The sequence below is a fragment of the Cellulomonas sp. CW35 genome, from assembly GCF_052378485.1.
Lineage (GTDB): Bacteria > Actinomycetota > Actinomycetes > Actinomycetales > Cellulomonadaceae > Cellulomonas > Cellulomonas uda.
In genome coordinates, this window is sequence record NZ_CP199000.1 from 1,247,038 (window position 1) to 1,303,751 (window position 56,714).

A 56,714-nucleotide genomic window follows, 5' to 3' on the forward strand; every position below is an offset into this window, starting at 1 on the left:
CAGCGACAGCGGCGTGTGGTCGCCCGCCTCGGCGATGAGGGTGCGCATGAGCTCACGCGCGACCCCGTGCCCCCACGTCCCGGGGTCGAGGTAGATCGAGTAGATCTCCAGGTCGCCGCGGCCGGCGTCCTCGTCGCGGCTCGGACCCATCGACGCGAAGCCCAACGGCCGGCCGCCGTCCTGCGCGAGCCACGTCCGCACGCCGTCGTCCGGTCCGCGCTCGAGGTGGTGCCGCCACCGCTCGGCCGCCGACTGCGGGTCGAGCGAGTCGAGGTAGGTCGCGGAGACGATCCCGACGTACGCCTCCTGCCACGAGCGCACGTGCACGGACGCGATCGCGGCGGCGTCCGCCGGCCCTGCCGCGCGGATGGTCAGCTCCTCGATCTGCTCGGCCATGGGGTCACCATGCCACACGGGCGCGACGACGCAAGGCCCGCGAGGAGAATTCCTCGCGGGCCTTGCGGTTGACGCTGGAGGTGCGACTCAGACGGCGCGCTGGACCTTGCCGGCCTTGAGGCACGAGGTGCACACGTTGAGACGCTTGGGGGTCCCGGCGACGACCGCGCGGACGCGCTGGATGTTCGGGTTCCAGCGACGCTTCGTGCGGACGTGCGAGTGCGAGATGCTGTGCCCGAAGCTCGGGCCCTTGGCGCAGACGTCGCAGGTGGCGGCCACGGTCTTCTCCTGTTGCTCTGGTCGAACTTGAACAGCCGCGAGGTCCGCGGCGAAGTCGGTGTTTCCCGGTGGGCGGCGGTCGCGGACCGTCGGACGAGATCGTCGGACGAACCTGCCACCGCACCCGTCAGGGCGCGCCCGAACCCGTCGGGCAACCGGTCAAGACTAGCCCATGGCGTGCAGGGCCCCAAATGTGGGTGCGGTGGTGCAGGGTGAGATGCGCCGCACCGACGTCCGCCGCGTCGGGCAGGCTGGTGCGCGGTCTCGTCGCCGACGGGACGGACGGCACGACGACCTGACGACCACGACGACCTGACGACCACGACGACCGGACCACCACGACCACCGGACCACGGCGGGACGACGAGAGGGGAGCGCGCGTGCTGCTCGGGACCGACCAGGCTCTCGCCTGGGTGTCCGCCGCACGCGCGGGGCTCGTGGGTGCGCGCGGCCGCATCGACGCCGTCAACGTGTTCCCCGTGGCCGACGCGGACACCGGCACGAACGCGTGGCTCACCGTCGAGGGCGGCGCCCGTGCGGTCGACGACCTGCTCGCTTCCCCGGGTGGGCCGCCCGACGCCGAGGCGGCCCTCGCGGCGTTCGCGCGCGGCGCCATGCTCGCGGCGCGCGGCAACTCCGGGGTGATCCTCAGCCAGTGGCTCGCAGGCTTCGTGCGGCGCGCACGGCGCGACGAGGACGGCCCGGCACGTGTCCTCGCGGACGCGCTGCGGGACGCGGCGCGCGCGGCGCGGCTCGCGCTCGCGGACCCGCAGGAGGGCACCGTGCTCACGCTGGCCGACGAGGTCGCGGAGGCGGCCGGGCTCGCCGCGGACGCCGGTGCGCCGACCGAGCAGGCCGTGGCCCATGCGGCCGCCGCGGGGCACCGGGCGCTCGCCCGGATCTCCGCCACGCACCCGGTGCTGCGCCGCGCGCACGTCCCGGACGCCGGGGCGTGCGCGCTCCTCGTCGTCGTGGACGCGCTGGTCGCGGCGGTGACGCGCGAGCCGGCACGCGACCCCGCGCTGTGGCTTCCGGAGCGCACCGTGCCGCGGGCGCGGGACGCGGACGGCGACCTGCCGGGCGCGGGGCACGGCGACGGCGGGGCGTTCGAGGTCATGCTCGTCGTCCAGGCGCCGCGCGCGGACCTGGGCGACCATCTGCGCGAGGGGCTCGCGGCCGTCGGGGACTCGGTCGCCGTCGTGGGGGCCGACGGCTGGTGGCACGCGCACGTGCACACCGACGAGCCGGTCGCCGCGATCGACGCGTGCGCCGCGGGCGCGCGCGAGCAGGTGGTGGTGCGGCGGCTCGACGTGGTCGACGCCGCGGTCGGCCCGCGCCCGGACGGGTGGGGCCTGGTCGTCGTGACGGCGTCACCGGGGCTCGCCGCCTGGTACGCGACCGCGGGGGCCGTCGTCGTCGTGCGCTGCCCCGAGCTGCCCGTCCGGGCCGAGCACGTGCGGCGTGCCGTGGAGGACGCGCGCGACGAGTCCGGCCGGGCCGTGCTCGTCGTGCCCGGTGGTGCGGTCGCGGGGGACGAGCTGGACCTGCTGCTCGGGATCGACGGGGTCGAGGTGCTCGGCGCGGACGACGAGGCGCGCGCGGCGGTCGCCACGCTCGCGTTCGTGACCGCGGCGACCTCGGCGGCGGCCGCGGCGGCGCTCGCGACGGCCCGCGCGCGGGTGGCCGCGCTCGAGCCCGACGCGTCGGTCGCGGAGCTCGGCCCGACGGTCGACGGCCTCGTCCGCGCGGTGCCCGACCGCCTGGCAGACCTCCCCGACCGCCTGGCCGGCGCCCTGACGGACGGCGCCCTGCCGGTCCCGGAGAGCCTGACGGTGGTCGTGCCGGGGCCGCTGGACGAGCTGCTGGCCGCGCAGGTCGAGCGCGTCGCGGCGCAGCACGGGCTCGAGCCGACCGTGCTCGCGGACGCGAGCGCGACGCGCGTGCTCGTCGCGGTGGACTGACTCGGGGTGCGGGGCGACGAGGATGCGGACGACGAAGGAGGACGCGTGCGGTACGCGGACGGGGTGACGCGCGCGGCGGGGCTCGACCGCCCGGTGGGCTCGCTCGTGCCGCGCACGGGGCCGAAGTTCGAGGCCCTGGGCGTGCGGACGGCGGGCGACCTGCTGCGCTACTACCCGCGCCGGTACGCCGACCCGAGCCGGCTGACGGACATCGCGGGTCTCGTGATCGACGAGAAGGTGTCGGTGGTCGCCGAGGTGCGCTCGTGCTCCGGCGTGCTGCGCGCGCGGTCGTCGGGCAAGCTCCGCGTCGAGGCGCAGGTCACCGACGGACGGTCGGTGCTGCACCTCGCGTTCTTCGCGCAGCGCGAGCACATGGCCAAGCGGTTCGTGCAGGAGCTGCGGCCCGGGCGGCGGGGGCTGTTCACGGGGAAGGTCGGCTGGTTCAACGGCCGCGCACAGCTCGCGAACCCCGAGGCGGTGTGGTTCGACGCCGACGACGAGGGCGCGGCGCTCGAGCACGCCGCGCGACCGCTGCCGGTCTACCCGGCGAGCGCGGGTCTCGACAGCGCGCGGATCGCGACCGCCGTGCAGCTCGTCCTCGACCCGCTGCGGGACGGTGACGTCCCCGACCCGGTGCCCGCGCAGGTGCGCGACGCGCGCGGCCTGGGCGACCTGCTGCCCGCGCTGCGCGCCATCCACCGCCCCGAGACCGAGGAGGACTGGCGCGCGGCCCGCCGCCGGCAGCGCTACGAGGAGGCCTTCGTGCTGCAGGCCGAGCTCGCGCGCCGCCGGGCGCGCGCGGCGGCGCAACCCGCGGTGGCCCGGCCCCACGTGCCGGGCGGGCTGCTCGACGCGTTCGACGAGCGGCTGCCGTTCACGCTCACCGCGGGCCAGCGCGCGGTGGGCGAGCAGGTCGCCGCCGAGCTCGCGCAGCCCGTCCCCATGCAGCGGCTCCTGCAGGGTGAGGTCGGGTCCGGCAAGACGGTGGTCGCGCTGCGCGCGATGCTGCAGGTGGTCGACTCGGGTGGGCAGGCGGCTCTGCTCGCGCCGACGGAGGTGCTCGCCGCCCAGCACGCGCGGTCGCTGCGGGCGATGCTCGGCGACCTCGCCGAGGGCGGGATGCTCGGAGGTGCCGACCAGGGCACGCGCGTCGCGCTCCTGACCGGCTCCGTCACGGGTGCTGCGCGCAAGCAGGCGCTGCTCGACGCCGCGTCCGGTGCCGCGGGCATCGTCGTCGGGACGCACGCGCTGCTCGAGAAGACCGTGCAGTTCGCGGAGCTCGGGCTCGTGGTGGTCGACGAGCAGCACCGGTTCGGCGTCGAGCAGCGCGACGCGCTGCGCGCCAAGGCGTCGGCACAGCCGCACCTGCTGGCCATGACCGCCACGCCGATCCCGCGCACGGTCGCGATGACCGTGTTCGGGGACCTCGAGACGTCGGTGCTCGACGAGCTGCCCGCGGGCCGGTCCCCGATCACGACGTTCGTCGTGCCCGCGCACCTGCCCACCTGGATGTCCCGGACGTGGGCACGCGTCCGTGAGGAGGTCGCCCGCGGTGGCCGCGCGTACGTCGTCTGCCCCCGCATCACGGGCGACGACGCGGACGGGGCGGACCTCGTGGCCGACGAGCCCGCGACGCTCGGCGACCAGGGCGCGACGCCGCGCCGTCCGCCGCGTGCGGTGCTCGAGGTGGTCGAGGAGCTCAGGTCGCTGCCCGAGCTCGCCGGGGTCGGCGTCGGGATGCTGCACGGGCGGCTCGCCCCCGAGGAGAAGGACCGCGCGCTCGCGGACTTCGCGTCGGGCGCGGTGCCGGTGCTGGTCTCGACGACGGTCGTCGAGGTCGGCGTCGACGTGCCCGAGGCGACCGCGATGGTGATCCTGGACGCCGACCTGTTCGGCGTCTCGCAGCTGCACCAGCTGCGTGGCCGTGTGGGCCGCGGCAGCGCGCCGGGCGTGTGCCTGCTCGTCTCGGGCGCGCAGGAGGGCGGTCCCGGGCACGAGCGGCTGCGCACGGTCGCGGAGACGCTCGACGGGTTCGCGCTCGCGGCGTTCGACCTGGAGCAGCGGCGCGAGGGTGACGTGCTGGGCGCGTCGCAGTCCGGCGGGTCGACGTCGTTGCGCCTGCTGCGCGTCACACGCGACGGTGACCTCATCGAGCAGGCGCGGGCGGACGCGCGCGCGGTGGTCGAGCAGGACCCCGAGCTCGAGTCGTACCCCGCACTGCGCGACGCGATCGAGGCGCTGCTGGCGGGCGAGCGCGAGGAGTTCCTCGACCGTGCGTGACGGGTCGGGGCTCGGCCGGTACCGGGCGAGGTGACGGCCGGGCCGGTGGTGGGCGAGGCTGTGCGCACGGCACACCGTCCCTGGTGCGGCTCCGGTCGCCGGGCCGCAGGTCGGGTTGTCGCAGGTCGGGTTGTCGCAGGACGGGTTGTCGCAGGACGGGAGGACGGCGTGACGAGGATCGTCGCGGGCAGCGTCGGCGGACGGGCGCTGCAGGTGCCACGGGCCGGGACGCGGCCGACGAGCGAGCGCGTGCGCGAGGCGCTGTTCTCGCGCCTCGAGCACCTCGACGTCGTCGCCGGCGCGCGCGTGCTCGACCTGTACGCCGGCTCGGGTGCGCTCGGGCTCGAGGCCGCGAGCCGCGGCGCCGCGGCCGTGACCCTCGTCGAGCTCGCGCGGCAGGCCGCCGAGGTCTGCCGGCGCAACGTGGTCACGCTCGGCGTCGGGGACCGCGTGGTGGTCGTGGCCGAGAAGGCCGAGCGCTACGTCGAGCGGGCCCCGCTGTCGCCGTGGGACCTCGTGCTCGTCGACCCCCCGTACGACCTGCCCGAGACCGACCTGGAGGCCGTGCTGCGCGCCCTGGCCGGGCACCTCAGCCCGGGCGCGGTGGTCGTCGTCGAGCGCTCGGGCCGGGCGCCCGAGCCCGCCTGGCCGGACGGGGTGCGCCGGTTCGACGTGCGTTCCTACGGCGAGACGGCGGTGTGGTTCGCCGAGCCGGACGAGCCGGCGGTCGCGGACGAGGGTCCCGACGACGTCGAGGAGGGCGGTCCACGATGACAGACGAGCGGCTGGTGCGTGCGGCGCGTTGGGACGACGTCCCCGCGATCCGCACGGTCCTCGCGCTGGCGTTCCACGACGACTCGCTCGTGCGGTGGGCGCTGCCCGACGAGGCGACGCGCGACGACGTGTGCGCGGCGTGGTTCGGTGCGCTCGTCGACCGGTACGTCGCGGTCGGGCGGGTGGACGTCGTGGAGGTCGACGGGGAGGTCGTGGCGGTGGCCGCGTGGCGTCCGCCCGACGTGCCGGCCGACCACCCGGTGATGACGAGCCTGCCGTCCGTCCCCGGCGTCGTCGCCGCGGTCGTCGGCCCCGAGCGCGCCGCGCACCTGTTCGCGACGCTCGGGCGCTCGTCGGCCCTCGCGCCCGTGGGCGCGCCGACCTACCTGCACCTGCTGGCCGTCCGGCCGGACCTGCAGGGCCGCGGCCTGGGCACGCTGCTCGCCACGCGGGGGCTCGCGTCGTGCGACGAGCGCGGCGCGACGACCTGGCTGTGCACGGCGGAGGCGCGCGACGTGGTGCTCTACGAGCGGCTCGGGTTCACGGTCGTGGGTCAGGTGCCGCTCGACGACGTGGGGACGCTGCGCGTGATGCACCGTGCGCCGCGGGACGCTGGCCTACGCTGACGCACGTGAGCCTCGCCGTCTGCCCCGGGTCGTTCGACCCCCTGACGCTCGGTCACGTCGACGTCGTGCGGCGCGCGCGGTCGATGTTCGACGAGGTCGTCGTCGGGATCGCGCGCAACTCCTCGAAGTCCCCGCTGCTCGACGTCGACCGTCGGGTCGCGCTCGCCCGGGCGGCGTTCGCGCAGGACGCGGGCGTGCGGGTCGAGGTGGTGCCCGGGCTGCTCGCGGACTTCGTGCGCGAGGTCGGCGCCGCCGCGGTGGTCAAGGGCCTGCGCGGGGGAGCGGACTTCGACGGCGAGCTGCCGATGGCGCTGATGAACCGGCACCTCACGGGCGTGGAGACCGTGTTCGTGGTGGGCGACCCCGCGCTCGCGCACATCGCGTCGTCGCTGGTGAAGGACGTCGCGCGGTTCGGCGGGTCGGTCGCGGACCTGGTCCCGGCGGGCGTCGCGGACGCCGTGCGCGACGCCCTGGCCCGCGCCTGAGCCGTGCCTGAGCCGCGCGGGGCGGCCTGCGGTGCGAGGCTGGACCCGCGCACCGCGCCGGACCGGGCCGTGCGTGCGAGAGGAGGAGGATCGTCGTGAGCGAGGCGCAGGAGCGCACCGAGGGCCTGACGGGGGTGCTCGACGCGATCGAGCAGGCCGTCGCGTCCGCCCGGAACATGCCCATGTCGTCGTCGGTGCTGGTGAGCCGCGCCGAGCTGCTGGACCTCGTCGCGCAGGCACGCGAGGTGCTGCCCGACCAGCTGACCCGTGCCGACCAGGTGCTCGCCGACGCGGACGCCGCGCGCACCGCCGCGCAGGAGGACGCCGAGCGGATCCTGGAGCGCGCCCGGGCCAGGGCGGCCGAGCTCGTCGCGCAGGAGGCGGTCGTGACGGCCGCGCAGGAGCACGCGGCGGCCCTGGTCGCCGACGCGCAGAGCACCGCCGAGGAGCTGCGACGCGACGCGGACGACTACTGCGACCGTCGGCTCGCGGACTTCGAGATCGACCTGGGCAAGGTGCTCGCACAGGTCCAGGCGGGCCGCGCGAAGCTCGCGGGCAGGCTCTCGACCGACGTCTGACCCCACCACCCCGCTCGCGCCGACCCCGCACCTGCTCCGGCTCGGCGTGCCGATACCCGGACCAACCGCGGCCTCGTCGTGGCGTTCGGCGTGACCCTCGTCGCGACCCTCGCCGTGGTGGCGACGCTCACGGCCCGAGGATTTGGGGGCGTCCCGCGGGACCTGTAGCATCGTCCGTTGGTCCTGCCGGTCTGGCGGTACCGAGAATCCAAGGAACAGCACCTGACGAGGGGACGGCCGTGCAGCGCCCAGTTCACCTCGATCCCCGCTCGCCGTTCGTGCTCGACACCCACGAGCTCGGCCGACGTCCGGGATCGACGCGGACCGTGCAGCGGACGGTCGCCGCTCCCGCGGATCTCGGCACCGACGTGATCGGTTTCCCCGAAGGGTCGGACCTCGAGCTCGATCTGAGGCTCGAGGCCGTCATGGAGGGGGTCCTGGTCACCGGATCCGTCCGTGGTCGGGCGGTCGGGGAGTGCGTGCGCTGCCTGGGCGAGGTCGTCGACGACGTCGACGTCTTCCTCACGGAGCTCTACGCGTACCCCGAGCGCGCGAAGGCCGCGGCCGAGGAGGGCGACGAGGGTGAGGACGTGCGTGAGCTCGAGGGCGACCTGATCGACCTGGAGCCCGCGCTGCGGGACGCGGTGGTGCCGGCTCTGCCGTTCCAGCCGTTGTGCCGGCCCGACTGCCCGGGTCTGTGCTCCGAGTGCGGAGCGCGCCTGGCGGACGACCCTGACCATTCGCATGAGACGCTTGACCCTCGCTGGTCCGCCCTGAGCGGTCTGGTGAGCCAGGACGACGAGACGAAAGAGAGCTAGCCGTGGCGGTTCCGAAGCGCAAGATGTCGCGCAGCAACACCCGTGCGCGTCGGTCGCAGTGGAAGACCACTGCCACGACGATCACGCAGTGCCCCAACTGCAAGGCCGACAAGAAGCCCCACACGGCCTGCCCGTCGTGCGGTGCCTACAACGGCCGTCAGTACGCCGAGGCGCTGCGCAGCGAGCACGACGCCCGCTGACGCGGGTGCGCGCAGTCGTGACGTCCCGGGCCCTGGCATGAGTGCCGGCGGGGGCGACATGGCCACCGAACTCCTCGAGAAGCTCGGGGTCCACCTGGACCCCGAGCTTCTCGTGCTCGCCCTGACCCACCGGTCGTTCGCGCACGAGGCCGGCGGCATCCCGACGAACGAGCGCCTGGAGTTCCTGGGCGACACGGTCCTGGGCCTCGTGGTGACGGAGTCGCTGTACCGCACGCGTCCCGACGAGCCCGAGGGTGCGCTCGCGAAGATGCGTGCCGCGACCGTGTCGCAGCGCGGGCTCGCGGGCGTCGCGCGGGACCTTGACCTGGGCCGCTACGTGCTGCTCGGCAAGGGCGAGCTCGCCACGGGCGGCCGCGACAAGGACTCGATCCTGTCCGACACGCTCGAGGCGCTGTTCGGGGCGATCTACCTGACGCACGGGCTCGAGACCGCGCGTGTCGTCGTCGAGCGCCTCGTCGGCCCGACGCTCGCGCAGGCGGCCGACCTGGGCGCCGGTCTCGACTGGAAGACGTCGCTGCAGGAGCTTTCCGCGTCCCTCGGGCTCGGTGCGCCGCACTACGACGTCGTGGGCGAGGGCCCGGACCACGCGCGGTCGTTCACCGCGCACGCCGTCGTGGGCGGCGAGGTGCGCGGCACGGGCGTCGGCCCGGCGAAGAAGGTCGCCGAGCAGCAGGCCGCAGAGGCCGCGTACCGACGGCTGCAGGCCGAGAGCGCGGTGGACGACGACGCTGCGGCTCCCGGGGCTGCTGCCGGCTGACGCGTGCCCGAGCTGCCCGAGGTCGAGACCGTCCGCGACGGGCTCGCACGTCACGTCGTCGGCCGCCGCGTGCTCGACGCGCAGGTGCTGCGCGACTACAGCGTCCGTCGGCACCTGGGCGGTCCCGCCGACCTCGTCGGCCGCGTGCAGGGACGCACGCTCGCCGCAGCGGTGCGGCGCGGGAAGTTCCTGTGGGTGCCGCTCACCGGGGACCGGGACGCCGCCGACGAAGCGCTGCTCGTCCACCTCGGGATGAGCGGCCAGCTCCTGGTGCGCTCGTCGGACGAGCTCGCGGCCGAGACCGCGGGAGACCGTGCGGCCCATCCGCACCTGCGCGTGCGGTTCGTGCTCGACGACGGGGGCGCGCTCGACTTCGTCGACCAGCGCACGTTCGGCCACGTGAGCGTGCAGGACCTCGTCCCGACCCCGGACGGTGCGCCCGGTGGGCGCGGGTCGTCGGACGCGACCGTCCCGGAGCCCGTCGCACACATCGCGCGCGACCTGCTCGACCCGGCCCTCGACCTGCCGACCCTCGTGCGCGCGGTGCGTTCGCGTAGGACCGGCATCAAGCGCGCCCTGCTGGACCAGACGCTCGTCTCGGGCGTCGGCAACATCTACGCCGACGAGGCGCTGTGGCGTGCGCAGGTGCACTTCACGCGCCCGACCTCGGCGCTGCGGCCGGTCGACGTGCGGCGCGTCCTCGACTCGGCCGCGCAGGTCATGTCGGAGGCGCTCGCGCAGGGCGGGACGAGCTTCGATGCGCTGTACGTCAACGTCAACGGCGCGTCTGGGTACTTCGACCGCAGCCTGGCCGTCTACGGGCAGGAGGGCCGCCCGTGCCCGCGCTGCGGCACGCCGATCCGGCGCGTCGAGTTCATGAACCGCAGCTCGGCGTTCTGCCCCCGCTGCCAGCCCGCCCCCCGCGCGCCGCGCGTCCCCGCACGGTCGACGTGACCTGCCGGGGCGTCAGCGTGCGACGACGTTCAGCAGCGGGCGCCCGTCGTCGTACGCCCGCAGCGCGTCGCTGAGGAACGTCCCGGCACGCTGCGGGCGGCCCCCGGCGGCGTGCGGGCTGATGAGGATGCGGGGCTCGCCCCACAGCGGGCTCGACGGCGGCAACGGCTCGCGCTCGAACACGTCCAGCGCGGCACCCGCGATCTGCCGCGTGCGCACCGCGTCGACGAGCGCGCTCTCGTCGAGCGTCGAGCCGCGCCCCACGTTCACGACGAACGCGCGCGGCGGGAGCATCGCGAGCACCCGCGCGTCGATCGCGTGCCGGGTCTGCGCGGTGGCGGGCAGGATCCCGACGAGCGCGTCGGCCGTCGGCAGCACGCGCGGCAGCTCGTCGGGCGTGACCACACCGAACCCCTCGCGCTCGCCCGCGGTCCGCGCGACCCCCGTGACGTTCGCCCCGAGCGCCACCAGCAGCGGGGCGAGCCTGGTCGCGATGGACCCGAACCCCCAGACCACGACGTGCGCCCCCGCCAGGGTGCGGAACTTCGTGTCGTGCACCCGCTGCACGCCGCCGAGCTCCCCGGCCCACCGGCGCTCGTCCTGCGCGCGCACCAGGTCGGGCAGCCGCCGCGCGCACGCGAGCAGGAGCGCGAGCGCGTGCTCGGTGACGGGCCCGTCGTGCAGCCCGCGACCGGACGTCACGACGACCGACGGATCGAAGCCCGCGTCGTCGACCGCGTCCGTGCCCGCCGCGAGGCACGCGACCCAGCGCAGCCCCGCCAGGCGTCGCGCGGCGTCCGCCAGCGCGGGACGACGGTTCCCCCACACCACCAGCACCTCGGCGTCGAGCCCCGCGGTCGGCAGCGGCAGCGCGGGGTCGTAGTCGAGCGAACGCCACCCTTGTGGCAGCGCGACGCGCTCTTCGAGCGTGGTGGGCAGCAGGATCGTCCTCATGCCTGGCTACGATGCCACTGTGCCGAACCTTGACGCCGCCCCAGGGAAGCAGGGACCGATCACGGTCATGATCGTCGACGACCACGAGGTGGTCCGTCGCGGCATCGCCGAGGTGGTCGAGCGCACCGAGGGGATGACCGTTGTCGCAGAGGCGGGGTCCGTCGCCGACGGCGTGCGCCGTGCGACGCTCGTCCACCCGCAGGTCATGCTCGTCGACCTCCAGCTGCCTGACGGCACGGGGATCGACCTGCTGCACCAGGTGCACGAGAAGCAGCCGGGGGCGCGCGCCATCGTCCTGACGTCGTTCGACGACGACGACGCGGTCGCCGCCGCGCTCGAGGCGGGCGCCGCCGCCTACCTGCTCAAGTCCGTGCGCGGTGCCGAGATCACCGACGTCATCCGCGCCGTGGCCGCGGGCCGCACGCTGCTCGACGAGCGCACGGTCACCCGCCGTCGCGCGGGCCAGGACGACCCGACCGAGAACCTCACGCCCAGCGAGCTGCGCGTGCTCGACCTCATCGGCGAGGGCTTGTCGAACCGCGAGATCGCGGAGCGGCTCGGCGTCGCCGAGAAGACCGTGAAGAACCACATCACGTCGCTGCTCGCGAAGATGGGCCTGCAGCGGCGCACGCAGGTGGCCGCGTGGGTCGCGTCCCGCAAGCACTCGAGCTGGCGCGCCGAGCCCGGCCACTGACCTCTGCTCGGGTGCACGGTCCGGGAGGCGTAGTGGCATCTGCCGTCGAGGTGCGCCCTGGCGAGCGCCAGTAGTCGCTTGGCTCGCGGTGAGCGTGCGACTACGCCCGACTCCGATCCTCCGTTGCTCGAGGTCACATGCCGCTCGATTCAACGACCGCCGCAGGCCCGATGACCCCTCATACGGTTCGGGATTGATCGCCTAGGTAGAAGTGTCCCGCGTCAAGCAGCTGGCAGGTTCTCGGGTTCGGGAAAGTTGGGGATCAGGGGGTCGGCGAGGCCGTGGTGGACGTCGTGGGGTCGGTTCCAGGCGATGGCCTCGTGCGGGCGGACGGTGTTGTACTCGGTGCGGTAGTCCTCGGCGTGGGCGACGAGGTCCAGGACGTCGTCGATCTCTTCGAGGAACAGCCGTTCGTATTTCAGGGACCCGAAGCCGCGTTCGCGTGAGCCGTTCTGCCCTGGGGTGCGGACCCGGGTGCGCACGTGTCGCAGCTCGGGGTGGGCGGTGATGAACGCCTCGAACCGGAAGGACCGGAACGGGCCGCCGTTGTCGGTCACGATCGTGACCGCCGCGACCACGTTGCCGTCCTGGTCGCGGGCGCACGCCTCGATCAGCGGCTGACCGAACATGTTCTCGTAGTCGGCCAGGGCGAGCTCGATCGCTTCGATCGCGTCGTGCTGGTTCGCCGTCGGGGAGGTGTGCCAGGGGTGCTCGTACTTGCTCCAGTAGTCCCGGCACCCGGCGATGCGCCAGGTCCCGCCGGTCGTGGTCTCGAACTCGGAGAAGTCCAGCTGCCAGACCTGGTTCGGGCCCGTCGGGTCGGTCGCGAACGCGGCCTTGCGGCGCGCAGCGAGCTGACGGCGTTCACGCTGGTAGGCCGCGGGCAAGATCAGTGCCTCGTCGCGCAGCAGCCGCAGGACCGTGGCCTGGGAGACCCGGTGGCCGTCGTGGCGGCACATCGCCCAGACCTTGCGGTGACCCCACGCCGGATGCGCGAGCGCGTGCCGGCGGGCGGCTTCGCGCACGCTCTCGCGGGCCGGACGCGGCCACGGTCTGTTGGGCTGTGCCCCGGCACGGGCGCGGGACTGGTGACGGCGCCAGGTCCGCTCGGGCACACCGATCACGGCGCAGAACCTCGCGGTCGGCATGCCCGCCTCGCAGCGGATCACCTCGAGGTCCTCGAAGGGCCCAGGCGGCCCTCGGCGGACTTCTTCCACACCCGCAGTTCGACCGCGGCCTCACCCAGCGCCTGGGTCAGATCCGCGACCTCGGCCTCGAGTTGGGCCTCACGCGTCGAGGGACCCGACTTCCCAGCGGCCAGGCCGGTCTTGCCGGCCTCCAGGAACTGGCGCTTCCAGTTCCCGACCGACTGCTCGGACACCTTCGCCCTTGCGCGCGGCCTCCGCCACGGTCACCTCACCGGCCAGGACCGACAACACGATCCGGACCTTCTCCTCCGCCTGCATCACCAAGGGTCTCGCCATGATCGATCAGACTCCTTCACAGGTCAGGCCCGCTAACAACGGGCCCTGCCACTAAGTCTGACGCGCGACACGGGCACCTCGCCGGAAGGTTAGGAGACACGCCCTAGTCGCGGCGCCCTGGACTGAGCAGCCTGGCATCGATTGCCCAACGGGTTTGCGTTCCCGACGAGCTCTCTTTCATCGAGCCTTCATCGGACCTCGACCGCATCTTGGGGGTGCCCGGGGCAGCCTCAGGCCGTGGGCGCCGTCGGCGCCCGGCGCGAGAGGGAGCGGACCGATGCCGTGGTGCGTGGATCTGGGAGTCGGCGGCTGGCTGGTCCTCGCGTCGAGCCTGGCGGTGCTCGGCATGGCCGTGTGGGCGGTGACGCGACTGTTTCCCGCTGCACCAGAGCCGGACGCGGTGACGCTGCTCGACGCCCGGCTGGCCGCCGGGCAGATCGATGTGGACGCCTACCGCAGGCTTCACGCCGAGCTCGCCGGACCTGTGCCGGCGCGATCGGAAGGACTGCGATGAAGAGCCACCTCAAGGGAATGGTCGTCGCTGCTGCGGCGGTGCTGGTCGTGGCGCTGGCAGCGGGTGTGCGTCCTGGCGCGGCGTTGGCGGCTGCGCTGGCGTGCCCGCTGATGATGATCGCCATGATGGTGTGGATGCACCGCCGCGGCCACACCGGGCAGCCCCACCATGGCGCGCACGACGTCACGGCGGACGCGCCCGTGACGTCGCCGCCGCACAGCGCGGCGCCGGGAGCCCGCTGAGCTCAGCCGGGCGGCACCGGAAGCGTGACGGTGAACGATGCGCCGGCTCCCGGGCCGTCGCTCGTTGCGGTGATGGTGCCGCCGTGGGCCTCGGTGAGCGCTTTGCAGATCGCCAGGCCGATGCCCGATCCGCCGTGGGTACGGTCACGCGCGGTATCGGCCCGGTAGAAGCGCTCGAACAGGTGCGGCAGGTGCTCGGGCGCGATGCCGGCACCGGTGTCGGACACGTGCAGCGCCACGCGCTGGTAACCGCCGGTCGCACGGAGCGTGATCGTGCCTCCGGCCGGGGTGTGACGCAGTGCGTTGGCGACCAGGTTGTCCAGGACCTGGCCCATACGCTGGCGGTCGACACGGACGTGTCCCAGCTCGGGGTCGACCTGGACCCGCACGTCGACCCCGGCGGCGGTCGCGCGCTCCCGCCAGGTGCCGGTGGTCGCTGCAAGCAGTTCGTCTGGCGCGAGCGGTTCGAGCGTGAGTACGAGGTCACCGGCCTCGGCGCGGGTCACCGCGGCGAGGTCGCGTGCCAGCCGGGTCAGGCGCGCGGACTGGTCGCGCAGCACGGCCATTGTGGGCTCGTCCATCGGTTGCAGGCCGTCTTCCACGGCCTCGAGGTACCCGGCGATGGTGGCGACGGGGGTGCGGACCTCGTGGGCGACGTCGGCCAGGAGCCGGGCCCGCAGCCGCTCGGCCTCTTGCAGCCGCGCGGCCATGGCGTTGAACGACTCGGCGAGGTCGTCGAACTCCGCGCCCAGTCCTGCAGCCGGGACGCGGGACTCGTACCGACCGGCGCCCAGGCGCGCCGCAGCGGTGGCCACGGCCGCCAGAGACCGGCCGATGCGCCGCGCGAGCACGAGACTCACGGCAGTTGAGACCACAGCGGCGGCGCCCAGGGCCAGGGCCAGGGAGACGGCGCTCGCGTCGCGAAAGGCCCGCTCGGCGTGCATGACGGCGTCGTCGTGGTCCTCCAGGCCGGCGCGCACCATGTGCTCGTGGAACAGGCCTGGGCCCACGGCGGAGGCCACCAGCCACGCTGTCAGGGCTGCGGTCGCGAGCACGATGACGAGCGCGATGAGCAGGCGACCTGCAAGGCCCCACCGCGCTGCCGGCGGGATCGGCTTCACTCCCCGGTCCCGATCCGGTACCCGACACCTCGCACCGTGCGCACGAACCGTTGCTGTTCAGCACTGTCACCGAGCTTCTGGCGCACGTGCAGCACATGCACGTCGACGAGGTGCTCGTCACCGACCCAGTTGGCGCCCCAGACCTCCTCGATCAGGGCCCGGCGGCTGAACACCCGTCCGGGGCCTGAAGCGAGTGCGGCGAGGACGTCGAACTCGGTGCGCGTCAACGGCACCAGGCGGCCCTCGAGGTGCACCTCGCGGGCGTCCGTGTCGAGCCGTAGCGCCCCGATCTCCACAGCAGGGCGCGCCGCCGCTGCGACGGCGGGAGCGGGTCGGCGGGGTCGACGCAGCAGGACTGCGATCCGGGCCATGAGCTCACGCGGGCTGAAGGGCTTAGTCATGTAGTCGTCCGCACCGACCGACAGGCCGATGAGGGTGTCGACCTCCTCGGCGCGGGCGGTCAGCATGATCACGTAGCAGTCGGAGAACGTGCGCAGCTGACGGCACACCTCGACCCCGTCCAGTCCGGGAAGGCCCAGGTCCAGCACGACGACGTCCGGATCGACCTCGCGCAGCACCCCGACGGCCTGCGAACCGTCATGGGTCACGCTGACCTCGAACCCGTCCCGCTCGAGGTATCCGGCCACCAGCCGGGCCAAGGCTTGCTCGTCGTCGACGACGACCGCGCGCCGCGCTGTGGTCGTCGTGGTGTCTGGGGTGGGGGTCACCTGGCCATTGTCGGCTGCGGACGGACGCCGGTCGGGGACCTTCATCGAACCTTGATCCAAGGGCGACCGGTCCTTCGGTGCGACACGTCGACGCTCCACATGTACCGATCCGCGACCGCCTGCAGGAGAACCCGTGTCGACCATCGAGCCCGCCGACCCACCGGTCCTCGTCACCGTCGTCCATGCCCCGGCGTGCCATTTCTGCCACGACGCCGAGGAGGCCCTAGCCGCCCTGGCCGGTGATTTCCCGCTGGTGGTCCGCAGTGTCGGCATCGATACGGACGAGGGCCGGGCCCTGGTCGCCGAGCACCGCCCGCCGATGAACCCGCTGGTGCTGGTAGACGGGGAGTTCTTCTCCGCCGGGCGACTGCCGCGGAAGAAGCTCACCAAGGTCCTGCACAGCCGGCGCACGGCAGCGGTCGGGGCCTGAGATGGGCAGCGAGTTGCTGACGACCGGGAGCATCCTGGCGGCGTTCTTCGCCGGCGGGGTGGCCCTGTTCGCCCCGTGTTGCATCGTCTTCCTGGCGCCGTCCTACCTGGCCGGTGCGGTCAAGAACGCCCGGTGGCGGCTGCTGCCGCTGACCTTCGTCTTCGCGGCGGGCTTGGCCGTGGTGCTGGTGCCGATCACGCTGGGGATGAGCCTGCTCGCCGGCGCGATCGCCCGGTACCACGCTCCGCTGTACTGGGCCGGCGGCCTGCTGATGATCGCCCTGGCGGGCCTGGCCCTCTCGGGTCGGATGTGGTCGCTGCCGTCGTTCCTGCGTACTCCGGATACCACCGGTGGTGACACCGCGAGCTTCTTCTCCCTCGGGGTGTTCTCCGGGATCGCGTCCTCGTGCTGCGCCCCAGTCCTGGCCGGGGTGATGACCCTGTCGATTCTGTCCGGGTCTCCCATCGGGGGGCTGGCCCTGGGGTTGGCGTACGTGTTCGGCATGGTCTTCCCGCTGTTCGTGATCGCCCTGGTCTGGGACAAGGCGCGCCTCGGTGAGCGCAAGCTGTTCCAGGCCAGAACCGTCCGGCTGCGCGTCGCGGGCCGCACCCTGGTCACCAACACCCTCAACATCGCCGTCGCGGTCGGGTTCACGGTGATGGGCGTGTTCGTCATCGCCCTGGCCGGCAGCAAGGACATGACCGGCGGCTCGGCGTTCCAGGACGCCGCCAGCCGCACCCTGACCGACGTGTTCGCCGCCGTCCAGGACTTCCTGTCTCCGGTGCCCGAGCCCCTGCAGGGGTTGGCGCTGCTCGCGGTCGCCGCCGCGTTCATCTGGGCGACGCTCGTCGACCGGCGCCGGCCCGCTCGGTCGAAAAGCGCCGCCCCGGCCACGACCACGGCTGCTGCAGGGCCGAGCGACGGCGCAGCCGTGCCCGTCCCGTCCTGCCACGCCACCCCGACCACGGAAGAAGTGACCCGATGACCTCCGGAACCGCCACCCGCCGCCTCGCCGAACGCCAGCAGGCTCTGCAGGAGGTTCAGGCCGCGCAGGCGGGACAGGCGCGCCGCCGCCAGCGCATCAGCTGGGCCGCGTGGGGCGCCGGTCTGCTGATCGTGGCCACGCTGATCGCCGCCGCGTTGATCACCTCCCAGCCGACCACGTCCAGCGACGTGCGCGTCGCACCGGACTTCACGCTGCCCGCCTCGGACGGCTCGACCGTCTCGCTGGCGGACTTCCGCGGTGGACCGGTCGTCCTGTACTTCAACGAGGGCGCCGGCTGCGACTCATGCCTGCTGCAGATGGCCGAGATCGAGAAGGATCCAGCGTTCGCCGAGACCGGCATCACCGTGCTGCCGATCGTGATGAACACCGCCGAGCAGATCAACACCGATCGCCAACGCCTCGGCGTCCAGGCACCGTTCCTGCTTGACGACGGCACCGTCTCCGCCGCCTACGACACCCTCGGCAAGGGCATGCACGAAGGCCTCCCGGGGCACGGGTTCGTCCTGGTCGACGCCGACGGCAACCAGCTGTGGCACGGCAACTACCCGTCCATGTGGCTTGCCCCCGCCGACCTGCTCAAGGAGGTCACCAGCCGACTCTGACCATCACCGTTTGACCTGACGCGCGCGTCACCGACCTATGAAGGAGAGCCCGATGGGCTGCTGCCAGGACACCCCTACCTCGACGACCACGACCCAGAGCACGGCCACCACGACGAGCAACAGCTGCTGCGGCGGCGGCGCTCAGGGCGCGGACACCTGCTGCACGACCAGCACCTCGGCCTGATCCCCAACACCGATCCTGGGAAGGAACCACCCCTTGACGAGCACCACGCGCCGGCGCCTCGCCGCGACGACAGCAGCACTCGCCCTGGCGGCCACCCTGACCGCCTGCTCCACCGGCGACGAACCGACGCCCGAACCCCCCGCGGCGCAGGAGTCCTCGAGCAGCGAGGACGCCGAGGCGGCGACTGAGCACAACGCCGCCGACGTGGAGTTCGCGCAGATGATGATCGTCCACCACCAGGGAGCGCTTGAGATGGCTGAGCTCGCGGTCGAGCGGGCCTCCACCGACGAGGTGCGCGCACTGGCCGAGCGAATCGCCGCAGCGCAGGGCCCGGAGATCGAGCTCATGTCCGGCTGGCTGGAGACCTGGGACGAGGAGCTCCCCGCTGAGGCTGAGCACGGCGGCATGGACCACGGCGGGATGGAGATGGACGGCATGGACCAGGAGGAGGCGATGTCCACCCTGGCCGAGTTTGAAGGGGTCGCGTTCGACCGGAGGTTCCTCGAGCTCATGGTCGCCCACCACCGCGGCGCCGTCGAGATGGCCCAGGCCCAGATCGGCGAGGGCGCAGACCCCGACGCCCTGGCACTCGCCCGGACGATCAGGGACGACCAGAACATAGAGATCACCGAGATGGAGAACCTGCTGCGGTCCCTCTGAGCAGCCCGCAGCACGACCGGCAGGAGACCACCCCGCACGAAAAGGTGGCCTCCTGTCGCGTGCGTCTGCCACCGGCGCTGCGGCGAAGCGCTAGGTGCGGACGTACCGTCGCCCGGTGCCGAACTCCCCGTTTGACAAGGAAGAACCTGCCCGGCCTCACCGCGTGCAGTCTGTGTGCCGGAGAGACCCTGGGCGAAGCTGACACCGCCCCGGGTGGCCAGCTGCAGCGCCTGAGGCACCTGGCCGACTCCGGCGTGGCTCGCCTGACGACCGTCGACTGCCTCGACGCGTGCGATCGCGGCGACGTCGTGGTCGCTCGTCCGTCCGGTGCATGCCGCCGCACCGGCGCACGACCGGTGTGGTTCGAACGCCTCGCCGGGGATGAAGTCACCGGCGAGCTCGCGCGCTGGCTCCGGTGCGGCGGTCCGGGCGTCGCGCGACTGCCCGACCGACTCGTCGGCAACGTCATCCAGCGCTCTGACCCCGTGCCCGCCGGCCCTGCGGCGTAGCCGTCGGATTCACGGCCTGACGCGCGTTCGCCCTTGCGCGGCCGTCCGCCGGAGAGACCCTCATCGAACCTTCATGGCGGCGCCGTCCCTCTCACCGCGCGAACACGCGGCCCTGTGCATAGCGTCGAAAGGGTCCCCGCGGCGCACGAGCGATCGATGTGCCGCACGATCCGTAAATCAGGAGGCCGTCGTGAAGACCACGCAGATGCTCGACACCTACCCCGCGACCATCAACCTCGACCGCCAGCTGCTGGCTCGCGTCATCGAGTCCCTGGTCGCCTGCTCGCAGGCGTGTACCGCGTGCGCGGACGCGTGTCTGAGTGAGGAGATGGTCGCCGACCTGCGCAAGTGCATCCGGTCCAACCTCGACTGCGCCGACAGCTGCGCGGCCACGGCGCGGATCCTGTCCCGCCACACCGGCTATGACGCCAACATCACCCGGGCTCACCTCGAGGCCTGCATCGCCGCGTGCCGGGCCTGCGGCGACGAGTGCGAGCAGCACGCGGGCATGCACGAGCACTGCCGCATCTGCGCCGCGGCGTGCCGGGACTGCGAGGCCGCCTGCGCCGAGCTCCTCGCGGCCATCCGCTGAGCCCGTCCACGCGGTGCCGGCGGGCATCCCGCCCGCAGCACCCCGTGAGTCCGTCCGACACCCAGGCAGGTAGGAGCGAGACGAGGAGACGCAGCGATGTCCGTGCAGCGTGAGCACGATGGCGAGTCGATGAACGACGAGCACGACGGTGACGGCGCCCATCACGGGGGTGAGCGGCACGGCGGTGGGCAGGGCCATCAGATGAAGGGCATGTACCTGCGGTTCGCCGCCATGATCCTCACGGCCATGGTGGTCATGTACTGGGTGATGTTCGTCGGCTCGTGGGAGCTGGATCACGTCCGGTTCAGCCAGAGCCGGGTCTTCATGGCGGTCACCATGGGCGGCACGATGGGGCTGATCATGCTCGCCTGGATGCTGAACATGTACAAGAACGCGAAGGCGAACATCGCCGTGGTCGCCGTCAGCGTGCTGCTCCTTGCCGGCGGCGTCGCCCTCGACCGCAGCCAGGTCACGGTCGGCGACACCGCATTCATGCGCGCGATGATCCCGCACCACTCCCTGGCTATCACCCGCTCCGAGCGGGCCCAGATCGACGACGTCCGGGTGTGCGAGCTCGCCGTCGAGATCATCGAGGCTCAGCAGCGGGAGATCGCCGAGATGGACTGGCTCATCGAGGACATCGAGCGCAAGGGCATCGCAGCAACGGCGGCCGAGGCCGACGCGCGCCCCGTACCGGACTTCGAGGGCACCGCGCTGCGCTCGTGCCCGACCCCCTGACCTGACCCGCTCGGCGTCGAGGTGCCCCCGAGCCGGGAATACCGGCCATGAGCACGCCGTTGGCCGCTCACATACCCCCTGGGGGTATTTTTACGCAGATGACGGTGGAGCACGGGTCGAGGAGAAGAGCCATGAGCAACGCGCACCAGGGCCACGACGTGCACGGCGAACGACGCAGCAGCGCGAGCCAGCGGCACGAGCTGTCCGTCGAGGACACTGATCCGCTGGCTCACGACCGCCACGGTGGGCACGACGCCGGCCAGATGGAGCACGAGGGCCACCACATGCCCGCGCATGTGGATGGGCACGACGCCGAGCACCGGCCCTCCGCGAGCCACCATGGCGAGCAGATGGGCGCCGAGGGTGGCCACGGCGGGCACGGGGCACACGGCGGTGGTCACGGTGACCACGTCGCCCTGTTCCGGCGCCTGTTCTGGATCAACCTCGCGCTCGCCGTGCCGACGGTCCTGCTCAGCGGGATGTTCGCCGACCTGCTCGGCTATGCCCTCCCCGACGTCCCGGGGCTCACCTGGGTCGCGCCGGCCCTCGGCACCGTGATCTACCTGTGGGGCGGACGGCCGTTCCTCACCGGAGCGGTCGCTGAGTTCCGGGCCCGCAAGCCGGGGATGATGCTGCTCATCGGGATGGCGATCACCGTGGCGTTCGTCGCCTCCTGGGGCGCGACCCTCGGGGTGCTCTCGCACGAGCTGGACTTCTGGTGGGAGCTGGCCCTGCTGGTCGTGATCATGCTGCTCGGCCACTGGCTGGAGATGCGGTCCCTGGCGCAGACCTCCTCCGCTCTGGACTCCCTGGCGGCGCTGCTGCCGGACGAGGCGGAGAAGGTCGACGGCGACTCCGTCGTCACGGTCGCTCCGTCCTCGCTCGCCCTGGGGGACGTCGTCATCGTCCGCCCGGGCGGCCGGGTGCCGGCCGACGGGCAGGTCGTCGAGGGCGCTGCCGACGTCGACGAGTCGATGATCACGGGCGAGTCGCGGCCGGTGTTCCGGACCGTCGGCGACCAGGTCGTCGCGGGAACCGTCTCGACCGACAGCGCCCTGCGCGTGAGGGTCGACGCCGTCGGTGACTCGACCGTGCTGGCCGGGATCCGACGACTGGTCGCCCAGGCGCAGTCGTCCACGACGCGTGCGCAGCTGCTGGCCGACCGCGCCGCCGGGTGGCTGTTCTGGTTCGCCCTGATCGCCGCCGTCATCACGGTCGCGATCTGGAGCGCCGTCGGGACACCGGACTTCGCGATCATCCGCGCCATCACGGTGCTCGTCATCGCCTGCCCGCACGCCCTCGGGCTCGCCATCCCGCTGGTGGTGTCGATCTCCACCGAACGCGCTGCCCGGGGTGGCGTGCTGGTCAAGGACCGTGCCGCACTCGAGCGGATGCGCGTGGTCGACACCGTCCTGTTCGACAAGACCGGGACGCTCACCAAGGGCGAGCCCGCCGTGCACGATGTCGCGACGACCGGGATCGGTGACGACGAGCTCCTCGCGCTGGCCGCCGCCGCGGAAGCCGACAGCGAGCACCCGCTGGCACGTGCGATCACCGCCGCAGCAGACCATCGAGGGCTCACGGTGCCGCGCGCCGAGGACTTCCAGGCCTCGACGGCTGTCGGAGTCTCCGTCACCGTGGACGGACGCTGGGTCGCCGTCGGCGGCCCGAACCTCCTGGCCGAGCAGGGGCTCGATCCTCTGCCGGTGACCCAGCCCTGGTCCGACCGCGGACAGATCGTCCTGCACGTCGTGGTCGACGGCCGCGTGGCCGGAGCGCTAGGGCTCGCCGACGAGGTACGTCAGGAGTCCCGCGAGGCGACCGACGCCCTTCACGCCCTCGGCATCCGCGTAGTGATGATCACCGGTGACGCCGAGCCGGTGGCCAAGGCCGTGGGGACGGAACTCGGCATCGATCAGGTCTTCGCGGGCGTCCGCCCGGAGGACAAGAGCAGCACGGTGGCCTCCCTGCAGGGTGAGGGGCGGACCGTGGCGATGGTGGGTGACGGCGTCAACGACGCGCCCGCCCTCGCGCAGGCCGACGTCGGCGTCGCCATCGGTGCCGGCACGGACGTGGCCATCGCCTCGGCCGGGGTCATCCTCGCCTCCGACGACCCCCGGTCTGTCCTGTCCGTCATCCAGCTCTCCCGTGAGGGCTACCGGAAGATGAAGCAGAACCTGTGGTGGGCCGCCGGCTACAACATCGCCGCCGTGCCCCTCGCCGCCGGAGTCCTCGCGCCGGTGGGGTTCGTCCTGCCGATGGAGATCGGCGCGATCCTCATGTCCCTGTCCACGGTCGTCGTGGCCGCGAACGCCCAGCTCCTGCGGCGTCTTGACCTGAGCCCACAGGCCTCGACAGCCGCAGCACACGGGGCCCAGCGCGTCGGACCGCGGACAGCGGTGCCAGCTGCCTGAGCAGACGACCCCTTCATCGAATCTTCATCGCCGACGGGCCTTCGGTCGGCGGAGCCGCGCACGACGGTGAGCGAGGATCTTCACATGCGTTCTCGACTCCGCCTCGCCGCCGTCGTCGTTGCTGCCACCGCTGTGCTCGCCGGCTGCTCCGCCACCTCGGATGACGACGTCCTCGCCGACCTCGGGCTCGACGGCCTGACCGGTCAGGAGATCGTCACGCGACTCGACACCTCGACGGACAGCCGGCCGCTGAACTTTACGGCCTCCGTGCGCGAGGACGAGGTCCTCGTCGGCGACGGGACCGCCGAGGTCGCCGTGCCCCTCGACGAGGGCGAGTTCTACGTCTCGATCGCGCCGTACATCGAGACGACGCACGAGTGCTACTTCCACAGCCTCGCGACCTGCCAGGGCGAGTTGGTCGACGAACCGGTGGAGGTCACGATCACCGACGCCGACGGTGTTGTCCTCGTCGAGGAGAGCGCCACGACCTACTCCAACGGGTTCGTCGGCTACTGGCTCCCTGAAGACGTCGAGGGAACGATCGAGATCACTCAGGGCGACCTGAGCGGCAACGTTCCGTTCAGCACGACCGAGGGCAGCCCGACCTGTGTGACCACCCTCCAACTCACCTGATCGACACGGCCGCTCCGAGCGGGCTCGGCCTCCGGTCGCCGTCGACGCACAGAAGCCGGGGGTGTTGCTCAGCTCCGCGGCATTGGGCCGAGGTTGGCCGCAGCAACCACAGGTCCGAGTCGCGGGCGACAGTGCACCGCTGCGGTGCGGTCATGACCCCGCGCTGTCGAAGAATCACCCCAGCTCCCGGACGGAACTCCCGGCCGGGCACCGCCACTTAGCCTCGGCAGAAGCCCGCCATCTTCCGCTGGAAGTCACACCGCCGAACGGGAGCCGGCGCACCGAAACTCACCACCGAAACCGAGCCGCACCGAAACCGCCTGTGGACCGTTTTTGGTTGGTCCGGTAGACTGGTGCACTGCCCAGGAGAGGGGACCCGCGCCGTGGCTACAAAGTTCGACGTTGAGGAGCGCTGGCCTGAGTTGTTTGCGCAGCTCGACAGCGCGCAGCGCCGCGCGGTCGTGCAGTCGCTCGCCAGTGCGTGGCACGAGGGCTGGGAGCCCAACCGTGAGGACGTCGCGGACCTGATCGACGAGGCGCGCGGTGCGATCACGTTCGAGGAGTACCAGCGGCGGTCGGTCGCGAAGGCCGAGCGTGCCATCTCGCGCGAGCGTGCTGCTCTGTAGGTGGCTACCCGGTTCGACTCCTGGGAGTCCTACTTCTACCCCGAGACCTATGACCCGCGGACCGGCCAGGGTGTCATGCGCAACCTGCGTGAGTGGCGCAGCGCGGAGGCGCTGAGCAGTTACGAGTACCGCATGACGGGTGCGCGTCAGCGGCAGCTCCTTGCCCGGCCGGACCTCGTGTCGCACACGTTCGACGCCGACCACGTGCGAGCGATTCACCAGCACCTGTTCCAGGACGTCTACGAGTGGGCCGGACAGTTCCGCGGCGTGAACATGGCCAAGGGCTCCGGACGTGGATTCGGAGACGTCAAGACCGGCGAGATCGACCGGTACCTCAGCGACGTGCACCGGCTGGTCGAGAGCACCGCATGGGAGCGGCTGGACCGCGAGCAGTTCGGGGAGCGGACAGCGACCGTGTTCGCCTATCTGAACCAGGCTCATCCGTTCCGGGAGGGCAACGGGCGCACGTCGAAGGTGTTAATGGAGCACGTCGCTGCGCGATCGAGGTTCGCCCTCGACTTCGACCGCGTGTCACCTCTCGAGTGGAACCAGGCCTCGGAGTTCACCCGCCCGGACCTGCTCGCCTACGACCCGGTGCCGGACTCGCTCGTACCGGTGTTCCGACACATCGCGGTCGAGCGCCCGGCAGCGCCAGCACCCGCCGTCGACGCCGCCGCACAAGTGCGCTCGCTGCTCAGCGCGAGCTACCCGCGACCGGCTACCCCGGGACCCAGCACGGCCGCGCAGAGCACCACGGAGCGGCCCCGTCGCACCGGTCTGGGTCTGCCGGGGCAGGGCTACACCACGGGACGAGGGGAGGGCCGATGAGCAACGTCGTCGGCTACGCGCGCGTGTCACGTCACGACCAGGACCCGGCCGCGCAGGAGGCCGAGCTGCGCGCCGCCGGCGCGGTGCGGGTGTTCGTCGACCAGGGCGAGTCCAGCCGGGTGAGGGACCGCCCGCAGTGGCTCGCGTGCCTGGACTACCTGCGCGCCGGGGACACCTTGCTCGTGCGCCGGCTCGATCGGATCGCCGGCAGCGAGAAGATGGCCATCGAGACCATCAACGAGTTGCACGAGCGCGGCGTCAACATCAAGTCGTTGACGGAGCCGGACATCGACACCACGACCCCGATGGGCCGCGCCCTGTTCGGGATCGTGGCGGTGTTCGCGCAGCTGCGCGTCGACACCATCCGCGACAACACCCGCCGCGGCCTGGCGCACGCCCGCGCGCAGGGCCGGGTCGGCGGCCGGCCGTCGGTGATGACCCCCGAGCGCACCGCGGCCGCGGCGCGGATGCACGAGCAGGGTCAGAGCATCGCGCACATCGCCCGCGTGCTCGGCGTGGGCGCGTCCAGCGTCTCGCGCGCACTGGCGAAGGCCGAGGAGACGACGACCGTCTGACCGGACAGCGCCGGATCAACACGGTCGCCCGGATGATCCCCTCAGAGGTACTGGCGCAGCCAGTCGGGCATGCTCGAATCGTCGAGGTCCCACGACTCCACGACTTCCTCATCGTGATGCCAGGTGCTCTCGTCGCCATCGAAGAACTTCTGTCGGTGGCACTTGTACTTGACGACGCTGTTGCCTTCCAGCCGGTACTCGTTCCAGTAGTAGTTCTGCTTGCCGTGCCCCTGCCACTCGTTGGTCGTGTAGATCGTCACGCCGGAGGCCTCCTCTGGTCCTTGTCCACCGGCAGAGCATCGCGCACATCGCACGGGTGCTCGGCGTCGGTGCGTCCAGCGTGTCGCGGGCGCTGGCCAAGGCCGACGAGGCGACGTCGGTCTGAGGCCGGCCCCGGCACTTCCCCCGTCCCCCGATAGCGGCCAGCCAACGCACGAGAGCCCCCCGTCAAGGGTGCGGCGTAGACGCATCACGGAGTGACGCGCAGCGCTCTTGATGGGGGGCTCTCGTGCGGATCAAGGCTGCGGGGGAGCGGGGTGCCTCGCGCCCACCCAGGCCGTGCACGGGCCGCACGCGCTCGTCGCGAGCCGGTCTACGGACGGTGACGGTGCGGCCGGTGTGCGGGCGGTCAGCCGGGGTCCCGCTGTCCACCTGTGGGCGGCCGGAGCCGCGGAGCGGTGTTGTCGACGACGCGCTGAGACTGACCCCCTGACGACGGATCGGGACTGACCCCCTCCGGGACTCTGGAGGGGTGATTGCACTGGAAGGTTGGGCTGAGATCCGTCGGCTGCATCGGGCCGAAGGGGTCCCGATCAAGGAGATCGCGCGTCGGCTCGGGCTGGCGCGCAACACGGTCCGAGCAGCGTTACGGGCCGAGGCGCCGCCCTCGCGCGAGCGCGGTCCGCGGGGTTCGGCCGTCGACGCGGTCGAGCCGCAGATCCGGGCGTTGCTGGCGGAGTTCCCGCGGATGCCTGCGACGGTGATCGCGGAGCGGATCGGGTGGACGCGGTCGCTGACGGTCCTGAAGGACCGGGTCCGTGAGCTGCGGCCGTTGTTCGTGCCGCCCGACCCGGCCGACCGGGTCGAGTACGACCCCGGCGAGGTCGCCCAGTGCGACCGGTGGTTCCCGCCGCAGCCGATCCCCGTGGGCGGCGGGCAGGAGCGGGTGCTGCCGGTGCTGGCGATGACGTGCGGGTACTCACGCGTCACGGGCGCGGTGATGATCGCCTCGCGCAAGGCCGGGGACATCCTGGCCGGGATGTGGCAGATCGTCGCGGGGTGGGACGCCTGTCCTCGGACGCTGGTCTGGGACCGGGAGGCCGCGATCGGCGGGACCGGGCGGCCCACGTCGAGGCGACCAGTTTCGCGGGGACGATCGGGGTCCGGCTCAAGCTCGCTCCGTCGCGAGATCCGGAGTTCAAGGGCCTGGTCGAGCGTCGCAACGGGTTCTTCGAGACCTCGTTCCTGCCCGGGCGCACGTTCACCTCGCCGGTGGACTTCACCGAGCAGATCAGCGGCTGGCTGGCGACGCGCGCGAACACGCGGGTGCTGCGTTCGATCGGGTCGGTGACGCCCACGGACCGCTGGGCGGCCGACCGGGCGGCGATGGTCGCCCTGCCGCCGGTCGCACCGTCGATCGGGCTCACGCACCGGGTCCGGCTCGGGCGGGACTGGTCGCACGAGGAGTACCTGGCCGCGGTCCTGGAACGCCAGGTCGCCGACCGGGAGTCGGCCGGCACGACGATGCGGATCCGCACCGCGCACTTCCCGGCGATCAAGACGTTGGAGGACTTCAACCTCGAGCACCTGCCCTCGCTGCGCAAGGACGTGCTCGCGCACCTGGCCACCGCGACGTTCGTGCCCAAGGCGGAGAACGTGATCCTGCTCGGCCCGCCCGGACTCGGCAAGACCCACCTCGCGATCGGGCTGGGCATCAAGGCCGCGCAGTCCGGCAACAGCGTGCTGTTCGACACCGCGACGAACTGGATCGACCGCCTCGCCCGCCCCACCACGCCAGCGCGCTGGAGGCCGAACTGAAGAAGATCCGCCGCTACAAGCTGATCATCATCGACGAGGTCGGCTACATCCCGTTCGACACCGACGCCGCGAACCTGTTCTTCCAGCTCGTCGCGTCCCGCTACGAGACCGGCTCCATCCTCGTCACCAGCAACCTGCCCTTCGGGCGCTGGGGCGAGGTCTTCGGCGACGAGGTCGTCGCCGCCGCGATGATCGACCGACTCGTCCACCACGCCGAGGTCCTCACCCTCGCGGGCGAGTCCTACCGCACCCGGGCCCGCCGCGAACTGCTCGCCAAGGACCGCGACAAGTAGCACGAACCGACCCCCCGGGGGGTCAATCCCAATCCGTCGCTACGGGGTCAGTTCCAGTCCGTCGTTGACACCAACAGGCCATCCGCAGCGGGACCATGACGAGATCGGTCGGCCGGGACGACATCGCGTGCCAGCCCACGATCTTCTGGGCGAACACGTCCACGACGAACGACACGTAGACGAACCCGGCCCAGGTGCGCACGTAGGTGAAGTCGGCCACCCAGACCCGGTTCGGTGCGCCCGCACGAAAGTCCCGGTTGAGCAGGTCACCGGCCCGGGCCCCGTCCTTGGCGGGGATCGTGGTGCGGTGCATCCGGCCGCGGCGCAACCCGTTCCAGCCGTGCTCACGCATCAGCCGGTCGACCGTGCAGTGCGCCACTGCCAGGCCGCGGCGACGCAGCAGCGCGGTCGTCTTGCGTCGCCCGTAGAGCGACTCCGGGGTCGGTCGGACGTGCTCGTCGATCCGTGACGAGCGGATCGCGTCGACCACGACCGCGTCCGACACCGTCCGCGCTGCCGGCGACAGCCTGGACCAGGACCGGTACGTCCTCGCGGCGACCTGCACGCCCTGCTCACGCAGGACGGCGCAGATCGTCTCGACCGCGAAGCCCTTGCCCCTCATGGAGTCGATGAACCCCATGATCAGCGGTTTCGGGAGTCGAGCTCTCCCGCGAAGAAAATGGAAGCCGCGCGCAGGATCGCGTTCGCCTCCGCCAGCCGCTTGTTCTCCGCCTTGAGCCGGCGGATCTCCTCGGACTCCGCCGTGCTGACACCGGGCCGGGCGCCGTCGTCGATGTCGGCCTGCGCGACCCAGCGACGCAGCGACTCCCGCGCGATCCCCAGCTGGGCACCGACCGCGACCGACGCCGCCGTCACCGACCCGTAGTCCACAGGTGCTCACGCACCATCCGCACCGCCCGAGCCTTGACCTCGGGGTCGTACTTCTTAGGCATCTCGCCATCCTTCATCACAAGGAAGCGGCCGAGAAGCCGTGACGGTTCAAGGTGTACGGGTGCCAATAAGGCGCAGCTCCACCCACCTCGGAGGCGGTGCTCGGCGCGGCGCACGAGGTGGCCGACTTCGCGGTCCACGCCTGGATCAGGCGGCGCAGCTCGTCGTACTGGAAGCACTGGTTGTCCCAGGGCAGGGCCGCCTTGCCGATCTTCGCGGTGGGCTGGTCCTTCGCGCTGATGACGTTGCCCGCGTCGTCGTACGCGCAGCGCATCGCCAGATCGGTACCGGTGACCTGCTCACGGTCGAGCGCCCTTGACCGGGCAACCGCCCGGGCGCGGTCCTGCCAGCCCGCCACGACCCGCTCGGGCACGCCGATCAGGCAGCAGAACCTCGCGTTCGCCATGCCCGCCTCGACGCGGACCTCACGCCGGGATCTCCAGGTGCGGGTCAGCCGAGGGGGGCCTGCCAGCTCAGGAGGGTGCCGCGGCCGCCGGGTGCGGTGCCGAGGGTGAACGTGCCGCCGTGCTGGCGGGCGCGGGAGGCGAGGTTGCCGGTGCCGGAGCGGCGGCTGCGCGTCGTGGGCAGGCCCAGGCCGTCGTCCTCGACGTCGACCCGCACCGAGCCGAGCGGCCCCTGACCCGACACGTCCACGCGGACGGACACGGACGACGCGTGCGCGTGCCGCGCGGCGTTGGCGAGCCCCTCACGCACGACCGCGACGACGTCGTCGGTCAGCTCCGTGCCGACGCGCTCGTCGAGGCGGTCCTCGTCGAGCCCGTCGTCGGACAGGGGTGCGCCGTCGAGTTGGACGACGAGCGAGGGGGCGAAGCCGAGGCCGGTGCGGGCGAGGGATGCCTCGCGGCGCAGACGTTCGACGAGGCCGGTGGCGGCGTCGGGGTCGCGCAGGGCGTGGACGATCTTGCGGATCTCGCGCACGGAGGAGTCGACGTTGTCGAGCGCCTCCTCGACGATCGAGGTGAGCTCCGACGGGTCGACGCCGCGGGCGGCGCGGCGGCGCACGGTCTCGAGCTGCATACCGGTCGCGAAGAGCTGCTGGATCGCCATGTCGTGCAGGTCACGCGCGATGCGCTCACGCTCGTCGAGCAGCGCGGCGATGTCCTGCGCGTGCCGGGCCTCGGCGAGGACGAACGCGAGGGCCGCCTGGGAGGCGAACGACTCGGCGGTGGCGAGGTCGCTCTCCTCGAACGGCAGCGACCCGACGCGCCGCAGCAGGATCAGCACCCCGACCCCGCGGCCCGAGGTCTGCAGCGGCGCGAACATCGCGGGGCCGAACGCGCGCATCTGCTCGACCTTGACGTTGCGTGACGCGGACAGCGAGGGCGTCAGCAGACCCCGACCCTCGGTCATGACGGTCCAGGCACGCCCGTGCTCGGGCATCTGCACGCCGACCAGGCGGTCGGCGTCGTGCCCGTCGGCGAGCTCGATCATGAGCCGGCCACCCACGCCGGGCAGCGCGAGTGCGGCCGTGTCCGCCCCGGCGACGGCGCGCGCCGTGGCGGCGATGTGCGCGAGCGCGTCCTCCTCGTCGATGCCCTCGAGCAGCATCGTCGTGATCTCCTGGCCCGCGCGCAGCCAGTGCTCGCGGCGGCCGGACTCGGCGTAGAGCTGGGCGTTCGCGACCGCGACGCCGGTCGCGGCGGCAAGCGCGATCACGGTCTGCTCGTCGGACTCCGTGAACCCGCCCGGCTTCTCGGACAGGTACAGCTGGCCGAACACGTGGTCACCCAGCCGGACGGACGCGCCGAGGAAGGAGCCCATCGGCGGGTGGTTGGCGGGCCAGCCCTGGAACGCGGGGTGGTCGGTGAGGTCGTCGAGGCGCAGCGCGCCGAGGACCGGGATCTGGCCGAGGACGCCGCGCGCGTGCGGGGCGTGCCGCATCATCCGGGCGATCGCGGTGGGCACGCCCGTGTAGACGAACGTGGTGGAGGCGCCGTTGTCGTCGAGCACGTTGATCGCGCCGTACCGGGCTCCCGTGAGCTCCGCGCTGACCTGCACGAACCGGTTGAGGACGGCGGGCAGCTCGAGCTCGGAGGCGACCGCGAGGATCGCGTCGAGCAGGTCGGTGAGCGCGTCGCCGGTGAGCGGGACGGGCGGAGCCTGCGAGTCGGACATGACGCCGCCGGTGAACGGCTGTCCGGCGACCGGGACCAGACCGTCCTCGCCGCGGCCGCCGCGGCGGTGGGCCGGGCCCGGGTTGTCGTCGCTCATCGCTGGTCCTGGAGCTCGTGCTGCACGGCCTCACGGTAGCCGTCGTCGTGCGCGAGCAGGTGCGCATGCGTACCGCGCGCCGCGACCCGGCCGTCCGCGATGCGGATCACCTCGTCCGCGACCTCCAGCCCGGTCAGGCGGTGCGTCACGACGAGCACGCCCCGGTCGTGCTGCGCGCGCAGGACGTGCAGCACGTCGTCGGCACCCGCACCGTCGAGGTGCTCCGTCGGCTCGTCGAGCAGGAGGAACGGCGTGCCGGTCAGCAGCGCGCGCGCGAGCAGCAGGCGGCGGCGCTCGCCGCCGGACAGGGTGCGACCGTCCGGCCCGAGCGGTGTGGCGAGGCCGTCCGGGAGGTCCGCGAGCCAGGGTCCGAGCCCGACGGCGGCCAGCGCCGCGCTCGCCTCGTCGGGTGTCACGTCGCCGCGCGCGACGCGCAGGTTCTCCAGCAGCGTCGTGCCGAACACGTGGGCGTCCTCGGCGGTGAGGGACGTCGAGCGGCCCGGCACCGGCGCCGTGGCGACGCCGGAGGTCGAACCGTCCACGTCCACGTCGCCGGCGTGCGGTGCGAGCAGGCCGGCGAGCGTGAGCAGGAGCGTCGTCTTGCCCGTCCCGGAGGGACCGACGACGGCGACGAGGCGCCCGACGCGCAGGTCGAGGTCCAGGGACAGCAGGTCGGGTCCGCCCGGCCAGCCGACGACGAGGTCGCGTGCGGCCAGACGCGTCGCGCGCGTGCCGGCGGCCTGCGCGGTGCCGGCCGGTGCGGTATCGGCCGACGCGGTGCCGTCCGGTGCGGTGCCGGCCGCGTCGAGCAGAGCGAGGATACGCGCGGCCGCCGCGCGCGAACGGTGCACCTGGACCGCGGCCTGGGGGAGGACCGACGTCGCCTCGAACGCGGCGAGCGGGGTCAGCACGACGACCGCGAGGAGCACCGGGGCGAGCCCGCCGTCACCGACCGCCGGGATGCCGGTGACGAGGGCCGCGAGCACCGCCAGCCCCGTGGCGAGCTGGCCGAGCCCGGCCGCCAGGGCGGAGGGTCCGGCACCCGCGTCCACCGCGGCACGCGCGCGGGCGTCGGCCTCACGCAGCGCGGCGAGGCGCTGCGGGACACGACCCGCGACGGTGAGCGGCCCGGCGTCGTCGAGCAGCGCGAGGGCCTCGGCGGTGACGTCGGCGCGGGCCCGGGCGCCGAGCCGTTCCGACGTGCGGGCGCCGCGGTCGGCGAGCCACGGTGCGACCACCCCCGCGAGCACCAGGCAGGCGCCGAGCGCGAGGCCGGCGGGCGGCCAGATCATCGTCATGGCCGCGGTGGTCGCGACGCCGAGGGTCGCCGCGACCGCGGCGGGCAGGAGGCCGCGCACGACGAGGTCGCCGACGTCGTCGACGTCCGCCCCGACCCGGGCGAGCAGGTCGCCGCGTCGCACGGCGAGCACCGCGCCCGGCTGCCCGGACGCGAGCCGTTCGTAGAGCGAGGTCCGCAGCCGGCTCATGCCGGACAGCGCCAGGTCGTGCGAGACGAGCCGCTCCACGTACCGCAGCACGCCGCGCCCGACGCCGAACGCACGCACACCGACCGTCGCGACCGACAAGGTCAGCACGGGCGGCATCTGGGAGGCGCGGGCGATGAGCCACGCGGAGACGGCGGCGAGCGCGACCGCGCAGCCGAGCGCGAGCGTGCCGAGCAGGACCGCGAACGCGAACCGTCGGCGGTCGACCTCGAGCAGCGCGACGGCCCGGCGCAGCGTGCCGCGCGCGGGGGAGTCGCGCAGCTCCACCACGCGCGGGGCTGTGGGGCGGGTCGCCGTCACGGCGTCACCCGCTCGCCCGCGAGCACCACGAGGTCGTCCGCGCACGCGAGGAGCGCGGGCCGGTGCGCGACGAGCAGCACGGTGCGTCCGGCGTCGCGCAGCGCCGCGACGGTGCGGAGCACCACGCGCTCGCTCGCGTCGTCGAGGTGCGCGGTGGGCTCGTCGAGCACGACGAGCGGTGCCGCCACGACGAGCGCGCGCGTGAGCGCCGCACGCTGCGCCTGACCGACGGACAGGCCGTGCCCGCCCCGGCCGACGCGGGTCGCCCAGCCCTCGGGGAGCTCGTCGACCACGACGTCGAGCCCCGTCACGGCCGCGGCGGCGGCGCGCTGCTCGTCGTCGCCGCCCACGACCTGTGCGAGCGTGCCGGGCTCCAGCACGGGACGCTGGGGCAGCCACGAGACCTGCCGCCGGAAGTCGGCGAGGTCGACCGTGCCCGGGGCGTCGGCGGCGACGACGACCGCGTCCTCGCCGAGCACCACGCGGCCCTCGTCGGGCGGCAGGAGGCCGAGCAGCACCTCGACGGCGGTGGACTTGCCCGACCCGGGCGGCCCGGCGAGTGCGGTCACCCGGCCGGGGGTCAGCACGACGCTCAGGTCGTCGGGCGTGGCGCCGCGGGCCGTGCGCACGGTGACGTGCTCGAGCCGCACGACGGTGCGGCTCAGGTCGGGTGCCGGCCCGGTGGCGGCCGCGGCGACGGGCAGCGGCTCCTCGAGCAGCGCGAACGCGGCCTCGGCGGCGGCGACGCCGTCGGTCGAGGCGTGGAACTGCGCACCCACGGCCCGCAGCGGGGCGAGCACCTCGGGCGCGAGGACGAGCACCGCGAGGCCGGTCACCAGGTCGAGGTGGCCGTGCACGAGCCGCAGCCCGACGCCGACCGCGACGAGCGCGACCGACAACGTCGCCAGCAGCTCGAGCACCATGCCCGACAGGAACGCGATCCGCAGCGTGCCCATCGTCGCCCGCCGGTGCGCGTCGCCGAGCGCCTGGACGCGCGCGCCTGGGCCGCGCTCGCGCCCGAGCGCCCGCAGCGTCGACAGCCCCGCGACGAGGTCGAGGACCTGCGCCGAGAGCCGCTGCATGGCCGCGAGGCCCCGCTGCGAGCGGCCCTGCGTCAGCACGCCCACGAGCCACATGAACAGCGGGACGAGGGGGAGCACGGCGGCGAGGATCGCCGCGGACACCCACTCCAGCCCGAGCACCACGAGCAGCGTCGCGGGTGTGACCGTCGCCGCGAGCACGAGCTGCGGCAGGTAGCGCACGAAGTACGGCTCGAGGTCGTCGAGCCCGCGCGTCGCGAGAGCGACGACCTCGGGTGCGCGGCCGTCGCCGAGCCGTCGCGGTCCCAGCGCGGTGGCGTGCGCGACGACGCGCTCGCGCAGCTCGGCCACCGCGCGCGCCGCGGCCCGGTGCGCGTACCGCTCCTGCACCACGGTGACGAGCACGCGCAGGGCGACGACGAGCACGAGCCAGCCGACGAGCGGGGCGAGCGCGTCCCACGCGCCCGCCCCGAGGTCCACGCCGTCGGACACGGCCCGCCCGAGCGCGTGTGCCAGCAGGAGTGCCTGCGCGACGACCAGGGCGGCGGTCACGAAACCGAGCGCGACGGTCAGGGCGACGTACCACCGCGCTGCGCGGGCGTGGCGCAGCAGGCGCGGGTCGAGCGGTCTCACCCCTCGATCGTGCCCGATCCCGCGGAGTCCGTCGGACCGGCGTGCGCCTCGACCGGACGCTCGAAGCGCAGGCCCGCGGGCGCGGGGAGGTGCTCGGTCGTCAGACGCTTGCGGAACACCCAGTACGTCCAGCCCTGGTAGAGCAGGACGAGCGGGGTGAGGATCACCGCGACCCACGTCATCACCGTGAGCGTGTAGCTCGTCGACGACGCGTTCTCGACCGTGAGCGAGTTCGCCGGGTCGAACGCGGGCATGACGTCCGGGAAGAGCGAGCCGAAGATCAGCACCACGGCGGCGACGATCGCGACGGCGGACGCGACGAACGCCCGGCCCTCGCGGCGCGCGCGGGTCGCGAGCACCAGGAGGACGAGCGCGACGGCGGCGACGGCGACCGCGGCCCACGTCCAGCCCTCGTCGGAGTAGGACAGCTGCAGCCACACGGCCCACACGCCCGCCGCGACGAGCGTCGCGACCGACGAGCGCGCGGCGAAGGCGCCGGCCCGCGTGCGGATGTCGCCGTCGGACTTCAGCGCCAGGAACACGGCGCCGTGCGTCAGGAAGATCAGGGCGGTCACCACGCCGCCGAGCAGCGCGAACGGGTTGAGCAGCGCGAAGAACCCGCCCACGTACTGGTGGTCGGCGTCGAGCTCCACCCCGCGCACGATGTTCGCGAACGCCACACCCCACAGGACGGACGGCAGCCACGAGCCGAAGATCAGCGCGCGGTCGGCCCAGGCACGCCAGCGGTCGTCGTCGATCTTGCCGCGCCACTCGAACGCCACGACGCGCACGATGAGCGCGACGAGGATGAGGAACAGCGGCAGGTAGAACCCGCTGAACAGCGTCGCGTACCACTCGGGGAACGCCGCGAACGTCGCTCCGCCCGCGGTGAGCAGCCATACCTCGTTGCCGTCCCACACCGGGCCGATCGTGTTGATCATGACGCGTCGCTCGCGCTCCTTGTCGCCCTTCTTGGGCAGGAGGCCGAGCAGCATGCCGACACCGAAGTCGAACCCCTCGAGCACGAGGTAGCCGGTCCACAGGACCGCGATGAGGACGAACCAGACGGTCGTGAGCTCCATGGTGATGTCTCCGTCTCGCGGCTCAGTAGGCGAAGGACAGGGTCGAGTCGTCGTCGGAGCCGTCGCCCCCGGCGGCGGCGCGCGCCTCGGGGCTCGGGTCCTTCTCGCTGGCGGCGACGCCCTCGACCGCGTAGCGGTGCATGAGGCGGTACCAGACCACGGCGAGCACGCCGTACAGGAGCGTGAAGCCGATCAGCGAGATCCAGATCGTCGTGGGGCTCGTGACGACCGAGACGCCCCGCGCGGTCAGCAGCCACACGCCGTCGACGCCCGAGGAGTTCGGGTTCGGGGCGACCACCCACGGCTGCCGGCCCATCTCGGTGAAGATCCAGCCGAACGACGAGGCCAGGAACGGCGTGGCGATCGCGGCGATGCCCAGCGTGCCGAACCACGGCTTGTCCGTGACCGCGCCCTTCTTGCGCAGCAGCCACAGAGCGGCGAGCGACAGGGCCGCCGAACCGACGCCGAAGCCGATCATGAGGCGGAACGACCAGTAGGTGATCGCGAGGTTCGGGTAGAAGCGCGTGTCGTCGTCGAACGTGGGGGCGACGCCGTTGGCCTCCTCCCAGTCGCGGATCCACTGCGCGTAGTAGTCCTGCAGCTCGTCGACGCCACGGACCCGGGAGTCGAAGTCGCCGGTCGCGAGGAACGAGGTCAGGCCCGGGATCTCGATGAGGTGCTTGACGCCCGCGCAGTCGTTGGTGAGGTCGCCGATCGCGAGGATCGAGAACGACGCGCCGTCCGCCGACTCGCACAGGCCCTCGGCGGCGGCCATCTTCGCCGGCTGCTGGTCGAACATCAGCTTGGCCTGCGAGTCGCCCGAGATCGCGACGCCCGCGCCGCCGACGAGCATCGCGACGAGACCGAGGATCACGGCCGGTCGGTACACGTCACGCGCCGTGGCGGCGTCGCCCGAGCGGACCTTCTTCACCATCCACCAGGCGGCGATGCCGGCGACGAACGTGCCCGCGGTCAGGAGCGCGGCGGTGATCGTGTGCGGGAACGCGGCGAGCACCGTCGGGTTCGTGAGCACCGCGCCGATGTCGTTCATCTCGGCGCGACCGGTCTCGAAGTTGTACGTGATGCCCACGGGGTGCTGCATCCACGAGTTGGCCGCGAGGATGAAGTACGCCGACAGGTTCGTCGCGATCGCGACCGCCCAGATGCACGCGAGGTGGATCTTCTTGGGCAGCTTGTCCCAGCCGAAGATCCACAGCCCGAGGAACGTCGACTCGACGAAGAACGCGGCGAGCGCCTCCATGGCGAGCGGCGCCCCGAACACGTCCCCGACGAAGCGCGAGTACTCGCTCCACGCCATGCCGAACTGGAACTCCTGCACGATGCCGGTGGCGACGCCGATCGCGAAGTTGATCAGCAGGAGCTTGCCGAAGAACTTGGTCAGTCGCAGCCAGCGCTCGTTGCCCGTGCGGTACCAGATCGTCTGCATGATCGCGACGAGCGGCGACAGGCCGATCGTCAGCGGCACGAAGATGAAGTGGTAGACGGTCGTGATGCCGAACTGCCAGCGGGCCAGGTCGAGGGCGTCCACGTGTTCTCCGGAAGGCGTGCGGGCGGCGTGGGATCGGGCGTGAACCCACCTGGGCGAAACGCTAGGACGGCGCTGTCGACGGTCCCGGGACCAAGGTCCCGGGACCTGACGTCGTGTCGTGAACCGCCGGGGCGCCGGGACGCGCCCCGGCGGCCGTGCTGTGCGATACTGACCGCGGTCCGACGAGCGCCCACACCGCGAGGCGGACCCGTGAGCTCGCACCCAGTGCGCTGCGCGCGCCAGCCGCCGCTGCACCGTCGAGAGGCCACCCGGCCCGGACGGACGAGGCAGGCGATGGTGCGCGCCGGCCCGGTGTGCGGCCGCGACCACCGACTTCCGCCGCCACGCGCCGCGCGGGCGACGACCGACCGACCGAGGACCGCCACACGTGTGGAGGGTGGTTCGCGGTACCCAGGAGCGCTTCGCGTGACCGACCAGAACACCCCCGAGCTCGACGCAGCAGCAGCACCGAGCGTGGACGGGGGTGAGCCGACGACCACGCGCCCGCGTCGTCGTCGCGCATCGCGCCCCGCGGCCCCGCCCGAGGCGGTGGCGGCCGAGGCCGCCGCGGGGGAGACGGCTCCCGCCGAGGCCCCGCGCGTCGAGATCGCCGCGCCCGAGGTCACCGCGGCCGAGATGCCCGCGGCGGAGAAGCCGGCCAAGGCGCGCCGCACCCGCGCGCCCCGCGCGACGAAGGTCGGCGCGAAGGCCGCCGAGGCGCCCGCCACCGACGCGGCGCCCGAGTCGTCGGACACCGTGTCGTCCGACGCTCCGTCGCCGGACGCTGAGTCGCCGGTCACGCAGCCTGCCGACGCCGACGCACCCGCCCGGCCCGCGCGTCGCCGGCGTGCGGCGACGCGTCCGGTCGCGACGCCCGCGTCCGAGGCGCTCGCTCCCGAGGCGCTCGCTCCCGAGGCGCTCGCTGCCGAGACGCTCGAGGGCGCCGACGAGCTGACGCCCACCGCGGACGACGCGTCCGCCCCTCAGGCCACCGAGAAGACCCCCGAGAACGCCCCCGAGAAGCCGGCCCGTCGTCGCGCGCGCCGCGCCACCACGGCCCCGGAGCCCGTGGTCGAGGAGGCGCCCGAGGTCGTCGAGGAGGAGGACGAGGACGCCGCGGTGGCGCAGGACGTGGCCCCCGCGCCCGCCGACCAGGCCGCGACCGAGCCTGCGAGCGAGGCCGCCGCACCCCTGGCGCCGCGACTGGCGACCACGGCACTGCTGTTCCAGGCACCGGACCTCACGACGTCGCGCCCGCGCCGTCGCCGGGCGACGTCCAGCACGGGCTCGCCCGAGGAGATCTCGCAGGCCGCCCGCCACACCGCCGAGGACGTCCCCGGGGAGAAGGCCGACGCCGCCGGACCCACCGAGGGCGCGCCGGTCGAGGCCGGCGGCGAGGCGCAGGGCGGCGAGCGTCCGAGCCGTCGTCGCGGCCGTCGGGGCCGTGGTGCGCGCACCGACGACACGCAGGACAAGGCTGCGGTCGACGAGACCGTCGCCGAGACGGTTCCCGGCGACGACCTGGCGGGCGGCGGCGGCGACCTCACGGCCGACTCCGCCATCCGGGAGCTGGCGGACGCGACCCCGGACACCGACTCGGGCAACAACTCGGGCAGCAGCACCGACGAGGCCGAGGACGACGGCGCGGAGGGGTCGGCGGCCCAGCGCCGTCGTCGTCGTCGCGGTGGCCGTGGCCGCCGCCGGACCGACTCGGCCGAGCGTGACGACGAGGGCACCGAGACGCCTGGTGACGCCGCGTCGGGCGACGACGAGCCCGAGAGCGACGAGGGCGACGACGAGCAGGGCGACGGCGGCTCGAGCCGTCGTCGGCGCCGTCGTCGGCGCGGTTCGCGCTCGGGCGAGGGCGAGAGCGCTGCGGAGCCGCGTCGCCGCGGTGACGAGGTCACCGCGCTGCGCGGCTCGACCCGCCTGGAGGCCAAGCGTCAGCGCCGCCGCGAGGGCCGCGACGCGGGCCGCCGCCGCCAGATCATCACCGAGGCCGAGTTCCTCGCGCGCCGTGAGTCGGTCGAGCGGTCGATGATCGTGCGGGAGAAGGACGGTCGCACGCAGATCGCAGTGCTCGAGGACGGCGTGCTCGTCGAGCACTACGTCTCGAACCAGGCGCAGGCCTCGATGGTCGGCAACGTGTACCTGGGCCGCGTGCAGAACGTGCTGCCGAGCATGGAGGCGGCGTTCGTCGACGTCGGCAAGGGCCGCAACGCGGTGCTGTACGCGGGCGAGGTGAATTGGGACGCGGCCGGGCTCGAGGGCCAGCCGCGCCGGATCGAGCAGGCGCTGAAGTCCGGCGACTCGGTGCTGGTGCAGGTCACCAAGGACCCGATCGGCCACAAGGGCGCGCGGCTGACCTCGCAGGTCACGCTCGCGGGCCGGTACCTGGTGTACGTGCCCGGTGGTGGCATGACCGGCATCAGCCGCAAGCTGCCCGACACCGAGCGCAACCGTCTCAAGAAGATCCTGCGCGAGGTCGTCCCCGACTCCGCGGGCGTGATCGTGCGTACCGCCGCCGAGGGCGCCAGCGAGGACGAGCTGCGCGCCGACATCGCGCGCCTGCAGGCGCAGTGGGAGGCGATCGAGAAGAAGTCGAAGACCGCGTCCGCGCCCGCGCTCCTGCAGGGCGAGCCGGACATGGCGATCCGCGTGGTCCGCGACATCTTCAACGACGACTTCTCCTCGCTCGTCGTCCAGGGCGGCGACGCCTGGTCGACCATCTCGTCGTACATCGACGAGCTCGCGCCGGACCTCGCCCAGAAGGTGTCGAAGTACACCGGGACGGGGGACGTGTTCGCGGCGCACCGCATCGACGAGCAGCTCACCAAGGGCATGGACCGCAAGGTCTGGCTGCCGTCGGGCGGCTCGCTCGTGATCGACCGCACCGAGGCGATGACGGTCGTCGACGTCAACACCGGGAAGTTCACCGGCTCGGGCGGCACGCTCGAGGAGACCGTCACGCGCAACAACCTCGAGGCGGCCGAGGAGATCGTCCGTCAGCTGAGGCTGCGCGACATCGGCGGCATCATCGTCATCGACTTCATCGACATGGTGCTCGAGTCGAACCGCGACCTGGTGCTGCGCCGGCTCGTGGAGTGCCTGGGCCGGGACCGCACCAAGCACCAGGTGGCCGAGGTGACGTCGCTGGGCCTCGTGCAGATGACCCGCAAGCGCGTCGGCCAGGGCCTCGTCGAGGCGTTCTCCGAGACGTGCGAGCACTGCCACGGGCGCGGCTTCATCGTGCACGACCAGCCCGTCGAGAAGAACCTGCGTCCCGACGCGGGGGCGCCCGCGCCGGCCGCGGCCGACGAGCCCAAGCGCGCGCGGCGCAAGCGCGGCGGGACCAAGGAGGCGGCCCCTGCCGCGGCGCACACGGGCGTACCCGTGCTCCCGCAGGAGCGCTCGGCCGTGAAGGCGACGCTCGCGACCATCGCGGCCGCCGCCGCGCACGCGCACGAGCACGACCACGAGCACCACGACGAGGTCGCACCCGAGCAGGTCGCACCTCAGCCGGACGCTCCTCAGCCGGACGCTCCTCAGCCGGACGCTCCTCAGTCGGTCGCACCCGAGGCAGCCGCGCCTGAGCCCGTCGCGTCCGGGCCCGTCGCGTCCGAGCCTGTCGAGCCCGACGCCGCGGTGCACGAGGTCGCGACGACGGTCGTCGTCGAGACGCCGGCCGACGTCGAGAAGGGCGCCGGCCCCGAGCTCGACGTGCTCGCCGAGCTGTCCTCGCTGCGCAAGGAGCCGGCCCCCGCGGAGCACCTGGAGCTGACCCCCGTCGACCCGTCGGTCTTCGTGACGTTCGACGCCGACGAGGCGCCGGACGACGATGCGACGCGTTGACCACCGCGCGGCGCGTGTGACGTGCGCCGCGTGGTTTGACCCTGCGGCGCAGGGTCCGTAACCTAGATCGACGGTGCGCCGTGTGCGCGCTGGTCATGTGTGCCGCCGATCGACCGACGAGGTCGACGCGGACGCGACTCCCCACCGGACCGGGCCTCCCGGACGCTGCGGGACGCGCGCGGGCGCAGGCCGGCACCTGACACCCTGGACCGAGCAGTTCGACGAGCAGAGATGAGCAGCAACGTGGTGTACGCGATCGTGAAGGCCGGCGGCCGCCAGGAGAAGGTCGCCGTCGGCGACGTCGTCGTCGTCGACCGTCTCGCCGCCGAGGCGGGTTCGACGGTCGAGCTGCCGGCACTCCTGCTCGTCGACGGCGAGAAGGTGACCACCGACGCGGGCGCGCTCGCGAAGGTCAAGGTCACGGCGGAGGTCGTCCGGGACGAGAAGGGCCCGAAGATCGACATCCTCAAGTACAAGAACAAGACCGGCTACCGCAAGCGCCAGGGCCACCGTCAGGCCCTCACGCGCCTGAAGGTCACCGGCATCAAGTGATCTCGCGCCGCGGCACGCCGCGGCTGCAGCGACAGTTCTGAGCAACCCGAGAGCAGGTTCGTCATGGCACACAAGAAGGGCGCGAGCTCCTCGCGCAACGGTCGCGACTCGAACGCCCAGCGCCTGGGCGTGAAGCGCTTCGGTGGCCAGGTCGTCAAGGCCGGCGAGATCATCGTCCGCCAGCGCGGCACCCACTTCCACCCCGGCAACAACGTGGGTCGCGGTGGCGACGACACGCTGTTCGCGCTGGCCGCCGGTGCGGTGCAGTTCGGCACGCGCCGCGGCCGCAAGGTCGTCGACATCGTGGCTGCCGAGGCCTGAGTCCTCTCCACGACTCGTCACGAAGGGGCGCACCGTCTCGGTGCGCCCCTTCGTCGTTCGACCATCGAAGTCCCGCTATCCCAGGAGGTCCGCCGTGGCGACGTTCGTCGACCGCGTGGTGCTGCACGCGACCGGTGGTGACGGCGGGCACGGCTGCGCCTCCATCCACCGTGAGAAGTTCAAGCCGCTCGCCGGCCCTGACGGCGGGAACGGCGGCAACGGCGGCTCGGTGATCCTGCGGGTCGACCCGCAGGTCACCACGCTGCTCGAGTTCCACCACCTGCCGCACCGGCGGGCCTCGTCCGGCACGCAGGGCATGGGTGACCACCGGTCGGGTGCGACGGGGGAGGACCTCGTCCTCGGCGTCCCGGACGGCACGGTGGTCAAGACCCCGGACGGCGACGTGGTCGCCGACCTCGTGGGGGTCGGCGCGGAGTACGTCGTCGCGTCCGGCGGGCGTGGCGGGCTCGGCAACGCGGCGCTCGCGTCGCCGCGCCGCAAGGCACCCGGCTTCGCGCTGCTCGGCGAGCCCGGCGAGAGCGCGGACGTCGTGCTCGAGCTCAAGACGATCGCCGACGTCGCGCTCGTCGGGTACCCGTCGGCGGGCAAGTCGAGCCTCGTCGCCGCGATCTCCGCGGCACGCCCGAAGATCGCGGACTACCCGTTCACCACCCTCGTGCCGAACCTCGGCGTGGTGCAGGCGGGCGACGCGCGCTACACCGTCGCGGACGTGCCGGGGTTGATCCCGGGCGCGTCCGAGGGGCGTGGGCTCGGGCTGGAGTTCCTGCGGCACGTCGAGCGGTGCGCCGTGCTCGTGCACGTGCTCGACTGCGCCACGCTGGAGCCCGGCCGCGACCCGCTGAGCGACCTCGACGTCATCGAGGCCGAGCTCGCGGCGTACGCGGGGGACCTGGAGATCGAGGGTGGCGGCGTGCCGCTCACCCAGCGTCCGCACGTCGTCGTGCTCAACAAGATCGACGTGCCGGAGGCGCGCGAGCTCGCCGAGCTGGTCCGTCCCGAGCTCGAGGCGCGCGGCCTGGGGGTGTTCGAGGTGTCGACGGCCAGCCACGAGGGCCTGCGTCCGCTCACGTTCGCCCTCGCGCAGATCGTCGAGACCGCGCGTCGCGAGGCGCCCGCGCCCGAGGCGACGCGCGTCGTGCTGCGACCGCGTGCCGTCGACGAGGCGGGCTTCACGGTCACCCGGCGCGAGGCCGGCGGTGAGGTGTGGTTCCAGGTGCGGGGCGAGAAGCCCGAGCGCTGGGTGCGTCAGACGGACTTCAACAACGACGAGGCCGTCGGGTACCTCGCGGACCGCCTCGCGCGCCTCGGCGTCGAGGAGCGGCTGTTCGCCGCCGGCGCCGTCGCGGGCGACGAGGTGCGCATCGGGCCCGAGACGAACTCCGTCGTGTTCGACTGGGAGCCCACTCTCGTCACCGGCGCCGAGCTGCTCGGTGCGCGCGGGACGGACCTGCGGCTCGAGGACCACTCCCGTCCGACGCGCGGCGAGAAGCGCGCCGAGTTCAAGGACCGGATGGACGCCAAGGCCGCCGCCCGCGCCGAGCTGCGCTCCGAGCGCGAGCACGGCGTGTGGACCGACCCGGACGCCGACTGACCGGGAGAATGCCCAGGTGACCGCCGCCCCGTTGCACGACCGTGCCGAGATCGCCACGGCCTCGCGGATCGTCGTCAAGGTCGGGTCGTCGTCCCTGACGAGCCCGGACGGGCGCCTCGACCCGGCGCGGCTGCGCGCCCTCGTCGACGTGCTCGCGAAGCGCCGTGCCGAGGGCGGGCAGGTCGTGCTCGTCTCGTCGGGCGCCATCGCCGCGGCCATCGGCCCGCTCGGCCTCGCGGCCCGCCCGCGGGACCTCGCGACGCAGCAGGCGGCCGCCTCCGTGGGGCAGGGGCTGCTGGTGGCGCACTACACCAAGGCGTTCGCGGACCTCGGGCTGCGCGTCGGGCAGGTGCTGCTCACCGCCGACGACACCGTGCGGCGGGTGCACTACCGCAACGCGCACCGCGCGCTCACCCGGCTGCTGGACCTGGGCGTCGTCCCCGTCATCAACGAGAACGACGCGGTCGCGACAGACGAGATCCGGTTCGGTGACAACGACCGCCTCGCGGCGCTCGTCTCGCACCTCGTGCACGCCGACGCGCTCGTGCTGCTGACCGACGTGGACGCCCTGTACACCGCGGCGCCGTCCGCGCCGGGCGCGCGGCGGATCTCGCGCGTCGACACCCCGCGCGACCTCGAGGGGATCGACGTCTCGCGGCGCGGGTCGGCGGTCGGCACGGGCGGGATGGTGACGAAGCTCGAGTCGGTCGCGATCGCGACCGCGTCCGGCATCCCCGTGGTCCTGACCTCGGCCGCGCAGGCCGCGCAGGCGCTCGCGGGCGACGACGTCGGCACGTGGTTCGCGGCGACCGGACGGCGCACGTCGATCCGCCTCCTGTGGCTCGCGCACGCCGCGCGCGTCCGTGGGCGCCTCGTCCTCGACGAGGGTGCGGTCAAGGCGGTCGTCGAGCGACGCACGTCGCTGCTGCCCGCGGGCGTCACCGCCGTCGAGGGCGACTTCGAGGCGGGGGACCCCGTCGAGCTCGTCGCACCCGACGGTCGCGTCGTCGGACGCGGGCTCGTGGCGTTCGGCGCGGACGAGGTGCCGAGCCTGCTGGGACGCTCGACCCGCGACCTGCGCCGCGAGCTCGGTGCGGGCTACGACCGCGAGCTCGTGCACCGCGACGACCTCGTCCTCATGCGCCGCCGCCCGACCTCCTGAGGCCGGAGGTGTCCCGTCCGGACCCCGGCGGACGGGGTCTCACGGGGCGCGCGGGCCTCCGCCCGCTCAGCAGGACGTGCGACAATCGTCAACGCTCGTCCCCCGGGAGGGGGGCGATGGTCAGAGCACCACCACTCGAGCACCGGAGGACTGCCGTGCACGCCGCCTTGATCGCCGCCGCTGGGGAAGCTGCCGAGAAGACGAACGAGCTGCCGTTCCCGCCCGTCGTGTTCGGCATCGGTGCGTTCGTGGGCCTCGTCGCAGCGCTGCTGTTCACCTACGCCTTCCGTCTCGTCGGCACGCGTCACTGATCGCGTGCACGACCGCCCGGTGACGCGACTGGGGGTGATGGGCGGGACGTTCGACCCCGTCCACCACGGCCACCTGGTCGCGGCGAGCGAGGTCGCCGCGAGGTTCGGCCTCGACGAGGTCGTCTTCGTCCCGACGGGCACGCCGTCGTTCAAGCAGGACCAGGACGTCACGCCCGCGGAGCACCGCTACCTGATGACCGTGATCGCGACGGCCTCCAACCCGCGGTTCACGGTCAGCCGGGTGGACATCGACCGCGGCGGTGTGACGTTCACCGTGGACACCCTGCGCGACCTCAAGGCGGCTCGGCCGGATGCCGAGTTGTTCTTCATCACCGGTGCCGACGCTGTCGCCCAGATCCTGACGTGGAAGGATGCGCAGGAGCTGTTCTCGATGGCGCAGTTCGTGGCCGTCACACGCCCGGGGCACACGCTCTCGGTCGAGGGACTGCCGGAGGACCGGGTGCACGTCATGGAGATCCCGGCCCTGGCGATCTCCTCGACCGACGTGCGCGCCCGGGAACGGGCCGGCCAGCCGGTCTGGTACCTCGTCCCCGACGGGGTGGTCCAGTACATCGCGAAGCACCAGCTGTATCGAGGTTTGTCATGACGGAACCAGGAGCACGGCCGCGGCGCCGTGACCTGCACCGGAGCGACGACGCCAGCGTCGGGACGCCCGTGACCCCGCAGGCCCCGCAGGCGTCCGCCACGGGACCGGACGGGGTGCCCGCACCGGGGTCGCGTCGCGCCCGACGTGCGGCGAGCGAGTCGTTCGACGCCCCGGTCCAGCAGCACCCGACCGCCCCCGGCTGGCCCGGCACGGCCAGCGGGTACCCGGCGTCCGGCGGCGCCGAGGCGCCCGCCACGGCGCCGCGTCCGTCCGCGCAGCCCGCGGCTGCCCCGGCGTGGGCGCCCCAGCAGCCGACCGGCCGCACCGCGCCGCGGCCGGCCTCGTCGGCTGCTCCTCAGCCGTCCGCGCGACCCGCGGGCACTGCGATGCCCGCTCCGGGCGCACCCACCGCAGGCCCCGCCGCGGGCCCGTCGGCTCCCGCTCCCGTGGAGCGTCCCCGCCGGTCGTCCGTGCGCGACACGATGCTCGACCCGACGAGCTCGCGCTCGGTCGCCGTCCCGCCGAGCGCGCCGCGGCCCGCCGCGACGCCCGCCCCGGCCCCGGCGCCCGCTCCCGCGTGGGGGACGTCGGGCCAGCCCGGTGCAGCCCGGCCGGGCGCAGCCCAGCCCGGTGCCCAGCCCGCAGCAGCCCAGCGTGGCGCGCAGGCACCCCCGGCGCAGCCCGTCGTCCCCGCGGTGCGCACGTCCGCGTGGACGGGCGGTCGCCCGGAGGCGCCCGCGTCGTCGTACGCGCCTCCCGCCGCCCAGCCGTCCGCCCGTCCCGCCCCGGCGGTCCCGCAGCAGCCGGCCGGTCCAGCGCCGGCGGCCGCGCCGTCGTGGTCGCAGCCCGCGCAGGGCACGGGGTGGGCTCCGACGACCGCTGGCGCGCAGGCGCCGGTGACCCGCCCGGACGGCTCGGTGCCGAGGACCGCGCGCTCGGCGCCCGCGCAGCCCGCCCCGACGCAGCCTGCCCCGACGCACCCTGCCCCGACGCAGCCCGCCCCGACGGGTCCGGCGCCCACCGGCGGGCCGTCGGCACCGGCATCGGGCTTCGGGGTGACGGGTTTCGGCGTGACCGGGCTCGGTGCGGCCGCTGCCGCGTCGGCCCCGGCACCCGCCGCAGCCCCCGCAGCGTCTCCCGCGGCGGCGCCCGGTTCGAGCTGGGCACCCGCGGGAGCCTCGACGGGGTGGACGCCGACGCCGTCGGTGTCGCCCGGCCCGGCGCCCCAGGCCGAGCCCGCGGCGACGCCGTGGGGCCACGACACCCCGTCCGAGTCCGCCGCGGGCCGGCCCTTCGCACCCGTGCCCGGCACCGAGCACGACGCCGTCGAGCCCGACGAGGAGGAGGACGACGAGCGTCCGCGCCACCCCTACACGTGGCTGCACCTCATCGTGCTCGCCGTCGTGGCGTTCGTCCTCGGCTTCCTCATCGTCCTGCTGTACACGAAGGCGAGCGGCGAGGCGACCGCCTCGGGCAGCACCGTGGTCACGGTGTCCGCCGCCCGGGCCGGGCCGAGCGCCTGACCCACCCGAACCTAGGAGACCAGTGGCCGCCACCGAACGTGCCGTCGAGCTCGCCGTCGCCGCCGCCCGCGCGGCGTCCGACCTCAAGGCGCAGGAGATCATCGCGCTCGACGTGAGCGAGCAGCTCGTCCTGACGGACGTGTTCCTCATCGCGTCGGGCACCAACGAGCGGCAGGTCGGCGCGATCGTCGACGCGGTCGAGGAGTCGCTGTTCGCGCTCGGCGCCAAGCCCGTGCGTCGCGAGGGCAAGGCGCAGGGGCGCTGGGTGCTCATCGACTTCGGCGACGTCGTGGTGCACGTGCAGCACGCGGAGGACCGCGTGTACTACGCGCTCGAGCGCCTGTGGAAGGACTGCCCGCTCATCGAGCTGCCCGCCGACGCGCGGGGCGGTGACGGGAGCGAGGCGGACGCGTGACCGTCGGCCGCCTGCTGCTCTGGCGGCACGGCCGCACCGCGTTCAACGCCACCGCCCGGCTCCAGGGCCAGGTGGACATCCCGCTCGACGACGTCGGGCGCTGGCAGGCGCGCACCGCGGCGGCCGCGATGCTCGTGCGGCACACCCCGACGCGCGTCGTGTCCTCCGACCTGGGCCGCGCCCGTGAGACCGCCGACCCGCTCGCGCGCATGACGGGCGTCGAGGTCGAGACCGACGAGCGCGTGCGCGAACGCGCGTTCGGCGAGTGGGAGGGTCTCAGCGGCCCCGAGATCGCCGAGCGCTGGCCGCAGGAGTTCGCGCTGTGGCGGGCGGGCGGTGAACCCGAGCGCGTGGGCGCCGAGACCCGCCTCGAGGTCGCGCAGCGCACGGCGGCGGCGATCGACGAGCACGCCCAGCGCATGACGCGCGAGGAGACCCTCGTGATCGTGTCGCACGGTGCCGCGATCAGCTCCGCGGTCGCCGAGCTCATGGGTCTGCCTGCCGACTGGCGCGCGCTCGCGGGGATGCACAACGCGCACTGGGCGGAGCTCGTGCCGTCGTCGTCGGGTGTCGCGCCCGCCTGGCGGCTCGTCGGCTACAACCTCGGCCCGACGGACGCCTCCGCGGACTGGAACGCCGGCCCGGACCGCACCGACGAGCACGAGGGCGGCTCGACCCGCGACCCCGACTGACGCGTGACGTGCGTCGCACGGGGCGGATTGGCGTCGGGGCCGGTCATCGGCCTAGACTCTCCGAGCGTCCCCACGGGGGCCGACAACAGAACACGGGGCTGTGGCGCAGCTGGTAGCGCACCTGCATGGCATGCAGGGGGTCAGGGGTTCGAGTCCCCTCAGCTCCACCGGATCGAGAGCGGGTCGTCGTCGACGGCCCGCTCTCGTCGTCTCTGGCGCCGGTGTGGTGCGAGCGGGTGGTCGCTGGGGTCCGCCCTCGCGCCGCGAGGACCGGTCAGGCTCCTGGTGGTCCGGCGTGGTCGCTCGGGCCGAGGACGTACCGGCCGGAGCCCACTGCCGCGTGCACCGCGGAGGCGGTCTGCGCGAGCATCCATGGCCCGACGATGCCGTCGACGACCGTGAGGTAGCCGCCCTCGGCATACGTGAACGCTGCTTGGGCCACGACGCGCAGGACCGTCTGGTTCTGCGCGTCGGCCTCGGGCAGGTACGGGGGGACTGCCCCCGAGACGACCCAGTGCCAGACGTCGTCGGTGTGCAGGTGCACCGCACGCGGGTGCGACGCGGCGAGCGCGCGTGCCGTCGTGGACTTCCCGGCCCCGGGCGGGCCAGTGAGGATCCCGACGTCGGCTGCGCCCACGTCGGGATGCTACCGAGCGGTGAGGTGCCGCACCTCGGGCCGGCGGCCTCGTCGCGGTCGGCCGGCGCTCGGCGCGTGCGGGTCGGGAGGAAAGTGCATGATGTGGGGCATGGTGCAGGTCGGGCGGGTGTACGACGAGGGCGACGGGAGCCGTCGCGTCCTCGTGGACCGGCTGTGGCCGCGCGGGATGCGCAAGGACGACCCGCGGATCGACGAGTGGCTGCCGCTGGCCGCGCCGAGCACGGAGCTGCGGCACTGGTACGGCCATCGTGCCGAGGCGTTCGACGAGTTCGCCCGTCGCTACGAGGCGGAGCTCGCGCAGGGCGAGCAGGCGGACGCGTTCGCGCGGCTGGCCGCGCTGGTGGAACACGAGCCGACGACGATGGTGACCGCGACGCGCGAGGTGGAGCTGAGTCACCTCACGGTCCTGGCGCGGCTGCTCGACGAGCGCACGCGCTGACCCGCGATGCCCGGCGCGCGGTGGGTCGCGGACGTCGACCCGCTCCCGGCGGCGACGCCCGGCGAGTCGTCGACGCCCGCTGCGACCTCGGTCCCCGCGACCCAGGAGCCCGTCCCGACGGGACCGGCGGCGACGCCGAGCCTGCCGATCCCGGCGCCCGACGCGACCGCCCCGCCGACGGCCCCGGCGACGGCCCCGCCGACCGCCGTTCCGACGCCGTCCGCATCGCCGTCGCCCGCGGGTACGGGATCTGTGGCGCCGCTGCCGACGACGAGCGAGGTCGCCACCCCGACGCCGACCAGCACCGGGTCGGTCTGGACGACGCCACCGACGGTCACGACGAGCGAGCTGCCGGTCGGGATGCTCGTGCTCGCCCTGCTGGTCCTCGTCGCGGCGAGCGCCGCGATCCTGCTGGCGACGCGTCGCTGGGGTGCGCGGCGGCCGACGACCGCGCCGGCGACGGCGTCCGCCCCGGCGACGGCGTCCGCCGCGACACCGGGCACGACCGTGACGGTCCCGCTGCGGGTCCCGACGTCCACGCTGCTCGTCGGCGGCTCCGCCATCGCGGATGCCGACGAGGACGTCGCCGACCTGCTCGCGGCGACACCGCCCGACGAGGCGCCGGTGGGGCCCGCGGAGGAGCCGGCGACGGCGGACGAGACGGTGCGGTTCTGCCTCCAGCTCGGTGAGGCGATGATCGACGCGACCGCGCCGGTGGTGCAGGTGCAGGACGCGCTCGAGCACGTGGCGCACGCGAACGGGCTGCCGGACGTGGAGGTCGTCGCGCTGCCGACCGCTCTGGTGCTGTCCACGCCGCGCGCGGCGCAGACGCGAACGGTCGCGGTGTCGGCGGGGTACCGCTCGCTGCGGCTCGACCAGGTGCACGCGGTGCTCGAGGTCGCGGACCTGGCGCGCGAGGGGGAGGTCGGGCCGGCGGAGGGCTCGCGCCGGATCGCGGCGGCGTTCGCGAGCGACTCGCCGTACACGGCGTGGCAGCAGGCTCTGGGGTACGTGACCTCGGCCGTGGGGCTCGCGCTCGTGCTCGGCGGGTCACTCACGGACGTGGCGCTCGCGGCGGTGCTGGGTGCGGCGGTCGTCGGGTCCGAGAAGCTCACCGGCGCGTGGGCCGGACCGTACCGGTCGATCGTCGTGCTGCTGTCGGCGTTCGGCGTGTCGACGGTCGTCTTCACGGCGTCGCGCACGGGGCTAGACGTGTCGCTGCTGCCCGCGCTCGTGGCCCCGCTCATCACGTTCCTGCCGGGGGCGCTGCTCACCACGTCGGTGATCGACCTCGCGACGCGGCAGATGATCGCGGGCGCGGCGCGGCTCGCGGCCGGCGTCATGACGCTCGTGCTGCTCGCGCTCGGGATCGTCGGGGGAGCGAACCTCGTCGGCATCCCGGCGTCGGCGGTCGCACCGGGCGGGGAGCAGGCGCTCGGCTGGCCGGGTGCCTGGCTCGGGGTCGTGGTGTACGGGGTGGGCGTGACGATCCGGCACAGCGCGCGGCGGCGCGCGGTGCCGTGGATCCTGCTCGTGCTCGTCGTCGCGTACGCGGGGCAGCTCGTCGGCGGCGCGCTGCTCGGCTCGCAGGTGTCCGGCTTCGTCGGCGCGCTCGCCATGACGCCGGTGGCGCTCGTCGTCGCCCGCCACCCGGACGGTCCGCCCGCGATGGTGAGCTTCCTGCCGGCGTTCTGGCTCCTGGTCCCCGGGGCGCTGGGTCTCGTCGGCGTGACGTCGGTGCTGGGGGAGTCGGCCGGGCAGGGGATCACGGCCGTCGTCACGGCCGCGACGACGATGGTCGCGATCTCGCTGGGGGTGCTCACGGGCCTGGGCGCGGGGTCGTGGGCGCTCGCGAACCGGTGGTGGGTGCGCGAGCGGACGGGCTGAGCCGCCTGGGCCTAACGGGTGAGCGCGGGACGAGCACCTGGTCCGTGAGGGTCGAGGGCGCCACACGTCCGGGTCGTTTGTCCGGACTTCGCGCCCGAAAACCCGACATGCCGGGTAGTGTCCGGCGCGGCCGTCCGCGCGCGGAGGGCCGCACGACCCGACGAACGAAGGAGCAGGCGGATGAGCAGGTGGACCACGGTCGCGACGAACGGGCGCAAGCGGTGGGCGGCGGTGGTCGCGGGTGCGGCGCTCGTGCTCACGACGGCGTTCGCGGCGGCGCCGGCGAACGCGGACACGGCGCAGGCCTACCCGGTCACCATGAAGATCTCGCCGTTCAGCGCGACGAAGCCCGCGAGCGGCTGCAAGGACATCTTCTGGTGGGTCACGGTCTCCGGTCTGAAGTCGGGCACGGTGTACAAGTTCACGTCCTCGGCGAAGCAGGGGACCGCTGACCCGATCACCGGCTCGCTCGTCAGCTACCCGCTGAAGAACGGCAGCAACAAGGTCCGCGGCTACGTCTGCTCGAGCCTCGACAAGTCCGGCCCGTACAAGATCAACGCCGCCGTGCGCGTGGACGGCAAGGTCCAGGGCGCGGCCGAGGCGCGCGGTGCGCTGCGCGTCACGCCGGTGCTCGACCTCAACGGCTACGACACCACCTCGGGCTTCTACGTCTACGGGTACCCGTCTCCTGCCATCGACATGAAGGGCAAGGAGATCCGGATCTACTTCAAGAAGAAGGGCACGAGCACGTTCAAGGTCGTCGGCAAGACGACCGTGAACTCGAGCGGCAAGTGGGGCTTCAAGTCCAAGGCGATCACGCTCGGTCACGTCTACGTCAGCTACGCGGGCTCGGACTACGTGCTCAAGGCGCGGTCCGTGACGCGTGAGATCGTCCCGGCGCGCTCGTCGTCGGCGACCGGCGTGTCGCTCGGCTGACCCGTGTCGCGCCTCGGGCCCGGACCCCTCGTGGGTCCGGGCCCGAGGCCGTTCCGGGGCCCTGCTCACGCCGTGGAACGCGGGCACGGCCCGCACACCCGTGGCCTATGTTGTCCGGGTGACAGCACCACTTCCCGCCCGTGAGAACCGCCGCGGCACCGCCCGTCACGAGGTCCCCGAACCCCTGCGCAACGACGTCCGCGTCCTCGGTGAGTTCCTCGGCCGGGTGCTGCGGGAGTCGGTGGGGGACGGCCTCCTCGTGGACGTCGAGCGGCTCCGCGAGCTCGCGATCGCCGCGCACGACGAGCCCGAGGGCGACGCCCTCGCCCGAGCCGAGGAGCTCGTCGCGGGCTTCACGCTCGAACGTGCCGAGCAGGTCGCCCGCGCGTTCACGTGCTACTTCCACCTCGCCAACACGGCGGAGGAGTACCACCGCGTGCGCGTCCTGCGGGAGCGCGAGGCCCACGCGGACCCGCACACCCTCACGGCCGACGACTCCCTGCCGTCCGCGGTCGCGCAGCTCGCGACCGAGGTCGGCGAGCAGGAGGCACGCCGTCGCCTGGCCGAGGTCGAGTTCCGGCCGGTCCTGACGGCGCACCCCACGGAGGCGCGCCGCCGCGCGGTGTCCCGCTCGATCCGGCGGATCGCGGAGCTGGTCGCCGAGCGTGACGTGCTGTCGACCGGCGGGGTGTCGCTCGCCGAGAACGACCGGCGTCTGCTCGCCGAGATCGACACGCTGTGGCGCACCGCGCCGCTGCGTCAGTCGAAGCCGACCGTGCTCGACGAGGTCCGCACGGTGCTCGGCGTGTTCGAGTCGACCCTGGCCGACGTGCTGCCCGCCGTGTACCGGCGCCTCGACGACTGGCTCCTCGACGGTGACGCGGGCACCACGCCGCCCGTCGTGCGCCCGTTCGCGCGCCTGGGCTCGTGGATCGGCGGCGACCGCGACGGCAACCCGAACGTCACGGCGGAGATCACACGTGCCGCGGCACAGCTCGCCTCGGAGCAGGCGCTGCTGGAGCTCGAGCGGTCCGCGGTCCGCACGGCGGCCGGCCTCACGCTCGACGGCGCGGGCACGCCCGCCTCGTCGGAGCTCAACGCGCTGTGGCAGCGCGAGCGCTCGCTGTCGGAGGCGATCGCGTCCCGCGTCGCGGCCGAGTCGCCCAACGAGCCGCACCGCCGCGCGCTGCTGTTCGTGGCCGAGCGGCTCGCCGCCACGCGCAGCCGCAACGCCGACCTGGCGTACGGCACCTCGGGCGAGCTCGAGGCCGACCTGCTCGTCGTGCAGCGTTCGCTCGTCGACGCCGGCGCGACCCGGCAGGCGTTCGGTGACCTGCAGCGCCTGCTGTGGCAGGTGCAGACGTTCGGCTTCCACCTGGCGGAGCTCGAGCTGCGCCAGCACTCCCAGGTGCACGAGGCCGCACTGGCGGACATCGCGGCCAAGGGCGTCGACGGTGACCTGGAGCCGCGCACGGTCGAGGTGCTCGACACGTTCCGGACCATCGGCACGGTGCAGAAGCGGTTCGGGCCGGACGCGGCGCGCCGCTACATCGTGTCCTTCACGCAGAAGCCCGAGCACCTGGCGGCGGTCTACGAGCTCGCCGAGCTCGCGTACGGGGGCGCGGAGAACGTGCCCGTGATCGACGCGGTGCCGCTGTTCGAGACGTTCGCGGACCTGCAGGCGAGCGTCGGCATCCTGGAGAAGGCGCTCGAGCTGCCGCAGGTGCGCAAGCGCCTCGCGGAGAACGGCCGACGGGTCGAGGTCATGCTCGGCTACTCCGACTCGTCGAAGGACGTCGGCCCGCTCTCGGCGACGCTCGCGCTCGACGACGCGCAGCGTCGCATCGCGCAGTGGGCACGGGACAACGACATCCAGCTGACCCTCTTCCACGGGCGCGGCGGGGCGCTCGGCCGCGGTGGCGGTCCCGCGAACCGTGCGGTGCTCGCGCAGCCCCCGGGCTCGGTCGACGGTCGGTTCAAGCTGACCGAGCAGGGCGAGGTCATCTTCGCCCGCTACGGCGACCCGCACATCGCCGCGCGGCACATCGAGCAGGTCGTCGCGGCGACGCTGCTGCAGGGCGCGCCGAGCGTGGAGCGACGCAACGCCGAGGCCGCCGACCGGTTCCGGCCGCTCGCGGACCGGCTCGACGTCGCCTCGCGCTCGCACTTCCACGCGCTCGTCAAGGCCGAGGGCTTCCCGCAGTGGTTCGCCCAGGTCACGCCGCTCGAGGAGATCGGTCTGCTGCCGATCGGCTCGCGCCCGGCGCGCCGCGGCCTGTCGGTGTCGTCGCTCGACGACCTGCGGGCGATCCCGTGGGTGTTCTCCTGGTCCCAGGCGCGCATCAACCTGGCCGGCTGGTACGGCCTGGGCACGGCGCTCGAGTCGGTCGACGACCTCGCCGAGCTGCGCTCCGCGTACGAGCAGTGGCCGCTGTTCGCGACCATCATCGACAACGTCGAGATGTCGCTCGCGAAGACCGACGAGCGGATCGCGGCGCGCTACCTCGCGCTCGGCGACCGCGAGGACCTCGCGCAGCTCGTGCTCGACGAGATGGTGCGCACGCGGCACTGGGTGCTCGCGATCACGGACTCGGACGCGATCCTGTCCCGCCGTCGGATCCTCGGCCGCGCGGTCCAGCTGCGTAGCCCGTACGTCGACGCGCTGTCGCTCCTGCAGCTGCGCGCGCTGCGGGGGCTGCGCACGGGCGACGCGCCCGAGCGCACCGAGGACCTGCAGCGCCTGCTGCTGCTGAGCGTCAACGGCGTGGCCGCGGGCGTCCAGAACACCGGCTGACGCGCACGCACCCGGACACACGACGAGGGCTCCCCGGCAGTGCCGGTGGAGCCCTCGTCGTCGTGCGGGCCGTCGTCGTGCGTGCGGCGTCGTCCCTCAGCGCGGCAGCGAGACCACCGCCGGCAGCGGGCGTCCCGTCGCGAGCGCGTCGAGCACCAGCCGCTCGTGCGGGACGACGTCCGGCAGCGCGGTGAGCGGGTACCAGCCCATCGCGGCGCTCTTGTCCGGCTCCTGGAGCGTGGGCTCGCCGTGCCACGACCGCGCGAGGAAGAACGCGTCGAGGCGCTGCTCGACCGCCGGCCCGCCGCGCTCGAACCGGTGCAGCGCGGTGAGTGGCTCGAGCGCGTCGGGGTCGACCCGGACGCCGCCCTCCTCGAGCGCCTCGCGCACCGCGGCCTCGTGCACCGACTCGCCGGGGTCGACGTGCCCCGCGAGCACGCCCCAGCGGCCGTCCATGTAGCCGGTGCCCTGCCGCAGCTGCAGCAGGACCTCGTCGCCTCGTCGCAGCACGACGTAGGCGGCGGCGACGAGCAGGCTGCGGTGGCCCAGGTGGTCGTCGGGACGGTAGTGCTCGGGTGTGGTCACCCGGCGATCATCCCCGACGCAGGGCAAACCACGAGCCCGCTCACCAGGACGGCGAGGCGACGACGAGCGTCGCGTGGGTCGCGACGTGACGCACGGTCCGCCCCGCGGTGAGCCAGCCCTCGACGACGGTCGTCAGCACGTCGGCGAGGTCGCCGTCGAGCCGGGTGACGAAGTGCTCGGGCGTGACGTCCACGCGCCGGTGTGCGGCGTCGACCGCCGCGGTCACGGCCGACATGTGGTCGCCCTGGCGTCCGGGCGCACCGTCGTCGAGCGGGTACAGCGACCAGTGCGCGGCGGTCGGCATGCCGCAGCGGGGCAGGACGGGGACGGGCGGGGTGGCGAGCACGACGTCGTCGGGCAGGTCGCACGCGACCTCGCCGGGGCAGCCGCGCGACAGGTGCACGTGGGCGACCAGGTGCCCGCCCGCCTCGGCGGCGGCGCGCAGCGCGTCGAACAGGTACCGCACGACCGCGTCCTCGGTGCCGCGCACGAACGTCGTGACGTCGTCGGTGGTGACCTCGACGTCGTCGGCCTGCGCGGCGTCGAGCGCGTCGACGATGACGTCGACGAAGTCGTCGCGGTGCGGGTGGAGCGAGAACCGGGCCCCGATGCCCAGCTCGGTGGGTGTCGGACCGGGCCGCCGGTCGGTCGGTGCTGTCGTGAGCGTGCGCGTGTCGTGCGTCATCCGTGTGCCCCCTAGTCGTCGCGGTCGAGGCGCCCGACGACGGCTCGCGCCGGCCGCGGCACGCCCCGCGGGCACGACCCTAGCGACCTGCCCGGAATGCCCGGGATGTCCGTCCCGCGAGGTGGACGGGCGTGTCGCGGTCGGATGCATGCCCGGGCCGTTGCCGAATCGAGATCGCGATGTTACTCACCGGTAAGACGGCGGTTACCCACGTCATACCTGTGTGCTACACAAGCCCTCACCACGTACTGCGCCGGCCTCCAGCCGGCCCCCACGGAAGAGGTGACGGATGACCTCCGCACGCAACCGCCGTCGCGTTCTCGCGACGGCCGCAGGCCTCACGGTCGCAGCGCTCGTGCTCACGGCCTGCTCGGGTAAGGACGACTCCGCCGACGGCG

Annotated in this window: 58 protein-coding genes, 1 tRNA gene and 2 pseudogenes (2 of these 61 only partly in view); 42 read left to right on the plus strand and 19 right to left on the minus strand. The window is 73.5% G+C overall.

Annotated elements, in window-relative coordinates; genetic code table 11:
• Both ACT17Q_RS05835 and rpmB read right to left on the minus strand, forming a co-directional pair.
• Positions 1–396, minus strand: partial view of a GNAT family N-acetyltransferase gene (locus ACT17Q_RS05835; RefSeq protein WP_094180462.1) — the 5' portion only. The gene continues 129 nt to the left of window position 1, outside the view; only the first 396 of its 525 coding nucleotides appear in the window; it begins with the start codon at positions 394–396; the stop codon falls past the left edge of the window.
• A gap of 87 nt (positions 397–483) precedes the next feature.
• Positions 484–675 carry a 50S ribosomal protein L28 gene (gene rpmB / locus ACT17Q_RS05840; protein ID WP_019136706.1) on the minus strand — a complete coding sequence of 64 codons (192 nt, stop codon included), beginning with the start codon at positions 673–675 and terminating at the stop codon, positions 484–486.
• A gap of 380 nt (positions 676–1,055) precedes the next feature.
• Here rpmB and ACT17Q_RS05845 point away from each other — a divergent pair, with 380 nt between their 5' ends.
• The 10 genes from ACT17Q_RS05845 (at position 1,056) to mutM (ending at position 10,129) form a co-directional block, all read left to right on the plus strand.
• Positions 1,056–2,636: a DAK2 domain-containing protein gene (locus ACT17Q_RS05845; RefSeq protein ID WP_444665088.1), complete on the plus strand. Its 1,581-nt coding sequence runs from the start codon at positions 1,056–1,058 to the stop codon at positions 2,634–2,636.
• 45 nt (positions 2,637–2,681) lie between these two features.
• Complete coding sequence (locus ACT17Q_RS05850; protein ID WP_444665089.1) at positions 2,682–4,916, plus strand: ATP-dependent DNA helicase RecG; 2,235 nt, start codon at positions 2,682–2,684, stop codon at positions 4,914–4,916.
• A 168-nt stretch (positions 4,917–5,084) separates the two neighbouring features.
• Entirely contained in the window at positions 5,085–5,690 is a 606-nt protein-coding gene (rsmD, locus tag ACT17Q_RS05855; RefSeq protein WP_444665090.1) for a 16S rRNA (guanine(966)-N(2))-methyltransferase RsmD, read from the plus strand.
• Positions 5,687–6,316 (plus strand): GNAT family N-acetyltransferase, encoded by a 630-nt coding sequence (locus ACT17Q_RS05860; RefSeq protein ID WP_444665091.1) that lies wholly within the window; start codon positions 5,687–5,689, stop codon positions 6,314–6,316. The genes rsmD and ACT17Q_RS05860 overlap by 4 nt, the downstream gene beginning before the upstream one ends.
• A gap of 5 nt (positions 6,317–6,321) precedes the next feature.
• The gene (gene coaD, locus ACT17Q_RS05865; protein WP_094180457.1) at positions 6,322–6,801 is read left to right on the plus strand and encodes a pantetheine-phosphate adenylyltransferase; all 480 of its coding nucleotides are present in this window, start codon (positions 6,322–6,324) and stop codon (positions 6,799–6,801) included.
• Positions 6,802–6,896: 95 nt separating this feature from the next.
• Positions 6,897–7,379: a hypothetical protein gene (locus tag ACT17Q_RS05870; protein ID WP_094180456.1), complete on the plus strand. Its 483-nt coding sequence runs from the start codon at positions 6,897–6,899 to the stop codon at positions 7,377–7,379.
• A 239-nt stretch (positions 7,380–7,618) separates the two neighbouring features.
• Positions 7,619–8,197: a YceD family protein gene (locus ACT17Q_RS05875; RefSeq protein WP_444665092.1), complete on the plus strand. Its 579-nt coding sequence runs from the start codon at positions 7,619–7,621 to the stop codon at positions 8,195–8,197.
• A 2-nt stretch (positions 8,198–8,199) separates the two neighbouring features.
• Positions 8,200–8,397 carry a 50S ribosomal protein L32 gene (gene rpmF / locus ACT17Q_RS05880; RefSeq protein ID WP_094180454.1) on the plus strand — a complete coding sequence of 66 codons (198 nt, stop codon included), beginning with the start codon at positions 8,200–8,202 and terminating at the stop codon, positions 8,395–8,397.
• A 58-nt stretch (positions 8,398–8,455) separates the two neighbouring features.
• Positions 8,456–9,175, plus strand: coding sequence for a ribonuclease III (rnc, locus tag ACT17Q_RS05885; RefSeq protein ID WP_232514706.1), 720 nt, complete (start codon positions 8,456–8,458; stop codon positions 9,173–9,175).
• Between the two features lie 3 nt (positions 9,176–9,178).
• The gene (gene mutM / locus ACT17Q_RS05890; RefSeq protein WP_444665093.1) at positions 9,179–10,129 is read left to right on the plus strand and encodes a bifunctional DNA-formamidopyrimidine glycosylase/DNA-(apurinic or apyrimidinic site) lyase; all 951 of its coding nucleotides are present in this window, start codon (positions 9,179–9,181) and stop codon (positions 10,127–10,129) included.
• 12 nt (positions 10,130–10,141) lie between these two features.
• Here mutM and ACT17Q_RS05895 read toward each other — a convergent pair whose 3' ends face one another.
• A complete protein-coding gene (locus ACT17Q_RS05895) occupies positions 10,142–11,083 on the minus strand; it encodes an NAD(P)-dependent oxidoreductase (RefSeq protein ID WP_444665094.1) in 942 nt (313 codons plus the stop codon).
• 67 nt (positions 11,084–11,150) lie between these two features.
• Between ACT17Q_RS05895 and ACT17Q_RS05900 the strand changes: the two genes are divergently transcribed.
• Positions 11,151–11,777 (plus strand): response regulator, encoded by a 627-nt coding sequence (locus ACT17Q_RS05900; RefSeq protein ID WP_094180452.1) that lies wholly within the window; start codon positions 11,151–11,153, stop codon positions 11,775–11,777.
• A 221-nt stretch (positions 11,778–11,998) separates the two neighbouring features.
• Here ACT17Q_RS05900 and ACT17Q_RS05905 read toward each other — a convergent pair whose 3' ends face one another.
• Together ACT17Q_RS05905 and ACT17Q_RS05910 are read right to left on the minus strand one after the other, a co-directional pair.
• On the minus strand, positions 11,999–12,736 hold the full coding sequence (locus tag ACT17Q_RS05905) for a transposase (RefSeq protein WP_444665095.1): 738 nt from the start codon (positions 12,734–12,736) through the stop codon (positions 11,999–12,001).
• Positions 12,737–12,942: 206 nt separating this feature from the next.
• Positions 12,943–13,158: a helix-turn-helix domain-containing protein gene (locus tag ACT17Q_RS05910; protein WP_444665096.1), complete on the minus strand. Its 216-nt coding sequence runs from the start codon at positions 13,156–13,158 to the stop codon at positions 12,943–12,945.
• Positions 13,159–13,550: 392 nt separating this feature from the next.
• Here ACT17Q_RS05910 and ACT17Q_RS05915 point away from each other — a divergent pair, with 392 nt between their 5' ends.
• Together ACT17Q_RS05915 and ACT17Q_RS05920 are read left to right on the plus strand one after the other, a co-directional pair.
• Positions 13,551–13,775: a hypothetical protein gene (locus tag ACT17Q_RS05915; protein ID WP_444665097.1), complete on the plus strand. Its 225-nt coding sequence runs from the start codon at positions 13,551–13,553 to the stop codon at positions 13,773–13,775.
• The gene (locus ACT17Q_RS05920) at positions 13,772–14,017 is read left to right on the plus strand and encodes a hypothetical protein (RefSeq protein ID WP_094180449.1); all 246 of its coding nucleotides are present in this window, start codon (positions 13,772–13,774) and stop codon (positions 14,015–14,017) included. Before ACT17Q_RS05915 ends, ACT17Q_RS05920 begins: the two co-directional genes overlap by 4 nt.
• A gap of 2 nt (positions 14,018–14,019) precedes the next feature.
• Here ACT17Q_RS05920 and ACT17Q_RS05925 read toward each other — a convergent pair whose 3' ends face one another.
• Positions 14,020–15,129 (minus strand): sensor histidine kinase, encoded by a 1,110-nt coding sequence (locus ACT17Q_RS05925; protein WP_444665364.1) that lies wholly within the window; start codon positions 15,127–15,129, stop codon positions 14,020–14,022.
• Between the two features lie 5 nt (positions 15,130–15,134).
• Complete coding sequence (locus ACT17Q_RS05930; protein ID WP_444665098.1) at positions 15,135–15,911, minus strand: response regulator; 777 nt, start codon at positions 15,909–15,911, stop codon at positions 15,135–15,137.
• Positions 15,912–15,999: 88 nt separating this feature from the next.
• Between ACT17Q_RS05930 and ACT17Q_RS05935 the strand changes: the two genes are divergently transcribed.
• From ACT17Q_RS05935 to ACT17Q_RS05985, 11 genes are all read left to right on the plus strand, one after another.
• A complete protein-coding gene (locus ACT17Q_RS05935) occupies positions 16,000–16,296 on the plus strand; it encodes a hypothetical protein (RefSeq protein ID WP_013115605.1) in 297 nt (98 codons plus the stop codon).
• A 1-nt stretch (position 16,297) separates the two neighbouring features.
• Positions 16,298–17,281 (plus strand): cytochrome c biogenesis CcdA family protein, encoded by a 984-nt coding sequence (locus ACT17Q_RS05940; protein ID WP_444665099.1) that lies wholly within the window; start codon positions 16,298–16,300, stop codon positions 17,279–17,281.
• On the plus strand, positions 17,278–17,904 hold the full coding sequence (locus tag ACT17Q_RS05945) for a peroxiredoxin family protein (RefSeq protein ID WP_013115607.1): 627 nt from the start codon (positions 17,278–17,280) through the stop codon (positions 17,902–17,904). The genes ACT17Q_RS05940 and ACT17Q_RS05945 overlap by 4 nt, the downstream gene beginning before the upstream one ends.
• A 217-nt stretch (positions 17,905–18,121) precedes the next feature.
• Entirely contained in the window at positions 18,122–18,748 is a 627-nt protein-coding gene (locus ACT17Q_RS05950; RefSeq protein WP_013115608.1) for a DUF305 domain-containing protein, read from the plus strand.
• Positions 18,749–19,447: 699 nt separating this feature from the next.
• Entirely contained in the window at positions 19,448–19,849 is a 402-nt protein-coding gene (locus ACT17Q_RS05955) for a four-helix bundle copper-binding protein (protein ID WP_444665100.1), read from the plus strand.
• A gap of 96 nt (positions 19,850–19,945) precedes the next feature.
• Positions 19,946–20,587: a DUF305 domain-containing protein gene (locus ACT17Q_RS05960; protein ID WP_444665101.1), complete on the plus strand. Its 642-nt coding sequence runs from the start codon at positions 19,946–19,948 to the stop codon at positions 20,585–20,587.
• 131 nt (positions 20,588–20,718) lie between these two features.
• Positions 20,719–23,001, plus strand: a complete 2,283-nt coding sequence (locus ACT17Q_RS05965; protein WP_444665102.1) for a heavy metal translocating P-type ATPase — start codon at positions 20,719–20,721, stop codon at positions 22,999–23,001.
• A 132-nt stretch (positions 23,002–23,133) separates the two neighbouring features.
• On the plus strand, positions 23,134–23,634 hold the full coding sequence (locus ACT17Q_RS05970) for a CueP family metal-binding protein (RefSeq protein WP_444665103.1): 501 nt from the start codon (positions 23,134–23,136) through the stop codon (positions 23,632–23,634).
• A 422-nt stretch (positions 23,635–24,056) separates the two neighbouring features.
• On the plus strand, positions 24,057–24,260 hold the full coding sequence (locus tag ACT17Q_RS05975) for a hypothetical protein (protein WP_243860739.1): 204 nt from the start codon (positions 24,057–24,059) through the stop codon (positions 24,258–24,260).
• Complete coding sequence (locus ACT17Q_RS05980) at positions 24,261–25,088, plus strand: Fic/DOC family protein (protein ID WP_444665104.1); 828 nt, start codon at positions 24,261–24,263, stop codon at positions 25,086–25,088.
• The gene (locus ACT17Q_RS05985; protein WP_094180440.1) at positions 25,085–25,663 is read left to right on the plus strand and encodes a recombinase family protein; all 579 of its coding nucleotides are present in this window, start codon (positions 25,085–25,087) and stop codon (positions 25,661–25,663) included. The genes ACT17Q_RS05980 and ACT17Q_RS05985 overlap by 4 nt, the downstream gene beginning before the upstream one ends.
• A 41-nt stretch (positions 25,664–25,704) precedes the next feature.
• On the opposite strand, the gene ACT17Q_RS05990 is transcribed toward ACT17Q_RS05985, so the two are convergent.
• The gene (locus ACT17Q_RS05990; protein WP_094180439.1) at positions 25,705–25,923 is read right to left on the minus strand and encodes a hypothetical protein; all 219 of its coding nucleotides are present in this window, start codon (positions 25,921–25,923) and stop codon (positions 25,705–25,707) included.
• A gap of 491 nt (positions 25,924–26,414) precedes the next feature.
• On the opposite strand from ACT17Q_RS05990, the pseudogene istA reads away from it, so the two are divergent.
• Together istA and istB are read left to right on the plus strand one after the other, a co-directional pair.
• Positions 26,415–27,337, plus strand: a pseudogene (istA, locus tag ACT17Q_RS05995) (IS21 family transposase); the annotation flags it as partial.
• Positions 27,335–27,993, plus strand: a pseudogene (istB, locus tag ACT17Q_RS06000) (IS21-like element helper ATPase IstB); the annotation flags it as partial. The pseudogenes istA and istB, both read left to right, overlap by 3 nt.
• Positions 27,994–28,015: 22 nt before the next feature.
• On the opposite strand, the gene ACT17Q_RS06005 reads toward istB, so the two are convergent.
• From ACT17Q_RS06005 to ACT17Q_RS06040, 8 genes are all read right to left on the minus strand, one after another.
• Complete coding sequence (locus ACT17Q_RS06005; RefSeq protein ID WP_444665105.1) at positions 28,016–28,633, minus strand: IS3 family transposase; 618 nt, start codon at positions 28,631–28,633, stop codon at positions 28,016–28,018.
• Between the two features lie 2 nt (positions 28,634–28,635).
• Positions 28,636–28,884: a transposase gene (locus ACT17Q_RS06010; protein WP_444665106.1), complete on the minus strand. Its 249-nt coding sequence runs from the start codon at positions 28,882–28,884 to the stop codon at positions 28,636–28,638.
• Between the two features lie 76 nt (positions 28,885–28,960).
• Positions 28,961–29,350 (minus strand): hypothetical protein, encoded by a 390-nt coding sequence (locus tag ACT17Q_RS06015; RefSeq protein ID WP_094180435.1) that lies wholly within the window; start codon positions 29,348–29,350, stop codon positions 28,961–28,963.
• Positions 29,351–29,394: 44 nt separating this feature from the next.
• Positions 29,395–31,176: a GAF domain-containing sensor histidine kinase gene (locus ACT17Q_RS06020; RefSeq protein ID WP_094180434.1), complete on the minus strand. Its 1,782-nt coding sequence runs from the start codon at positions 31,174–31,176 to the stop codon at positions 29,395–29,397.
• A complete protein-coding gene (cydC, locus tag ACT17Q_RS06025; RefSeq protein WP_444665107.1) occupies positions 31,173–32,981 on the minus strand; it encodes a thiol reductant ABC exporter subunit CydC in 1,809 nt (602 codons plus the stop codon). The genes ACT17Q_RS06020 and cydC overlap by 4 nt, the downstream gene beginning before the upstream one ends.
• Positions 32,978–34,654 (minus strand): thiol reductant ABC exporter subunit CydD, encoded by a 1,677-nt coding sequence (gene cydD, locus ACT17Q_RS06030; RefSeq protein ID WP_444665108.1) that lies wholly within the window; start codon positions 34,652–34,654, stop codon positions 32,978–32,980. The genes cydC and cydD overlap by 4 nt, the downstream gene beginning before the upstream one ends.
• A complete protein-coding gene (cydB, locus tag ACT17Q_RS06035; RefSeq protein WP_094180432.1) occupies positions 34,651–35,736 on the minus strand; it encodes a cytochrome d ubiquinol oxidase subunit II in 1,086 nt (361 codons plus the stop codon). The genes cydD and cydB overlap by 4 nt, the downstream gene beginning before the upstream one ends.
• Before the next feature lie 22 nt (positions 35,737–35,758).
• Positions 35,759–37,285, minus strand: a complete 1,527-nt coding sequence (locus tag ACT17Q_RS06040) for a cytochrome ubiquinol oxidase subunit I (RefSeq protein ID WP_444665109.1) — start codon at positions 37,283–37,285, stop codon at positions 35,759–35,761.
• Positions 37,286–37,711: 426 nt separating this feature from the next.
• Here ACT17Q_RS06040 and ACT17Q_RS06045 point away from each other — a divergent pair, with 426 nt between their 5' ends.
• The 11 genes from ACT17Q_RS06045 to ACT17Q_RS06095 all read left to right on the plus strand — a co-directional run bounded on the left by ACT17Q_RS06045 (position 37,712) and on the right by ACT17Q_RS06095 (position 48,499).
• The gene (locus tag ACT17Q_RS06045; protein ID WP_444665110.1) at positions 37,712–41,137 is read left to right on the plus strand and encodes an Rne/Rng family ribonuclease; all 3,426 of its coding nucleotides are present in this window, start codon (positions 37,712–37,714) and stop codon (positions 41,135–41,137) included.
• A gap of 243 nt (positions 41,138–41,380) precedes the next feature.
• A complete protein-coding gene (rplU, locus tag ACT17Q_RS06050; protein WP_174773827.1) occupies positions 41,381–41,689 on the plus strand; it encodes a 50S ribosomal protein L21 in 309 nt (102 codons plus the stop codon).
• A gap of 63 nt (positions 41,690–41,752) precedes the next feature.
• Positions 41,753–42,010, plus strand: a complete 258-nt coding sequence (gene rpmA, locus ACT17Q_RS06055; RefSeq protein WP_094180429.1) for a 50S ribosomal protein L27 — start codon at positions 41,753–41,755, stop codon at positions 42,008–42,010.
• 94 nt (positions 42,011–42,104) lie between these two features.
• Complete coding sequence (obgE, locus tag ACT17Q_RS06060) at positions 42,105–43,622, plus strand: GTPase ObgE (protein ID WP_444665111.1); 1,518 nt, start codon at positions 42,105–42,107, stop codon at positions 43,620–43,622.
• Positions 43,623–43,638: 16 nt separating this feature from the next.
• Positions 43,639–44,784 (plus strand): glutamate 5-kinase, encoded by a 1,146-nt coding sequence (gene proB / locus ACT17Q_RS06065; RefSeq protein ID WP_444665112.1) that lies wholly within the window; start codon positions 43,639–43,641, stop codon positions 44,782–44,784.
• 155 nt (positions 44,785–44,939) lie between these two features.
• Positions 44,940–45,095 carry a hypothetical protein gene (locus tag ACT17Q_RS06070; protein WP_166771978.1) on the plus strand — a complete coding sequence of 52 codons (156 nt, stop codon included), beginning with the start codon at positions 44,940–44,942 and terminating at the stop codon, positions 45,093–45,095.
• A gap of 37 nt (positions 45,096–45,132) precedes the next feature.
• Positions 45,133–45,702 carry a nicotinate-nucleotide adenylyltransferase gene (gene nadD, locus ACT17Q_RS06075; RefSeq protein ID WP_232514765.1) on the plus strand — a complete coding sequence of 190 codons (570 nt, stop codon included), beginning with the start codon at positions 45,133–45,135 and terminating at the stop codon, positions 45,700–45,702.
• A 68-nt stretch (positions 45,703–45,770) separates the two neighbouring features.
• Complete coding sequence (locus ACT17Q_RS06080; protein WP_444665113.1) at positions 45,771–47,225, plus strand: hypothetical protein; 1,455 nt, start codon at positions 45,771–45,773, stop codon at positions 47,223–47,225.
• 22 nt (positions 47,226–47,247) lie between these two features.
• Entirely contained in the window at positions 47,248–47,640 is a 393-nt protein-coding gene (rsfS, locus tag ACT17Q_RS06085) for a ribosome silencing factor (protein WP_444665114.1), read from the plus strand.
• Positions 47,637–48,332: a histidine phosphatase family protein gene (locus ACT17Q_RS06090; protein WP_444665115.1), complete on the plus strand. Its 696-nt coding sequence runs from the start codon at positions 47,637–47,639 to the stop codon at positions 48,330–48,332. The genes rsfS and ACT17Q_RS06090 overlap by 4 nt, the downstream gene beginning before the upstream one ends.
• 94 nt (positions 48,333–48,426) lie before the next feature.
• Positions 48,427–48,499, plus strand: a tRNA-Ala gene (locus tag ACT17Q_RS06095).
• Positions 48,500–48,606: 107 nt separating this feature from the next.
• Here ACT17Q_RS06095 and ACT17Q_RS06100 read toward each other — a convergent pair.
• Complete coding sequence (locus tag ACT17Q_RS06100) at positions 48,607–48,969, minus strand: AAA family ATPase (protein ID WP_444665116.1); 363 nt, start codon at positions 48,967–48,969, stop codon at positions 48,607–48,609.
• Positions 48,970–49,078: 109 nt separating this feature from the next.
• On the opposite strand from ACT17Q_RS06100, the gene ACT17Q_RS06105 reads away from it, so the two are divergent.
• From ACT17Q_RS06105 to ACT17Q_RS06120, 4 genes are all read left to right on the plus strand, one after another.
• Positions 49,079–49,429 carry a DUF488 domain-containing protein gene (locus tag ACT17Q_RS06105; RefSeq protein ID WP_166771980.1) on the plus strand — a complete coding sequence of 117 codons (351 nt, stop codon included), beginning with the start codon at positions 49,079–49,081 and terminating at the stop codon, positions 49,427–49,429.
• A 6-nt stretch (positions 49,430–49,435) separates the two neighbouring features.
• A complete protein-coding gene (locus ACT17Q_RS06110; RefSeq protein WP_444665117.1) occupies positions 49,436–51,316 on the plus strand; it encodes a threonine/serine ThrE exporter family protein in 1,881 nt (626 codons plus the stop codon).
• Positions 51,317–51,496: 180 nt separating this feature from the next.
• Entirely contained in the window at positions 51,497–52,252 is a 756-nt protein-coding gene (locus tag ACT17Q_RS06115; protein WP_094180393.1) for a hypothetical protein, read from the plus strand.
• A 118-nt stretch (positions 52,253–52,370) separates the two neighbouring features.
• A complete protein-coding gene (locus tag ACT17Q_RS06120) occupies positions 52,371–55,046 on the plus strand; it encodes a phosphoenolpyruvate carboxylase (protein WP_244937667.1) in 2,676 nt (891 codons plus the stop codon).
• Positions 55,047–55,142: 96 nt separating this feature from the next.
• On the opposite strand, the gene ACT17Q_RS06125 is transcribed toward ACT17Q_RS06120, so the two are convergent.
• Together ACT17Q_RS06125 and ACT17Q_RS06130 are read right to left on the minus strand one after the other, a co-directional pair.
• Positions 55,143–55,631, minus strand: a complete 489-nt coding sequence (locus ACT17Q_RS06125; RefSeq protein WP_094180391.1) for an NUDIX hydrolase — start codon at positions 55,629–55,631, stop codon at positions 55,143–55,145.
• 40 nt (positions 55,632–55,671) lie between these two features.
• On the minus strand, positions 55,672–56,316 hold the full coding sequence (locus tag ACT17Q_RS06130; protein WP_166771981.1) for a YkoF family thiamine/hydroxymethylpyrimidine-binding protein: 645 nt from the start codon (positions 56,314–56,316) through the stop codon (positions 55,672–55,674).
• A 289-nt stretch (positions 56,317–56,605) separates the two neighbouring features.
• On the opposite strand from ACT17Q_RS06130, the gene ACT17Q_RS06135 reads away from it, so the two are divergent.
• A protein-coding gene (locus ACT17Q_RS06135; RefSeq protein ID WP_444665118.1) for an ABC transporter substrate-binding protein crosses the window boundary here: on the plus strand, positions 56,606–56,714 show its 5' end (the start). The gene runs 1,532 nt beyond the window's last position; only the first 109 of its 1,641 coding nucleotides appear in the window; it begins with the start codon at positions 56,606–56,608; the stop codon falls past the right edge of the window.

Coding starts and splice junctions, on each gene's coding strand:
- ACT17Q_RS05860 (WP_444665091.1), top strand. CDS start 5,687: ATGACAGACGAGCGGCTGGTGCGTGCGGCGCGTTGGGACGACGTCCCC.
- rnc (WP_232514706.1), top strand. CDS start 8,456: ATGGCCACCGAACTCCTCGAGAAGCTCGGGGTCCACCTGGACCCCGAG.
- ACT17Q_RS05895 (WP_444665094.1), bottom strand. CDS start 11,083: ATGAGGACGATCCTGCTGCCCACCACGCTCGAAGAGCGCGTCGCGCTG.
- ACT17Q_RS05900 (WP_094180452.1), top strand. CDS start 11,151: ATGATCGTCGACGACCACGAGGTGGTCCGTCGCGGCATCGCCGAGGTG.
- ACT17Q_RS05905 (WP_444665095.1), bottom strand. CDS start 12,736: ATGTGCCGCCACGACGGCCACCGGGTCTCCCAGGCCACGGTCCTGCGG.
- ACT17Q_RS05920 (WP_094180449.1), top strand. CDS start 13,772: ATGAAGAGCCACCTCAAGGGAATGGTCGTCGCTGCTGCGGCGGTGCTG.
- ACT17Q_RS05930 (WP_444665098.1), bottom strand. CDS start 15,911: ATGAAGGTCCCCGACCGGCGTCCGTCCGCAGCCGACAATGGCCAGGTG.
- ACT17Q_RS05940 (WP_444665099.1), top strand. CDS start 16,298: ATGGGCAGCGAGTTGCTGACGACCGGGAGCATCCTGGCGGCGTTCTTC.
- ACT17Q_RS05945 (WP_013115607.1), top strand. CDS start 17,278: ATGACCTCCGGAACCGCCACCCGCCGCCTCGCCGAACGCCAGCAGGCT.
- ACT17Q_RS05960 (WP_444665101.1), top strand. CDS start 19,946: ATGTCCGTGCAGCGTGAGCACGATGGCGAGTCGATGAACGACGAGCAC.
- ACT17Q_RS05965 (WP_444665102.1), top strand. CDS start 20,719: ATGAGCAACGCGCACCAGGGCCACGACGTGCACGGCGAACGACGCAGC.
- ACT17Q_RS05985 (WP_094180440.1), top strand. CDS start 25,085: ATGAGCAACGTCGTCGGCTACGCGCGCGTGTCACGTCACGACCAGGAC.
- ACT17Q_RS06005 (WP_444665105.1), bottom strand. CDS start 28,633: ATGGGGTTCATCGACTCCATGAGGGGCAAGGGCTTCGCGGTCGAGACG.
- ACT17Q_RS06015 (WP_094180435.1), bottom strand. CDS start 29,350: ATGGCGAACGCGAGGTTCTGCTGCCTGATCGGCGTGCCCGAGCGGGTC.
- ACT17Q_RS06020 (WP_094180434.1), bottom strand. CDS start 31,176: ATGAGCGACGACAACCCGGGCCCGGCCCACCGCCGCGGCGGCCGCGGC.
- cydB (WP_094180432.1), bottom strand. CDS start 35,736: ATGGAGCTCACGACCGTCTGGTTCGTCCTCATCGCGGTCCTGTGGACC.
- rpmA (WP_094180429.1), top strand. CDS start 41,753: ATGGCACACAAGAAGGGCGCGAGCTCCTCGCGCAACGGTCGCGACTCG.
- nadD (WP_232514765.1), top strand. CDS start 45,133: ATGGGCGGGACGTTCGACCCCGTCCACCACGGCCACCTGGTCGCGGCG.
- ACT17Q_RS06105 (WP_166771980.1), top strand. CDS start 49,079: ATGGTGCAGGTCGGGCGGGTGTACGACGAGGGCGACGGGAGCCGTCGC.
- ACT17Q_RS06110 (WP_444665117.1), top strand. CDS start 49,436: ATGCCCGGCGCGCGGTGGGTCGCGGACGTCGACCCGCTCCCGGCGGCG.
- ACT17Q_RS06115 (WP_094180393.1), top strand. CDS start 51,497: ATGAGCAGGTGGACCACGGTCGCGACGAACGGGCGCAAGCGGTGGGCG.
- ACT17Q_RS06130 (WP_166771981.1), bottom strand. CDS start 56,316: ATGACGCACGACACGCGCACGCTCACGACAGCACCGACCGACCGGCGG.